The 57048-nt window shown below is 63.1% G+C and carries 49 protein-coding genes and 1 riboswitch (2 of these 50 running past the window's edge); of the genes, 25 read left to right on the top strand and 24 right to left on the bottom strand.

Annotated elements, in window-relative coordinates:
- The 3 genes from tkt to AAHM38_RS05185 all read left to right on the top strand — a co-directional run.
- On the top strand, positions 1 to 1024 hold the 3' portion of the coding sequence (tkt, locus tag AAHM38_RS05175; protein ID WP_012762894.1) for a transketolase. The gene continues 992 nt to the left of window position 1, outside the view; 1024 of the gene's 2016 nt are visible here — the last part of the coding sequence; its start codon lies off the left edge, out of view; the stop codon is at positions 1022 to 1024.
- Positions 1025 to 1110: 86 nt separating this feature from the next.
- Positions 1111 to 2109 carry a type I glyceraldehyde-3-phosphate dehydrogenase gene (gene gap, locus AAHM38_RS05180; protein ID WP_009241512.1) on the top strand — a complete coding sequence of 333 codons (999 nt, stop codon included), beginning with the start codon at positions 1111 to 1113 and terminating at the stop codon, positions 2107 to 2109.
- 317 nt (positions 2110 to 2426) lie between these two features.
- Complete coding sequence (locus AAHM38_RS05185) at positions 2427 to 3470, top strand: LysR family transcriptional regulator (protein WP_012762893.1); 1044 nt, start codon at positions 2427 to 2429, stop codon at positions 3468 to 3470.
- A 72-nt stretch (positions 3471 to 3542) separates the two neighbouring features.
- Here AAHM38_RS05185 and fur read toward each other — a convergent pair whose 3' ends face one another.
- Entirely contained in the window at positions 3543 to 3974 is a 432-nt protein-coding gene (fur, locus tag AAHM38_RS05190) for a ferric iron uptake transcriptional regulator (protein WP_004632868.1), read from the bottom strand.
- A gap of 152 nt (positions 3975 to 4126) precedes the next feature.
- Between fur and AAHM38_RS05195 the strand changes: the two genes are divergently transcribed.
- The 8 genes from AAHM38_RS05195 to AAHM38_RS05230 all read left to right on the top strand — a co-directional run bounded on the left by AAHM38_RS05195 (position 4127) and on the right by AAHM38_RS05230 (position 13442).
- A complete protein-coding gene (locus AAHM38_RS05195; RefSeq protein ID WP_012762892.1) occupies positions 4127 to 4783 on the top strand; it encodes an outer membrane protein assembly factor BamE in 657 nt (218 codons plus the stop codon).
- A 105-nt stretch (positions 4784 to 4888) separates the two neighbouring features.
- Positions 4889 to 5680, top strand: coding sequence for a 4-hydroxy-tetrahydrodipicolinate reductase (gene dapB, locus AAHM38_RS05200; protein ID WP_012762891.1), 792 nt, complete (start codon positions 4889 to 4891; stop codon positions 5678 to 5680).
- Positions 5681 to 5854: 174 nt separating this feature from the next.
- Positions 5855 to 8488, top strand: coding sequence for a leucine--tRNA ligase (gene leuS, locus AAHM38_RS05205; protein WP_012762890.1), 2634 nt, complete (start codon positions 5855 to 5857; stop codon positions 8486 to 8488).
- 30 nt (positions 8489 to 8518) lie between these two features.
- Positions 8519 to 9043 carry an LPS-assembly lipoprotein LptE gene (locus AAHM38_RS05210; RefSeq protein ID WP_012762889.1) on the top strand — a complete coding sequence of 175 codons (525 nt, stop codon included), beginning with the start codon at positions 8519 to 8521 and terminating at the stop codon, positions 9041 to 9043.
- 25 nt (positions 9044 to 9068) lie between these two features.
- Positions 9069 to 10145, top strand: coding sequence for a DNA polymerase III subunit delta (gene holA / locus AAHM38_RS05215; protein WP_012762888.1), 1077 nt, complete (start codon positions 9069 to 9071; stop codon positions 10143 to 10145).
- Between the two features lie 72 nt (positions 10146 to 10217).
- Entirely contained in the window at positions 10218 to 11498 is a 1281-nt protein-coding gene (locus AAHM38_RS05220; RefSeq protein WP_012762887.1) for a glutamate-5-semialdehyde dehydrogenase, read from the top strand.
- Between the two features lie 85 nt (positions 11499 to 11583).
- On the top strand, positions 11584 to 12006 hold the full coding sequence (locus AAHM38_RS05225) for a CopD family protein (protein WP_009277382.1): 423 nt from the start codon (positions 11584 to 11586) through the stop codon (positions 12004 to 12006).
- Positions 12007 to 12023: 17 nt separating this feature from the next.
- Positions 12024 to 13442, top strand: coding sequence for a THUMP domain-containing class I SAM-dependent RNA methyltransferase (locus tag AAHM38_RS05230; protein WP_012762886.1), 1419 nt, complete (start codon positions 12024 to 12026; stop codon positions 13440 to 13442).
- A 33-nt stretch (positions 13443 to 13475) separates the two neighbouring features.
- Here AAHM38_RS05230 and AAHM38_RS05235 read toward each other — a convergent pair whose 3' ends face one another.
- The 9 genes from AAHM38_RS05235 to AAHM38_RS05275 all read right to left on the bottom strand — a co-directional run bounded on the left by AAHM38_RS05235 (position 13476) and on the right by AAHM38_RS05275 (position 23747).
- Complete coding sequence (locus tag AAHM38_RS05235) at positions 13476 to 14495, bottom strand: response regulator (RefSeq protein WP_012762885.1); 1020 nt, start codon at positions 14493 to 14495, stop codon at positions 13476 to 13478.
- A gap of 82 nt (positions 14496 to 14577) precedes the next feature.
- Complete coding sequence (gene phcR, locus AAHM38_RS05240) at positions 14578 to 15684, bottom strand: two-component system hybrid sensor histidine kinase/response regulator PhcR (RefSeq protein ID WP_041668533.1); 1107 nt, start codon at positions 15682 to 15684, stop codon at positions 14578 to 14580.
- A gap of 7 nt (positions 15685 to 15691) precedes the next feature.
- On the bottom strand, positions 15692 to 17020 hold the full coding sequence (locus AAHM38_RS05245) for a sensor histidine kinase (RefSeq protein ID WP_012762883.1): 1329 nt from the start codon (positions 17018 to 17020) through the stop codon (positions 15692 to 15694).
- Positions 17021 to 17039: 19 nt separating this feature from the next.
- Entirely contained in the window at positions 17040 to 18452 is a 1413-nt protein-coding gene (gene phcB, locus AAHM38_RS05250) for a class I SAM-dependent methyltransferase PhcB (RefSeq protein WP_012762882.1), read from the bottom strand.
- 655 nt (positions 18453 to 19107) lie between these two features.
- Positions 19108 to 20145 carry a response regulator gene (locus AAHM38_RS05255; RefSeq protein ID WP_012762881.1) on the bottom strand — a complete coding sequence of 346 codons (1038 nt, stop codon included), beginning with the start codon at positions 20143 to 20145 and terminating at the stop codon, positions 19108 to 19110.
- A 162-nt stretch (positions 20146 to 20307) separates the two neighbouring features.
- The gene (locus AAHM38_RS05260) at positions 20308 to 21768 is read right to left on the bottom strand and encodes an NAD(P)(+) transhydrogenase (Re/Si-specific) subunit beta (protein ID WP_012762880.1); all 1461 of its coding nucleotides are present in this window, start codon (positions 21766 to 21768) and stop codon (positions 20308 to 20310) included.
- Positions 21765 to 22094 carry an NAD(P) transhydrogenase subunit alpha gene (locus AAHM38_RS05265; RefSeq protein WP_009241494.1) on the bottom strand — a complete coding sequence of 110 codons (330 nt, stop codon included), beginning with the start codon at positions 22092 to 22094 and terminating at the stop codon, positions 21765 to 21767. Before AAHM38_RS05265 ends, AAHM38_RS05260 begins: the two co-directional genes overlap by 4 nt.
- Before the next feature lie 68 nt (positions 22095 to 22162).
- Positions 22163 to 22525: an aspartate 1-decarboxylase gene (panD, locus tag AAHM38_RS05270; RefSeq protein ID WP_009241493.1), complete on the bottom strand. Its 363-nt coding sequence runs from the start codon at positions 22523 to 22525 to the stop codon at positions 22163 to 22165.
- Between the two features lie 82 nt (positions 22526 to 22607).
- Complete coding sequence (locus tag AAHM38_RS05275) at positions 22608 to 23747, bottom strand: Re/Si-specific NAD(P)(+) transhydrogenase subunit alpha (RefSeq protein WP_012762879.1); 1140 nt, start codon at positions 23745 to 23747, stop codon at positions 22608 to 22610.
- Positions 23748 to 24034: 287 nt separating this feature from the next.
- Here AAHM38_RS05275 and AAHM38_RS05280 point away from each other — a divergent pair, with 287 nt between their 5' ends.
- From AAHM38_RS05280 to AAHM38_RS05290, 3 genes are all read left to right on the top strand, one after another.
- Entirely contained in the window at positions 24035 to 24529 is a 495-nt protein-coding gene (locus AAHM38_RS05280) for an NUDIX hydrolase (protein ID WP_009241491.1), read from the top strand.
- The gene (mnmA, locus tag AAHM38_RS05285; RefSeq protein WP_012762878.1) at positions 24526 to 25638 is read left to right on the top strand and encodes a tRNA 2-thiouridine(34) synthase MnmA; all 1113 of its coding nucleotides are present in this window, start codon (positions 24526 to 24528) and stop codon (positions 25636 to 25638) included. The genes AAHM38_RS05280 and mnmA overlap by 4 nt, the downstream gene beginning before the upstream one ends.
- Before the next feature lie 89 nt (positions 25639 to 25727).
- Positions 25728 to 27326, top strand: a complete 1599-nt coding sequence (locus AAHM38_RS05290; protein ID WP_012762877.1) for an FMN-binding glutamate synthase family protein — start codon at positions 25728 to 25730, stop codon at positions 27324 to 27326.
- A gap of 20 nt (positions 27327 to 27346) precedes the next feature.
- Here AAHM38_RS05290 and AAHM38_RS05295 read toward each other — a convergent pair whose 3' ends face one another.
- Positions 27347 to 27955 carry a glutathione S-transferase gene (locus AAHM38_RS05295; protein ID WP_012762876.1) on the bottom strand — a complete coding sequence of 203 codons (609 nt, stop codon included), beginning with the start codon at positions 27953 to 27955 and terminating at the stop codon, positions 27347 to 27349.
- 239 nt (positions 27956 to 28194) lie between these two features.
- Between AAHM38_RS05295 and purB the strand changes: the two genes are divergently transcribed.
- From purB to AAHM38_RS05315, 4 genes are all read left to right on the top strand, one after another.
- Positions 28195 to 29568, top strand: a complete 1374-nt coding sequence (purB, locus tag AAHM38_RS05300) for an adenylosuccinate lyase (protein ID WP_009241487.1) — start codon at positions 28195 to 28197, stop codon at positions 29566 to 29568.
- Between the two features lie 263 nt (positions 29569 to 29831).
- Positions 29832 to 30413, top strand: a complete 582-nt coding sequence (locus AAHM38_RS05305) for a cytochrome b (protein WP_012762875.1) — start codon at positions 29832 to 29834, stop codon at positions 30411 to 30413.
- A 99-nt stretch (positions 30414 to 30512) separates the two neighbouring features.
- Positions 30513 to 31085 (top strand): YceI family protein, encoded by a 573-nt coding sequence (locus AAHM38_RS05310; protein WP_012762874.1) that lies wholly within the window; start codon positions 30513 to 30515, stop codon positions 31083 to 31085.
- 64 nt (positions 31086 to 31149) lie between these two features.
- Entirely contained in the window at positions 31150 to 31746 is a 597-nt protein-coding gene (locus tag AAHM38_RS05315) for a YceI family protein (RefSeq protein WP_012762873.1), read from the top strand.
- A gap of 95 nt (positions 31747 to 31841) precedes the next feature.
- Here the strand turns inward: AAHM38_RS05315 and secF are convergent, their stop codons facing one another.
- The 5 genes from secF to queA form a co-directional block, all read right to left on the bottom strand.
- Positions 31842 to 32813, bottom strand: a complete 972-nt coding sequence (gene secF / locus AAHM38_RS05320) for a protein translocase subunit SecF (protein ID WP_012762872.1) — start codon at positions 32811 to 32813, stop codon at positions 31842 to 31844.
- Between the two features lie 75 nt (positions 32814 to 32888).
- Complete coding sequence (gene secD, locus AAHM38_RS05325) at positions 32889 to 34778, bottom strand: protein translocase subunit SecD (protein ID WP_012762871.1); 1890 nt, start codon at positions 34776 to 34778, stop codon at positions 32889 to 32891.
- A 110-nt stretch (positions 34779 to 34888) separates the two neighbouring features.
- Positions 34889 to 35221, bottom strand: coding sequence for a preprotein translocase subunit YajC (gene yajC / locus AAHM38_RS05330; protein WP_004632835.1), 333 nt, complete (start codon positions 35219 to 35221; stop codon positions 34889 to 34891).
- Between the two features lie 105 nt (positions 35222 to 35326).
- Positions 35327 to 36478 (bottom strand): tRNA guanosine(34) transglycosylase Tgt, encoded by a 1152-nt coding sequence (tgt, locus tag AAHM38_RS05335; RefSeq protein WP_012762870.1) that lies wholly within the window; start codon positions 36476 to 36478, stop codon positions 35327 to 35329.
- Positions 36479 to 36480: 2 nt separating this feature from the next.
- A complete protein-coding gene (gene queA / locus AAHM38_RS05340; protein WP_012762869.1) occupies positions 36481 to 37551 on the bottom strand; it encodes a tRNA preQ1(34) S-adenosylmethionine ribosyltransferase-isomerase QueA in 1071 nt (356 codons plus the stop codon).
- Between the two features lie 131 nt (positions 37552 to 37682).
- Here queA and recG point away from each other — a divergent pair, with 131 nt between their 5' ends.
- Positions 37683 to 39830, top strand: coding sequence for an ATP-dependent DNA helicase RecG (gene recG, locus AAHM38_RS05345; protein WP_012762868.1), 2148 nt, complete (start codon positions 37683 to 37685; stop codon positions 39828 to 39830).
- A 17-nt stretch (positions 39831 to 39847) separates the two neighbouring features.
- Here recG and AAHM38_RS05350 read toward each other — a convergent pair whose 3' ends face one another.
- A complete protein-coding gene (locus tag AAHM38_RS05350) occupies positions 39848 to 40978 on the bottom strand; it encodes a sensor domain-containing diguanylate cyclase (protein ID WP_012762867.1) in 1131 nt (376 codons plus the stop codon).
- A 75-nt stretch (positions 40979 to 41053) separates the two neighbouring features.
- Positions 41054 to 42217, bottom strand: a complete 1164-nt coding sequence (locus AAHM38_RS05355) for a metallophosphoesterase (protein ID WP_012762866.1) — start codon at positions 42215 to 42217, stop codon at positions 41054 to 41056.
- Between the two features lie 151 nt (positions 42218 to 42368).
- Between AAHM38_RS05355 and AAHM38_RS05360 the strand changes: the two genes are divergently transcribed.
- A complete protein-coding gene (locus AAHM38_RS05360) occupies positions 42369 to 43316 on the top strand; it encodes a LysR substrate-binding domain-containing protein (RefSeq protein WP_012762865.1) in 948 nt (315 codons plus the stop codon).
- Positions 43317 to 43497: 181 nt separating this feature from the next.
- On the opposite strand, the gene AAHM38_RS05365 is transcribed toward AAHM38_RS05360, so the two are convergent.
- The 5 genes from AAHM38_RS05365 to AAHM38_RS05385 form a co-directional block, all read right to left on the bottom strand.
- Complete coding sequence (locus AAHM38_RS05365) at positions 43498 to 44508, bottom strand: sodium:calcium antiporter (protein ID WP_012762864.1); 1011 nt, start codon at positions 44506 to 44508, stop codon at positions 43498 to 43500.
- Positions 44503 to 44716, bottom strand: a riboswitch (yybP-ykoY riboswitch). (Overlaps the previous gene by 6 nt.)
- A 24-nt stretch (positions 44717 to 44740) precedes the next feature.
- Positions 44741 to 45694, bottom strand: a complete 954-nt coding sequence (locus AAHM38_RS05370) for a hypothetical protein (protein WP_012762863.1) — start codon at positions 45692 to 45694, stop codon at positions 44741 to 44743.
- 143 nt (positions 45695 to 45837) lie between these two features.
- Positions 45838 to 47142: a CDF family Co(II)/Ni(II) efflux transporter DmeF gene (gene dmeF, locus AAHM38_RS05375; protein ID WP_012762862.1), complete on the bottom strand. Its 1305-nt coding sequence runs from the start codon at positions 47140 to 47142 to the stop codon at positions 45838 to 45840.
- Between the two features lie 7 nt (positions 47143 to 47149).
- Positions 47150 to 47428 carry a metal/formaldehyde-sensitive transcriptional repressor gene (locus AAHM38_RS05380; RefSeq protein ID WP_012762861.1) on the bottom strand — a complete coding sequence of 93 codons (279 nt, stop codon included), beginning with the start codon at positions 47426 to 47428 and terminating at the stop codon, positions 47150 to 47152.
- A 288-nt stretch (positions 47429 to 47716) separates the two neighbouring features.
- Positions 47717 to 47962, bottom strand: a complete 246-nt coding sequence (locus AAHM38_RS05385) for a universal stress protein (RefSeq protein ID WP_249354802.1) — start codon at positions 47960 to 47962, stop codon at positions 47717 to 47719.
- Between the two features lie 947 nt (positions 47963 to 48909).
- Here AAHM38_RS05385 and AAHM38_RS05390 point away from each other — a divergent pair.
- The 4 genes from AAHM38_RS05390 to AAHM38_RS05405 all read left to right on the top strand — a co-directional run bounded on the left by AAHM38_RS05390 (position 48910) and on the right by AAHM38_RS05405 (position 54281).
- Positions 48910 to 50406 (top strand): carbohydrate porin, encoded by a 1497-nt coding sequence (locus AAHM38_RS05390; protein ID WP_012762860.1) that lies wholly within the window; start codon positions 48910 to 48912, stop codon positions 50404 to 50406.
- A 394-nt stretch (positions 50407 to 50800) separates the two neighbouring features.
- A complete protein-coding gene (locus AAHM38_RS05395; protein WP_012762859.1) occupies positions 50801 to 51004 on the top strand; it encodes a hypothetical protein in 204 nt (67 codons plus the stop codon).
- A 43-nt stretch (positions 51005 to 51047) separates the two neighbouring features.
- On the top strand, positions 51048 to 52691 hold the full coding sequence (locus AAHM38_RS05400) for an Nramp family divalent metal transporter (RefSeq protein ID WP_012762858.1): 1644 nt from the start codon (positions 51048 to 51050) through the stop codon (positions 52689 to 52691).
- An 801-nt stretch (positions 52692 to 53492) separates the two neighbouring features.
- Positions 53493 to 54281, top strand: a complete 789-nt coding sequence (locus AAHM38_RS05405) for a hypothetical protein (protein WP_012762856.1) — start codon at positions 53493 to 53495, stop codon at positions 54279 to 54281.
- A gap of 53 nt (positions 54282 to 54334) precedes the next feature.
- On the opposite strand, the gene AAHM38_RS05410 is transcribed toward AAHM38_RS05405, so the two are convergent.
- Positions 54335 to 55852 carry an efflux transporter outer membrane subunit gene (locus tag AAHM38_RS05410; protein WP_041668305.1) on the bottom strand — a complete coding sequence of 506 codons (1518 nt, stop codon included), beginning with the start codon at positions 55850 to 55852 and terminating at the stop codon, positions 54335 to 54337.
- Between the two features lie 136 nt (positions 55853 to 55988).
- Here AAHM38_RS05410 and AAHM38_RS05415 point away from each other — a divergent pair, with 136 nt between their 5' ends.
- Positions 55989 to 57048, top strand: the 5' portion of a protein-coding gene (locus AAHM38_RS05415; protein ID WP_041668303.1) for an efflux RND transporter periplasmic adaptor subunit. Its footprint extends 161 nt past the window's final position; the window shows 1060 of its 1221 coding nt (coding positions 1-1060); the start codon lies at positions 55989 to 55991; the stop codon falls past the right edge of the window.

The raw sequence follows: 57048 nt of genomic DNA on the forward strand, positions 1-57048 counted from the left end.
CGAACAATTCGAGCGCCGCATGCGCGGCGAACTGCCCGCCAGCTTCGAAAAGGCCGTCGACGAGTTCATCGAGAAGTGCGAACTCAAGGCCGAGACCATCGCCACCCGCAAGGCCAGCCAGAACACGCTTGAAGCCTACGCCCCGGTCCTGGGCGAGCTGCTGGGCGGCTCGGCCGACCTGACCGGTTCGAACCTGACCAACTGGAGCGGCAGCAAGGCCGTGCGCGTGGATGCCTGGGGCAACCACATCAACTACGGCGTACGCGAGTTCGGCATGAGCGCCATCATGAACGGCATCGCGCTGCACGGCGGCTACATTCCGTACGGCGGCACGTTCCTCACGTTCTCCGACTACAGCCGCAACGCGCTGCGCATGGCCGCGCTGATGAAGATCCGCTCGATCTTCGTCTTCACCCACGATTCCATCGGCCTGGGCGAAGACGGCCCGACGCACCAATCCATCGAGCACGTTGCCAGTCTGCGTCTGATCCCGAACATGGATGTCTGGCGCACCGCTGACACGACCGAAACCGCCGTCGCCTGGGCCGCTGCTATCGAGCGCCAGAACGGCCCGAGCTGCCTGATCTTCAGCCGCCAGAACCTGCCGTTCCAGGCGCGCAACCCGGCCACGCGCGAAGCCATCGCCCGCGGCGGCTACGTGCTGCGCGATGCCACCAACGGCAAGCCGGATGTGGTCATCATCGCCACCGGCTCGGAAGTCGGCCTGGCGGTTGGTGCAGCCGACCAGCTCGCCGCCGAGGGCATCCACGCGCGCGTGGTTTCCGTGCCCGCCACCACCGTGTTCGATAAGCAGGACGCGGCCTACAAGGCGAGCGTGCTGCCGGCCGGCGTGCCGCGCATTGCCGTGGAAGCAGGCGTGACCGATTTCTGGTGGAAGTACCAGGTGCAAGCCGTGGTCGGTATCGACACGTTCGGTGAATCCGCCCCGGCAGGCGTGCTGTTCAAGCACTTCGGCTTCACCGTCGAGAACGTGGTGAACACCGCCAAGAGCGTCATTGCTTAACTGAATTTGCGTACGCGGCACCCACGAGGTGCCGCGCTGGTTTTTATCGCATCGTCGATTTCTTTTCTGCTATCAGGAGACTGACCATGACCATCAAGATCGGCATCAACGGCTTCGGCCGCATCGGACGCATGGTGTTCCGCGCCGCCGCCGCCAACTTCAAGGACATCGAAGTTGTTGCCATCAACGACCTGCTCGAGCCCGACTACCTAGCGTACATGCTGAAGTACGACTCGGTGCACGGCCGCTTCGACGGTGAAGTGTCGGTCGACGGCAACACGCTCGTCGTCAACGGCAAGAAGATCCGCCTGACCGCCGTGAAGGACCCGTCCGAGCTGAAGTGGGGCGAAGTCGGCGCCGACGTGGTGATCGAATCGACCGGCATCTTCCTGACCAAGGAAGGCGCGCAGAAGCACATCGACGCGGGCGCCAAGAAGGTGATCATGTCGGCCCCGTCGAAGGACGACACCCCGATGTTCGTGTACGGCGTGAACCACGAAACGTACAAGGGCGAGGCGATCATCTCCAACGCTTCGTGCACGACCAACTGCCTGGCACCGGTTGCCAAGGTGCTGAACGACAAGTGGGGCATCAAGCGCGGCCTGATGACGACCGTGCACGCTGCCACTGCCACGCAGAAGACCGTTGACGGCCCGTCCAACAAGGACTGGCGCGGCGGCCGCGGCATCCTGGAAAACATCATCCCGTCGTCGACCGGCGCCGCCAAGGCCGTGGGCGTGGTGATTCCGCAGCTGAACAAGAAGCTGACCGGCATGTCGTTCCGCGTGCCGACCTCGGATGTGTCGGTCGTCGACCTGACGGTTGAACTGGAAAGCGCCGCCACGTACGCTGAAATCTGCGCCGAAATGAAGGCACAGAGCGAAGGCGCACTGAAGGGCGTGCTCGGCTACACCGAAGACAAGGTCGTCGCTACGGATTTCCGCGGCGATGCCCGCACCTCGATCTTCGACGCCGAAGCCGGCATCGCACTGGACGGCACCTTCATCAAGGTCGTGAGCTGGTACGACAACGAGTGGGGTTATTCGAACAAGTGCCTGGAAATGGCACGTGTGGTGGGCAAGTAATCCAACCCAGTACGCAGTCGAAAGAGAACGCGCCTTCGGGCGCGTTTTTTTATAGGCCTGCGGTCCGGGTGAGGTGTCTCCCCAAAGCGTTGTCGATTGGGTACAAATCGACGTTTGTTATGGACTGCAACGAAAACGTTTGCGAATTGGCAAATTTCGAATTCTGGTTAGAGGAATTCGCTTTGAAAATCGGGTTGCAGTCCGTACACTCAACAAATACTACATTGTGACGTGGCGGGCTTTTACGTCGCGTCCGGCCCGTTGCCTCGGCAATGGTTGCCTTTCCAGTCTCCAACGTGTTCGAGCCAAGGCGTCCCATGGTCAACGTCGATACCAAGCTGCTGGTGATTTTTGTTGAGCTGCTCAGTAAGCGCAACGCCACCTACGTGGCCGAGAAGATGCACATGACCGCACCGGCTGTCTCGCATTCGCTGGGCCGTCTGCGTGAGATCTTTGACGATCCCCTTTTCATTCGCGTGCCGCACGGTCTGACGCCCACGCCCAAGGCGCTTGAACTGGGCCCGAAGGTGCGCGAGATGCTCGACCTGTGGGCCGCCATCAATGAGGGCGATATCGCCGCGTTTGACCCCGCCGAGGCTACCGGTACGTTCAACGTCAGCTTTGCCGGCACGCTGGGCGATGCGCTGTTCGATCGTTTCCTGCTGCGCATTAAGCGACTGGCGCCGGCATTGCAGGTGCGTCTGACCGAGTCGTCTTCGTGGGAAGCCGATGTGGCCGCCATGCGCGCCAATGAGTTGGACCTGGCGTTCTCGCCATTCCCCACGCGCCACCCAGAGATCATGGAAGAGGTCGTGACCTCCTTCAACCTGTGGGTCTGCGCGCGCAAGGACCACCCGATCCTTGGTGACCGGTGCACACTCGAGCAATACCTCGAGTGCGAGCATATCTTCATCGCGCAGGGTAGCCCCGGCAGCCGTGTCGCGCCGTCGCTGATTCCGCTGGACTACGCCTTGCAGCAGCGCGGCCTCAAGCGCAGTTCGACCATGACGGTGCATAGCTGGCGCACCCAGGGTGAAGTGGCGGCCCAGACCGACATGATCTTCACGGTCAATTCGCTGATGAAGGATATGGTCTGCAAGATGTATGACCTCAATGCATTCCCCCTGCCGACGGAACTGGAAACCGTGCTGGGCCTGAACATGCTGTGGCACCGCAGCCGCAACACGCATCCAATGCTGGTGTGGGCGCGTCAGCTCTTCAAGCAGGTGGTGGCCGAATACACCGGGCAAGCGTCCGGCGCACTGGCTCATTCGCCTGTGCAGGCGAATGAGCATGGCAAGGCCGAAAAGGGCGGCCAGGGCGACGCAGAAAAGGAGGACGAGACGCGGCTGTCCGCCTGACATCTGCCCTCTCGCCGCTCCAATGAAAAACGGCCGCAGACGATGCGGCCGTTTCCTTTTGGTGACAACGCTTCAGCGCTTTGGCCGATGCGGGCAGGCTTCCTTCGTGCAGTTGCCATAGAGCGAGAGCGCGTGCTCCTGCAACGCAAAGCCGCGCGCACGTGCGATGCTCTGCTGGCGCTGCTCGATCTCGGCATCGAAGAATTCTTCCACGCGGCCGCAGTCGAGGCACACCAGGTGATCGTGGTGCTTGCCCTCGTTGAGTTCGTAGATCGCCTTGCCGGATTCGAAGTTGTTGCGTGACAGCAGCCCCGCTTGCTCGAACTGCGTCAGCACGCGATAGACGGTGGCCAGGCCAATGTCCATGTGCTCGGCGAGCAGGATGCGGTACACGTCTTCGGCGCTCATGTGGCGCTCTTCGCTGGTTTGAAAGATCTCGAGGATCTTCAACCGCGGCACCGTGGCTTTCAGACCGATGTTCTTGAGGTCTGCAGGACTCGGCATGCGCCAGGCTCCCTAGAGTACAATGTTCGGATATTCCAATCATAAGGGTTTTGGCGGCAAAAGTCCTATTGACCGGCCTGCACGATGTGTCTGGGTCGTCGCCGATTCCTCCCGTACCGGTTTGTCCGGAACCGTTTGAAGGCCGATCGCTCATGACCTTTTCTTTTGCGCGCAGTCCTGTCCGTTTTGCCCACTTTGCCCGCCGCGGCGGCTTGTTGGTGGGTGCGGTGCTCGCCGCGTCGGCGTTGCTGGCCGGATGCGGCACCTATGACAGCACCACGCGCAAGATCGCCAATGCCATCACGCCGTATCGCATCGATATCGTGCAAGGCAACTTCGTCTCGCGCGAACAGGCTGCACAACTCAAGGAAGGCATGACGCGTGACCAGGTCCGCTTCGTGCTCGGTACCCCGCTGCTGACGGACATGTTCCACGCCAACCGCTGGGATTACATCTTCTCTTTCAAGCGTGGCAATACGTCAGTTGTGCAGGAGCGCCGGCTGACGGTGTGGTTTGATGGCGACCGCCTCGCCAAGTGGGTGGGCGCCGATGAGCTGCCGTCTGAGTCGGAGCTGATTTCCGAGATCGACGGCATCAAGCGCCCGAAGAAGGATGCCGCGCAAGCCGCAGCTGCTGCGGGCGCCGCGCCGGCAGCGCGTGCACCGTCGATCCCGTCGGCTGAGGTGACTGACCGCGTGCAATCGACCGCCGGCTCCAAAAACAGTGTTGACGTGACGCTGCCGGAGCGCCGCACGGGCGGTGGCGGCACCGACACCAGCGTTCCGCCGCCGGCTACGACGTCGCCCTGAGCGCCCAGGCTTCGGCACACCATCTTCGAGCGAGCGGCGGACGGGTTCCGCCGCTTGTGCGTTTTACAGACCGTTTTTCTTTTGCAGCTTTTCGCTTCCACCGACATGAAAATCGCGATTGCAGGCGCCTCGGGCCGCATGGGCCAGATGCTGATCGACACCGTACTGCGCACGCCCGGCGTGACGCTGGGCGCCGCGCTGGACCGCCCGGGCAGCGACGCCGTGGGCCAGGATGCCGGCGTCAAGCTGGGCAAGACCACCGGCGTGATTGTGACTGACGACGTGCGCGCGGGTCTGTCGCAAGCCGACGTGCTCATCGACTTCACGCGTCCTGACGCAACGCTCAATCACTTGAACGTGGCCCGTGAGTTGGGCACTGCAGTGGTGATTGGCACGACCGGCTTCACGGCCGAGCAGAAGGCCAGCTTCAAGACCTACGGCGAATCGATCGGCGTGGTGTGGGCGCCCAACATGAGCGTGGGCGTCAACGCGACATTCAAGCTGATCGAAGTCGCCGCCAAGATCCTGGCGCAGGGCTACGACGTCGAAATCATCGAGGCGCATCACAAGCACAAGATCGACGCCCCGTCGGGCACCGCGCTCAAGATGGGCGAGATCGTGGCCGAAGCGCAGGGCACCAAGCTGGCCGATCGAGCGGTCTATGCGCGCGAAGGCGAGACCGGCCCGCGCCAGCTTGGCACCATCGGTTTTGCCACCGTGCGCGGTGGCGACATCGTGGGCGATCACACCGTGCTGTTTGCCGGCGACGGCGAGCGCATCGAAATCACGCATCGCTCCAATACGCGCCAGTCGTATGCAGAAGGTGCCGTGCGCGCTGCGGTCTACGTGGCCGGCAAGAAGGGCTTGTACGACATGAACGACGTGCTCGGCCTGTAATCAGGCTGGCGGCAGGAGGCGCTGGCAGGCCTGTCCGGCGCCTTTTTCACTGCTCGCGATCGCCCGGATGGGGCGGGTGGCGACGGTATAATCGGGCCTTTTCCGTTATCCAATCCGGCTGCGCGCGTTGGCGGCGCGGCTGCAATCGCCGGGGCATCCGGGCGACCCATCACCATGCAAGACAAATACTCCCCGTCCGACGTCGAACAGCAAGCGCAGCAACACTGGCAGGCCCTGGATGCCTACCGTGTGACCGAACACGCGCGCGCTGCTGACGGCTCGGACAAGCCCAAGTTCTACGCGTGCTCGATGCTGCCGTATCCGTCGGGCAAGCTGCACATGGGCCACGTGCGCAACTACACCATCAATGACGTGATGACGCGTCAGTTGCGCATGAAGGGATACAACGTGCTGATGCCGATGGGTTGGGACGCCTTCGGCATGCCGGCGGAAAACGCGGCGCTGAACAATGGCGTGGCGCCGGCTGCATGGACGTACGACAACATCGCTTACATGAAGAAGCAGATGCAGTCGATGGGCCTGGCGATCGACTGGTCGCGCGAAGTGGCGACCTGCAGCCCCGACTACTACCGCTGGAACCAGTGGCTGTTCCTGAAGATGCTCGAAAAGGGCGTCGCCTACCGCAAGACCGGCACCGTGAACTGGGACCCGGTCGACCAGACCGTGCTCGCCAACGAGCAGGTGATCGACGGGCGCGGCTGGCGTTCGGGTGCGGTGGTGGAAAAGCGCGAGATCCCGATGTACTACCTGGGCATCACGAAGTATGCGCAGGAACTGCTCTCCGACCTTGACGCTCTGGGCTGGCCCGAGCGCGTCAAGCTGATGCAGCAGAACTGGATCGGCAAGAGCGAGGGTGTGCGCTTTGCCTTCCCGCACAACATTTCCGGTGACGACGGCAAGCTGATCAACGACGGCAAGCTGTACGTCTTCACCACGCGCGCCGACACGATCATGGGCGTGACGTTCTGCGCCGTGGCCGCGGAGCATCCGATTGCTACGCACGCCGCGCTGACGAACCCGGCACTCGCCGCGTTCATCGACGAATGCAAGCACGGCAGCGTCATGGAAGCCGACATGGCGACCATGGAAAAGAAGGGCATGTCGACCGGCCTGAACGTCACGCACCCGCTTACAGGCGAATCCGTGCCGGTGTGGGTCGGCAACTACGTGCTGATGACCTACGGCGACGGCGCCGTGATGGGCGTGCCCGCGCACGACGAGCGCGACTTTGCCTTTGCCAACAAGTACCACCTGCCCATCAAGCAGGTGATCGACGTGAACGGCCAGCCGTACGACACGACCACCTGGGCCGACTGGTACGGCGATAAGGAACACGGCGTCCTGTTCCACAGCGGCAAGTACGATGGCCTGAACTATCAGCAGGCCGTCGACGCCGTGGCTGCCGATCTGGCCGCACAAGGCCTGGGCGAGAAGAAGACCACCTGGCGCCTGCGCGACTGGGGCATTTCGCGCCAGCGCTACTGGGGCACGCCGATCCCGCTGATCCATTGCGAGAGCTGCGGTGTCGTGCCGGTTCCCGAGCAGGACCTGCCGGTGCGCCTGCCCGAAGACCTCGTTCCGGATGGCACGGGCAACCCGCTCGCCAAGGACCCGCGCTTTCTGAATTGCACGTGCCCGTCGTGCGGCAAGCCCGCGCGCCGCGAGACCGACACGATGGATACGTTCATCGATTCGTGCTGGTACTACATGCGCTATACGTGCCCGGACGGCAAGACCATGGTCGATGCCCGCAACGATTACTGGATGCCGATGGACCAGTACATCGGCGGCATCGAGCACGCGATCCTGCACCTGCTGTACGCACGCTTCTGGACCAAGGTCATGCGTGACCTGGGCCTGGTCAAATTCGACGAGCCGTTCACCAACCTGCTCACGCAGGGCATGGTGCTCAACGAGACGTACTACCGCGAAGATGCCTCGGGCAAGAAGCAGTGGATCAACCCGGCCGACGTCGACGTGCAGACCGACGAACGCGGCCGCCCGGTGGGCGCCACGCTCAAGGCCGACGGCCAGCCGGTGGTGATCGGTGGCGTGGAAAAGATGTCGAAGTCGAAGAACAACGGCATCGACCCGCAAGCGTTGATCGACCAATACGGTGCCGATACGGCGCGCCTGTTCACGATGTTCGCCGCGCCCCCCGAGCAACAACTCGAGTGGAACGACGCCGGTGTGGAGGGCGCCTCGCGCTTCCTGCGCCGTCTGTGGAACTTTGGCGTGGCCCATGCTGACGCCATTCGCACCGGCCACGGCAATGGCTTCGTGGCGGGGGCCACGGACGCGGATCGCGCGCTGCGCCGCGAGCTGTACACCGTGCTCAAGCAAGCCAACTACGACTACGAGCGTCTGCAGTACAACACCGTTGTCTCGGCGACGATGAAGATGCTCAACGCGCTGGAAGGCGCCAAGGACGCCGGTGCCGACGCCCGTCGCGAAGGCTTGGGGTTGCTGCTGCGCGTGCTGTATCCGGTGGTGCCGCACATCACGCACGTGCTGTGGACGGAACTGGGCTACGCCGGCGTGTATGGCGACTTGCTCGACGCCCCGTGGCCGCAGGTCGACGAAGGCGCCCTGGTACAGAGCGAGATCGAACTTGTGCTGCAGGTCAACGGCAAGGTGCGCGGCAGCATCGTTGTGCCGGCCGATGCCGACCGCGCTGCCATCGAAGCGATTGCCGCCAAGGATGAAGCGGTTCAGAAATTTGCTGAAGGCAAGCCGCCCAAGAAGATCATCGTGGTGCCGGGCCGTCTGGTGAACGTGGTGGCCTGATCGGCCATCCCACTCAAGGAACGCATGGTTATGTCGTTGTCCCGAGGTTTGTCCCGCCGTCGCTTTGGCCGCTCTGTCCTCGCGCTTGCGCTTGCGCTGCCGGCGCTGTCCGCTTGCGGTTTCCACATGCGGGGCAATACCGACTTCGCGTTCAAGCGGCTGTACATCAACTTGCCGCAGAACTCGCAGATGCGCGCGCAGTTGCGTCGGTTGATCGACAACGGCTCCGACACCGTCATCGTGTCGGACAAGAAAGACGCTGATGCGCTGCTCGACGTGCTGGCTGAAGACCGCGTGAAGACCATCTCGTCGCTCACGCCGCAGGGCGTGGTGCGCGAGTACCGCATCACGTATCGCTTCCGCTTCCAGCTGCGCGATGCGCACGACAACCTGCTGATCCCGCCGTCGGAAATCACGCAGTTCCGCGATCTCTCTTACAACGAGACGCAGGTGCTCGCCAAGGACTACGAAGAAGCGGCGCTCTATCGGGACATGCAGGGCGATACGATCAACCAGCTCGTGCGGCGCCTGGGTGCCGTGAAGCTGCCGTCGTAAGCGGCGGATCAGGGCAAGGTTTGCCATGCAATTGCGGCTCGATGCGCTCGAAGGTCATCTGAAGCAGGCCACTGCCAAGGGGCTCGCGCCGCTGTACGTGGTGCATGGCGACGAGCACCTGCTGGCGCTGGAAGCCGTCGACGCACTGCGGCAGGCCGCGCGCGCGCAGGGTTTTACCGAGCGCGAGGTGATGAGCGTCGAGCGGGGTTTCTCGTGGTCGCGCGTGACCGAGGCGCAGCAGTCGATGTCGCTGTTCGGAGATCGCAAGATCGTCGAGCTGCGCATTCCGTCGGGCAAGCCCGGCAAGGATGGCGGCGAGGCACTGCGCGCATTGGCTGCGGGCACGCCGTCCGGGCCGGCCGCCGATACCGTCACGCTGATCACGCTGCCGCGTCTGGATTTTGCGACCGCCAAGTCGGCGTGGTTTGCGGCGCTGGAGGGCGCCGGCGTGTCGATCAAGGTCGATTCGGTGGATCGCACCAAGCTGCCTGGTTGGATCGGCGAGCGCCTGGCGCGCCAGCAGCAGCGTGTGGAGCCTGGTGAGCCCGGCCGGCGCGCCCTCCAGTTCATTGCCGACCGTGTGGAGGGCAATCTGCTGGCCGCGCATCAGGAAATCCAGAAGCTCGGTCTGCTGCATCCGCCCGGTGTGCTGACGTTCGACGATGTGCACGATGCCGTGCTCAATGTGGCCCGGTACGACGTGTTCAAGCTGTCCGAAGCCATGCTGGCGGGCGATGTGCCGCGTCTGGTGCGCATGCTCGAAGGCCTGCGCGGCGAGGGCGAGGCCACCGTCCTGGTGCTCTGGACGTTGACGGAAGAAATTCGCGTATTATCAAAAATCGCCTCGGGCGCGGCCCAGGGCAAGCCAGTGGCGTCCATGCTGCGGGAGCTTCGCGTCTGGGGCCCACGCGAGCGGCTGGTGCCGCAGGCTGCGCAGCGGTTGTCACAGCGCGAGCTGGAGGGAGCGCTCTCCATGGCTGCCAAGCTTGATCGGCAGGTCAAGGGATTGCGCGAACCATCGCTGCCCGCCGAGCCCTGGGATGGCCTGCTGCAACTGGCGATGCGCATCGCGCGGCCGGGCAGCCTTCCGGTGCCGGCTTGATCCGTCCCATCGGCGCAAGCCTTCGAATTGTCCTCACACTGAATTGCCGGCAGCTTGCCGGTCGCGATCATCATGAAGCAGCTCGACGTCAACGAATACATGGCCCTGGTCGGCCGTCAGGCGCGCACTGCCTCGCGCGGCATGGCACGCGCCGGCACTGCGCAAAAGAACCGCGCGCTGTTGCATATTGCGGCCGCTGTCCGTCGCGATGCCGCCAAGCTCAAAGAGATCAACGCCCGCGACGTCGAACGTGCCCGCGCCAACGGCCAGGATGCTGCCTTTATCGACCGCCTCACGCTGACCGACCGCGCCATCGATACCATGGCCGCGGGCCTGGAGCAGATCGCCGCGCTGCCCGACCCGATCGGCGAGATCAGCAACATGAAGTTCCGCCCCACCGGCATCCAGGTCGGCCAGATGCGCGTGCCGCTTGGCGTGATCGGCATCATCTATGAGTCGCGCCCGAACGTGACGGTGGATGCCGCGGCGCTGTGCATCAAGTCGGGCAACGCGACCATTCTGCGGGGCGGTTCCGAAGCGATCGAATCGAACGGCGCGCTGGCGGCGCTCATCGAGGAAGGCCTGGCCGAGGCTAGCCTCCCCGCCAACGCCGTGCAGGTTGTGGCCACTACGGACCGCGCGGCCGTCGGCAAGCTGATCACCATGACGGAATATGTCGACGTGATCGTGCCACGCGGCGGCAAGAGCTTGATCGCGCGCCTGATCGAAGAAGCGCGCGTGCCGATGATCAAGCACCTGGACGGCATCTGCCACGTCTATATCGACGCCGACGCGGACATCGAGAAGGCCGTGCGCGTGTGCGACAACGCCAAGACGCAGCGCTATGCGCCGTGCAACACGATGGAAACGCTGCTCGTGTCGCGCGATGTGGCCGCACGCGCGCTGCCGCCGCTGGCACGGATCTACCAGGACAAGGGCGTCGAACTCCGGGTGTGCCCGGCCACGCGCGCCACGCTGGAAGCGGCTGGTTTCGGCAATCTGAAGGATGCCGTTGAGGCCGATTGGCACACCGAATACCTCGCCCCGATCCTGTCGATACGCACCGTTGATGGCCTGGATGCCGCCATCGAGCACATCAATACCTACGGTTCCGCGCACACCGATTCGATCATCACTGAGAACTATTCGACCGGCATGCGCTTCCTGCGCGAGGTCGATTCGGCCAGCGTGATGATCAACGCGTCCACGCGATTTGCCGACGGCTTTGAGTACGGCCTGGGCGCCGAGATCGGGATCTCGAACGACAAGCTACACGCGCGCGGCCCGGTCGGCCTGGAGGGGCTGACCTCGCTGAAGTACGTCGTGTTCGGGCACGGCGAGATTCGCACCTGATATTGACTGCTGCACGTTAAGCGCCGCCATGAGCGGCGCGACGTTTTTACCGATTGCGGTTCACGCCTTTTACGGGACGCTTCGCATGCTCTGGGTCAAAGCCTTTCACATCGTCTTCATTGCGTCGTGGTTTGCCGGGCTGTTCTATCTGCCGCGCATCTTCGTCAACCTGGCAATGGAAACCGAGCGCGCGGCCATCACGCGCCTGCTGATCATGGCGCGCAAGCTGTTCCGCTTTACGACCATCCTGGCAATTGTCGCGATCCTGCTGGGGCTGTGGCTGTTCCTGGGTTATCGCATTGGACTGTATCCGCCCAACGGCTGGATGCACGCAAAGCTCGCGCTGGTGCTCGTGACGATCGGATACCACCATGGCTGCGGCGTGCTGCTGCGCAAGTTCGAGGCGGGCGCCAACAAGCGCTCCCACAAGTTCTACCGCTGGTTCAATGAACTGCCGGTGCTGTTGTTGCTGGCGATTACGATCCTGGTGGTCGTGAAGCCATTCTGATTTTTTCTGATTTTCCGATGGCAACTGCTTACTTCGCGCCATGCCCCCGTGGGCTGGAACAGGCGCTGGCCGATGAACTGGCCGAAATCGCCATCCGCCCCGAGGTCGATGAGCTGGCCGCGTTCGAGGTGGGCCGCACCGTACCGGGCGGCGTGCACTTCTTCGGCACGCAGGGCGCGGCATATGCTGTCAACCTGCACAGCCGCATTGCCAGCCGCGTGCTGATGCGCCTGGGGTCGCGCGGGTATCGCTCCGAGGACGATATCTACGCGCTGGCCGCAGCGCAGCGCTGGGAAGACTATTTCACGCCCGACGAGATGATCCGCGTGGATGTGACCGCGCACAAATCGCCGTTGCAGAGCCTGAAGTTTGTCGGCCTGCGCGTGAAGGACGGGGTGTGTGACCGCTTCCGCCAGCGCATGGGCGCGCGCCCCAGCGTGGATACCGTCTCGCCGGACGTGCGCATCTACGCATACCTGACCGAGACCGATTGCACGATCTATCTCGATACCACCGGCGAGCCGCTCTTCAAGCGCGGCTGGCGCCAGGAAAAGGGCGAGGCGCCGCTGAAGGAGAACCTCGCCGCCGGCATCCTGCGCCTGACGGGCTGGACGGGTGCCCACGGCATGCCGTTCTACGATCCGATGTGCGGCAGCGGCACGTTCCTCGTCGAAGCTGCACAACGTGCACTGGGCATTGCACCGGGCGGGCAACGCGCCTTCGCCTGCGAGTGGTTGCAGGACCACGATGCCAAATGCTTCAAGCGTCTGCGCGAAGCCGCTGCGGATGCGGCCGCCGCGTCCATGCGCCGTACGCCGCCATTGGTGGCCGGCGCGGACATTTCCACCGATATGCTGGCCTATGCCGCCGCGAATTGGCAGCGCGCCGGTCTGCCCGGCGAGCCGGTGCTCAAGCAGGTCGATGCACGCTTCGGCAAGCCGCCGTTTGAGGTGGCCGGCGTGTTGTTGATGAACCCGCCGTACGGTGAGCGTATCGCCGTGCGCGGTGCACACGGTTCACGCCGCCGCCGGTCGGAAGGCGAGGGCGAGGAGGATGGCACCGTGTTCGAGCGTGCCAGCCGCGCCATGGGTGCCCCGAGCGACGATGGCCGCCGTCCGGTGCGCGAACTGCGCCAGCCCGAGCCACCGCCCCCGGTCGACCCGGAGGAAGAGGCCGCCGCCAACGAATTTGCGCAGGCCTTTGCCGGCACGCTCAAGCGTGAATTCGCCGGCTGGAAGGCATTCGTCTTCACTGGCGATCTCTCGATGCCGCGTCGGATGCGGCTCAAGGAATCGCAGCGTACGCCGCTGTACAACGGCAACATCGAGTGCCGCCTGTTCCGCTTCGACATGGTGAAGGGCGGCATGCGAGATCGACCGGAGCGGCCCGAGCGGCCTGCAAATGGCGATGCCTCAAACGACAACGCCGACGCGTAAGCATCGGCGTTGCGTTCCATCAGCGGGCCCGGTTCAGGCGGCCTGCTGACCTTGGAAATGCTCCATCCACGCCGCGAGTTGATCCGGCGTGAGCTGCGTCTGGTTGTCGAGCAGGCCCAGCCTGACCGTCTCGCCGTTGCGCTCGGCGGTCAGTGACCAACCCTTGCCATCGAGCCACAGCAGGAACGCCAGCCACTTGGCATGCGCGTCCGACACCTTGTGCGTCGACGCGGCTTCCAGGAATTCCGTCAGGGTGGTGAGATCGACCACCGCCGCAGCATCGCTGCCGGAGGGTGTGACCTTGCCGTGCAGCACCTCGGCCAACACCTCCAACGCCTGGGCCGCCGGCTTGCTGTCAAAGCGCGACGACAGGTCGAGATAGGCCTGCCGCACCGCGTTGCTGAATTCCCCGGTGCGCAGGCTTTCTTCGCCGACCAGCTCGGTGTAGTCCTTCATCGCCCAGTCGGGCTGTGCCAACGATTGCAGACCCACGGCGGCGGCAGCACGCAGGTAATCGTTGACGGCGCTGAACGACGACAGCCCCGATACCGCCAGGTACAGCGTCTGCAGCGCCCCGATGCGATGCGTCAGCGTCTGGCTTTGGCGCACGGTCATCTTCTCGCGTAGCAGTGCGTCGCGCTCGCGGCGCAGATCGGAGAACTCCAATGCCTGCTTCAGCTCCACGCGCAGCGCGGTGATGTCCCACGGCTTCTTGATGTAGCGGTGAATCTGCCCCTGGTTGACAGCCTCCACCGTGTCTTCGATCTCGGAGTAAGCCGTCGTCAGAATGCGCACGAGGTGCGGATAGCGCTCGCGTGCATAGCGCAGCAGTTCGTTGCCGAGTTCACCGGGCATGCGCTGGTCCGACACGAGCACACCGAGTGTGGCGGCGTGCTGGTCGAGCATGCGCTTGCCTTCTTCGACCGAGGTGGCGGTGACGACCGGCGCCAGTGACCCGATGGCACGGCCGAAGTAAGTCAGCGCCAATGTCTCATCGTCCACGTACAGGATCTTGGGCGGGTTAGTGGGCATGTGGCCCCCGGGATTGGTCATCCGTCACTCCTCATAGCAAATGCAGCCGATACGGCAAACGCGCGGAACACGTGCGGCTTGGTTCGTAAGTCTTGTGGTTTTGTCATGGGAACGTCAGAGTCACGCGCGTGCCTGCGCTGGGTGCAGAGTCAATCGCAATCGCTCCCCCGAACGATTGCATGATCCGCGTACAAAAAATCATGCCCATGCCGCTGCCGCCTTCTTCGGCGCGCGTCGTCACGGGGTCGATGGTCAGCCGTGCGAGAACGTCCGGCGCGATGCCGGGGCCGTTGTCCTCAATGCGGATCATGTGCTGCGTGTTGCTGGGATCCGGCCCACGGCCGGCGACGATTTCAAGCTTCGGCGCATTTGTCTGCCGCAGCGCCTGCAGGGCATTGCTCGTGAGCGACGAGAGCACCAGCATCACGCAGTTCGGCAGCGTCTGGATCGGGAAGTCGTCTTCCACGCGGTACGACACCCATTCGCGTTGCGCATTCGTGAACGGGTACGTATCGAACAACGCGCGGATCAGCCCGCCCGCGCTGTTGGGTGTGACGGCTGTGCCGGGCTTGCCGTAAGTGTTGCGCACGGAGTTCAGGAACGTGGCGATCACCGAGAGGCAGTAGCGAGCGTTGTCCTGCACGCGGTCGGCAGCGCGGCCGATTTCGGGAAGCGCACCCGGCGTCGGCTCGGTCTGGTCCACGCGCATGCGGATGCCGCGCGCAAAGTTGGAGATGGCGGCCAGCGGCGTGTTCAGCTCGTGCGCGAGAAAGGCCAGCGTTTCGTCGATTGCCATGAGGCGCTGGGTACGCAAGAGGCAATCCTGGCGCAGGGCCAGCGCCTCCTGCAGCGAGCGCCGAACGTCTTCGGGCTGATAGGGCTTCTCGAGGATCTTGAACACGCGCCCGGTGTTGACGGCCTGGATCAGCAGGTCCTTGTCGGCATACGCGGTGACGAGGATGGTCGCAATGTCGCCGTATTCCGCATCGATGAAGCGCAGCAGTTCGGTGCCGTCGGCGCCGGGCATGCGGAAGTCCGTCAACACCACGCTGATGCGTTCGTGCGAATCGCGCAGCACTGTCTTGGCCTCTTCGACGCTGTTGGCCGTCAGCACCTCGTAACCGACGCCGATCGTGCGGGCAAACCATTTGCAGGCCTGCACTTCGTCGTCGACGTAGAGGATGGTGACCGTGTCCGGCGTGGTGTCCATCATGCATCTACTCCGAGCGCGGCAGATCGAATGTGAAGCGCGCCCATTCGCCTTCCTGGCTCGTCACCGCCAGGGTGCCCCCGTGGCGCTGGATCACGCTGTAGCTGATCGACAGGCCGAGGCCCAGCCCCTTGCCGACGTCGCGCGTGGTGAAGAACGGCTCGAACACGCGCGACAGGTTCTTCTCGGAGATGCCGGGGCCGTTGTCGGTTACCACGACGTGCAGGCGATCGTCGATCCACTCACCGGCAATTTCGATGCGTGGGTTCTCGCGCTGCACCTTTTGCAGCGCAAGCGCGGCGTTCGACAGCAGGTTGATCAGCACGCCGATGATGGCCGCCTCGTCGCCGCGCACGAGCGTGTCGGCCGGCAGCTTGCGTTCGAGCGCCACGCCGCGAAGTTCGTGGCTCGTCAGGCGGATGGCCGAGTCGATGGCCTTCTCGGCCAGGAACGGCGCATTGGCTTCGCCTTTCTCGGGACTGCGGTAGGCGAAAGTCTTCAGGTCCGACACGATGTGCTGAACACGCTGCATGCCTTCCTTGGCATCGGTCAGACATTCGAGCAGCATCGGGCTGCCCTTGGCGGTCGGGTCTTCCTGCGCCACGGCAATCGCCATCAGGCAGAAATTGACGGGGTTGTTGATCTCATGCAGCAGGCCAGCAGACAGCGTGCCGATGGCGGCCATCTTTTCCTGCTGCAGGAGCTGGCCCTTGATATCGGTGAGGTTCTGATTGGTCTGCGCCAGCTGCCCGTTCTTCTGCGCCACTTCTTCCTTGAGCCGGAAGAGCTGGAAGCGTCCGCGCTCATTGAAGTACGTATATAGCGTGCTCGTTGCGATCGAGAACAGGATGAACAGCGAATGCACGATGAAGATTTCGCGCGACTGGATGCCGCCGGGATGCAGCGTGCAGGCGATCACCCAGAAGATGTACGTGCAGGTGCCGAACAGCACGGCCTGCAGAAAGCCGATCGGCATGACCATGCCCACCGCGTAGATCGCCAGGTTCAGCCCCGAGTAATAAGGAGAACTGGCGCCCTCGGTGTCGTAGATCATCCAAGAGATCATGATCTGGGGGCAGATCAGCCAGAAGAACGTCAGGCTCTGCACATGCTCTTCGCCCCAGCGCGTGTAGAGCACAAGCAGCGCGGCGAACATGATGAGCGACGTGATGACCCGCAGCGAAGCGAACAGCCAGAGCTTGTCGACATACATGCCGTAGTCCAGCCCGACGCCTGCCAGCACCAGCACGATGCCCGTGACGGCGGCCATGCGGCTGAAGACGAGCCGGAACTGCTTGAGCTCGGCTTGGTATCCGCGATGTGTAATGGGCTCCATGGTGTTCCTGGGCGGCGGATTATGCGGCGGATTTGGCAAGCCCGGCCACGCTGGCCTGGGCGAATACGTTGACGCCGGTCACGTCGGTATAGACACGCGCGTCGTGCGAGCCTTCGGGCAGCAGCTCGGCCATCAGCGGTTCATCGCGATAGACGAGGTACCACTCCAGCACGTGCTCCATGACGAACCGCATCGGGTTGTTGCTGTGCACGTTCGTCGCAAGAATGGCGCCGCCCTGGCGGGTGCGCGAAGCAAAGTAGGCGAGCAGGCGCTGGCAGACCTTGTTCGACAGATAGTCGAACAGGCCGGCGCAATACACCGCATCGCAATCGCCGGCTTGCGGGCTGTCGGCCGTGATGCGCCGCTTAAGCAGCTGGTGCACCGATTCATGCACGAAATCGACGTTGACAGTCTTGCGCGCGCGGTCCATCGCGCGGCGCATCTGCTCGCGGGTGTAGTCGAGAGTCTCCTCGCTGAAGTCCACCAGCTCGAACGCCAGCAACGACGGCTCCGGATGCTGCTGAATGAAGCGCTGAATCTCCACCGCCGGCCCGCAGCCCACGTTCAGCACCTTGAACGTTCGGCCTGCCGCCTTGGCTTGCGCAGCGAGGTCGCTCAGATACTGCACAAGAATGTCGATGCGATTGCGGTGCGCCTCAGCCACGTCGGTGCGCAGAAAAGCGGCGTTGACGATCTGGAAGTAGGTGTTCGGACCTTCACGCGGGTCGGAGAGGATCTGGTTGACCATTTCATAATCGCCCGCATAACCAAGAGGCTTTGTGTACGTGCGATAGATGAACGGCGCGCGCAACAGCAGCGGATGCAGCGCCGCTTGCGCGAACGTGCGGTGCGCGGGCGCAAGCTCCGCCTCGACCTTGCCCGCTTCCGATTCCAGCCCGTCCATGTAGCCCTTGAGCTTGAGCATGATCGGCTCGGCCAGCTCCTGGAAGACATCCATGCGCAGCTTGTTGTCCTCGCGCGGCAATGTCTTCGACAGATCCACCTGTTCCACCCAGCGCGACACTTCGGCCAGGAACGCGCGCATCTCGTTGACGACGATCTGATAGTCGCGATGGATGCGGAAACGTTCCTGCCATTCCTGCACGAACGTTCGCGCTTCTTCGCCGACCGAGGCGGGCGTGTCGGCCACTTCCGAAAGCTCGCGCCATTCGTCGATCAGGGTGAGCGAGACGACGGCGGTCAGGCCCGTGTTCACCAGGCTGATCACCACCGCCTTGCCGAGATAGGCCTGCCGCGTCCCCATCTTGATCGCGAGTTCGGACAGCACCTCGCTCACCTGCACGATCGAGTAGGGGTTGTAGATCTCCATCACCAGGGCACGCCGCTGCAGCGTGATGATGGTGCCGCGGACCTGCTGACCCTGTGAGTTGCGGAAGCTGACCGCGGGATCGATTTGGTTGGGTGAGTACACGGTGCGAATTTGCCGGAGACTTCAGGGAAAACGTCTGCCAAGCGGGACGCTCACTCCAACAACCGCGCACCCGGGGTCGTAGCGCGATCCGGGCACCGCGAATACGGCGCGCCCCGCCGACACTGCCGGGCATGCCGCCGCATCAGTCGTGAAAGCGTGCTTGAAGCCGTCCGCTGGCTGTGCGCAATATGCGCCAGCCCGGGCGTCTCTCGCCCAAACCCGCTCCGAGAAGATCGGGGAAGACGATCGACTGCAGCCGGTGCCTTCAGTACTACGACGGCGGCACCTTTACTGCTCGTCGATCAACAGCGTGGCAATGGGAATCGTGCAACCGTGTACCGTGACCAGATCGGAACGATGCACTCCCCTGACATCCGCAACGCACGCTGCTTGAACGCGCGGCCCACTGCTGCATCCCAAATCGTCCCTCAAGGAGAATCCCGCACAGTAATGAACTCGGGGCGCCGTACCGCATGTTGCATGCCGGCACCCGTGTTCGCCATGATGCCGCAGCTATGCCGCGCATGCATCAGGGCGATTCAACCGGGCCATGCTCTGACGTCATGGCTGCCGAATGACCCAATCGATTGTACTTGCCCAATGTGACCCACACAATGCGGAAACCCGCAGTGCAGAGCAGAGCGGAAACACCACCTCAGCGTGCCTTGCGGCCGGTGAGCGCGTCCGGATCCTGTTTGTAGTTGGTGAGGAATTGGGTGTAGCTGTAGACCTGTGCCGGCAGCAGATGGCTGGGCATGTCGAACAGCGCGTAGTAATACGGCTCGCGCCCCTGGCATACCTCTGCGGGCAGGCAATATTGTTCCCACTCCACACAGGCAGGGGTGTACATCCCATCGCCGGGCCAGAAGAACGGGACAATCTGCTTGTCGTGTAGCCCCTTGAGCAGCGCGTCGGGCGCGTTGTAGGCCTCGGCGTTTTCCAGGTGCGTGAGCATGCTCGCGTTGGTCTCGATGACCATGAGCGTCGCCCGCCCGTCGGCCGTGAGCAGCAGCACGCCGGCGGGGTGCGGATACAGGTAGTACTCGATGAAGCGGTAGCGCGTAGACAAATCGCGCACGAGCCGTGTGATCGCCGGGTCTGAGAGGAAGCTGAACGAGTGGCGCGACAGCAGATCGCGCAGTGTGCTCGACAGGTTGCTGAAGTAGCGAACCTGCAATGCCTCGATTTCCGCGCTGAGCCGCTCGGCCATCGCCGGATTGTCTTTCTTGATGTAGCGGTCGATCAGGCCGTCGTTGAAACCCTGCACGGCGATGTTCTCGTCGGCCATGCCGGTGAGCAGGATCGTCATGCACGGCAAATCTTTGAGCTTGGCGCAAAACTCCAGCCCGTTCATGCGCGGCATGGAGTAATCCACGACGATGACGGAAGGCTGCAGGAAGCGGTTGACCTCGTGGATCTGGCGGTAGACGCGGTCGACGTCGAGCTGGATCGTGCGGCGCTCGGTCGAGAACGTCAGATCATCGTGGGTGACGCGTACCGGCAGAAAACCCGGCATGCGCAGCGAATGCCACTGGCGCAGCCACGCCAGCGCCTCTTCCGGGTCGTTGAAGGCCAGCAGCGCACGCGATGGGTCCATCTGGAACCCAAGGCTTTCCACGAACGATTGGCTGTCGTCGACCACCACCGTCAGGGTGGGGTGGAAATAGACCGGCAGGGCGCTGTCCTGTTGCATACGTCGGGAGAAGTCGGAAGAGGGCTGGGTGCAGCGCACGGTCGGTGTGGCCGGCGCTGCCCGTTTCCACTACGTTACTGTCTGCCGCCGCCGGGAGCAAGCGGAACCCACCTGACCTGACGGACCGTTGACGGCCGTCAGTGGGGCCGCCAGTGCGCCGCTTTACTCGACGGATTTCACCATGTCCTCAACGACTTTCTTGGCGTCGCCGAACACCATCATCGTCTTGTCCATGTAGAACAGCTCGTTGTCCAGCCCGGCGTAGCCGGCGTTCATCGAGCGCTTGTTCACGATGATGGTCTTCGCCTTGTAGGCTTCCAAAATTGGCATCCCGGCAATGGGCGACTTCGGATCGTTCTTGGCCGCCGGGTTGACCACGTCATTGGCGCCCAGCACCAGCACCACGTCGGCCTGACCGAACTCACCGTTGATATCTTCCATCTCGAAGACCTGGTCGTACGGCACTTCGGCTTCGGCCAGCAGCACGTTCATGTGGCCCGGCATGCGGCCTGCGACCGGGTGGATCGCGTATTTGACCGTCACGCCCTTGTCCGACAGCTTTTCGGTCAGCTCCTTCAGGGCGTGCTGCGCGCGCGCCACGGCCAGGCCGTAGCCGGGAACAATGATGACCGTCTCGGCGTTGCCCATGAGGAAGGCGGCGTCATCCGGCGAGCCCGATTTGACCGGGCGCTGCTGTCCGCTGCCACCTGCTGCGGCCCCGGCGGATGCTTCAGAACCGAAGCCGCCCAGGATCACGTTGAAGAACGACCGGTTCATCGCCTTGCACATGATGTAAGACAGAATTGCACCGGATGAACCGACCAGCGAGCCGGCAATGATCAGCATCGGATTGTTGAGCGAGAAGCCGATGCCTGCCGCTGCCCAGCCCGAATACGAGTTCAGCATCGACACCACGACCGGCATATCGGCGCCGCCGATCGGGATGATGATCAACACGCCCAGCACAAAGGCGATGGCCGTCATGATGATGAACGGCAGCCAGCTCTGGCTCAGGAAGAACAGGATGCCGAACCCGAGCATGGCCACCGCCAGCAGCAGGTTCAGCATGTGCTGGCCCGCAAACTGCACCGGCGCGCCCTGGAACAGGCGGAACTTGTATTTGCCCGACAGCTTGCCGAAGGCGATCACCGAGCCCGAGAACGTGATGGCGCCGACGAAGGTGCCGATGAACAACTCCACGCGGTTGCCCAGCGGCAGCACGTTGTCGCCCGCCACGGTGATGCCGAAGGCCGACGGCTCGGCCACGGCCGCCGTGGCGATGCACACCGCCGCCAAGCCGATCAGCGAGTGCATGGCGGCCACCAGCTCGGGCATCTTGGTCATCTCGACCGTGCGTGCCACGTAGGCGCCAATGCCGCCGCCCACCACCAGGCCCGCGAAGATCAGGATGAAACCCGTGGAGGCGCCGCTCTCGGTGCCCGCAAACATCTCGGCCTTGAGCTTGTAGATGAGCGCAATGGTCGTGACGGCGGCGATCGCCATACCCGTCATGCCGAACGCGTTGCCGCGCCGCGCCGTGGTCGGGTGAGAAAGCCCCTTGAGTGCCTGGATGAAGCAGACCGACGCCAGCAGATACAGCAGGGTGACGAGGTTCATGCTCATTGCTTGGCTCCCTCGTTGTGACCGCCCTTGGCCTTCGGCTCTTTCTTCTTGAACATCTCCAGCATGCGCTGGGTGACCAGGAAGCCGCCAAACACGTTCACTGCCGCCAACGCCACCGCCACCACGCCCATCGTGCGGCCCAGGCCCGTTTGCGTGAGGCCCGCCGCCAGCATGGCGCCGACGATGATGATGGCCGAGATGGCATTCGTCACGGCCATCAGCGGCGTATGCAGCGCCGGCGTGACCGTCCAGACCACGTGGTAGCCGACGTAGATCGCCAGCACGAAGATGATCAGATTGATCACCGTGTGATTGACCAGCTCCATTTGCTCCTCCTCGCTTCTTGGTCGATGTGCAAAGCGGCCAGGTCGCGCAGACCCGGCCGCCCGGCGCGTCAGGTTTCCTTGATGGCCTTGATCTTGTTGCCCTCGCCCAGCAGCACGACCTTGGGCTTGTAGCTGGCGACTTCTTCTTCGTTCATCGGCGCGTAAGTGCAGATGATCAGCAGATCACCCACGTGCGCGCGGCGCGCTGCGGCACCGTTGAGCGAGATTTCGCCCGAGCCGCGCTTGCCCTTGATGATGTAGGTGGAGAAACGCTCGCCATTGTTGACGTTGTACAGCTCGATCTTTTCGTATTCGCGCATGTCGGCGGCGTCGAGGAGGTCCTCGTCAATACCGCATGAACCTTCGTAGTCCAGATCAGCCTGTGTGACCGTCGCGCGGTGCAGCTTGGCGCGAAGCATGTTGCGTTGCATGAAGCTTTCCTTGAAACAGAAATGAAATCGCCACTGGCGGCCACGCCGGGTTGTGACGCCCGGCAGGCCGCCGTCTCCGTTCTTATTTGGCGGCGCTCGTGGCTGCGGGAGCGCGCACCACCTGGCCGGCCTGGCTGAGCAGGCAGGCGGCCACGATGTCGTCTTCGCGGTTGATGTTCAGGCCGCCATCCTTGTCGATGATCAGCTTGAGGAAATCGAGCACGTTGCGGGCGTAGAGGGCAGAGGCGTCGGCTGCCACCATCGACGCGAGGTTGGTGTAACCCACCAGCGTGACGCCGTGCTTGACGACCACGCGGTCGGCTTCGGTCAGCGGGCAGTTGCCGCCTTGCGCAGCCGCCAGATCGACGACGACGGAGCCTGGCTTCATCGCCTGCACGGTCGCTTCCGATAGCAGCGTCGGCGCGCGACGGCCCGGGATCAGCGCCGTCGTGATGACGATGTCGGCCTGACTTGCGCGGGTGTGCACGAGTTCAGCCTGTCGGCGCATCCAGTCGGGCGGCATCGGCCGCGCGTAGCCGCCCACGCCCTGGGCAATCTCGCGCTCTTCGTCGGTCAGGAACGGTACGTCGAGGAATTTGGCGCCCAGCGATTCGATCTGCTCTTTCACGGCCGGGCGCACGTCGGATGCCTCAATGACGGCACCGAGGCGCTTGGCCGTGGCGATGGCCTGCAGCCCGGCCACACCCGCGCCCAGGATCAGCACGCGCGCGGCCTTTACGGTGCCGGCGGCCGTCATCAGCATCGGCATGAAGCGCTGGTAATGGTTGGCCGCCACCATCACGGCTTTGTAGCCTGCGATGTTGGCCTGGGAAGAGAGCACATCCATGCTTTGCGCACGCGTCGTGCGCGGCGCGGCCTCAAGCGCGAACGCGGTGACGTTGGCGGCGGCGAGGCGCGCCGTGTTTTCGTCATCGAACGGGTTGAGCATGCCGACCAGCACCGCGCCCGGCTGCATCTGCGCCAGTTCGGCCGCTTCCGGTGAGCGGACCTTGAGCACGATCTGCGCGCCAAGCGCTTCGGCGGCGGTGCCGATCCTGGCACCAGCGGCCACATAGGCTTCGTCAGGTTGGGCGGCAGCGACGCCAGCACCCGATTGCACCGTCACCTGATGGCCAAGCGCCACGTACTTTTTCACCGTTTCCGGGGTCGCGGCAACGCGCGTCTCGTCCGCCCGCGTCTCCTGCGGGATGCCGATGTGCATCGTGTTCTCTCCTCGCTGATTATGTTTAGGATGCGCGCGAAGTGAACGAAGGCGCGCTGGATCAGGATCGACGTGCAGCTTACCCGAACTTTTTGGCGCACGGACGCTCGTCGAATGCCATGTCGAATATCTACACCGACATGGAATGCGGACCGATCCTGCGCAAACGTGTGCTCAATTGCTCACAAATACGGATGGACGCGCCATGCCCGTTTTCAACGCCCCGGGGCAAGCGGGGAGGGCGGCCTGCCGCTACAATAACGCCTTGTTTTTGTTGCCTTTTTGCCATGAACCAAGCTGTCCGCTGGAAACCCAGCGTAACTGTTGCCGCCGTCATTGAACAAGATGGGCGCTTTCTGCTGGTTGAGGAGCACACCGACGTCGGCTTGCGCCTGAACCAGCCTGCCGGCCATCTCGACCCGGACGAAAGCCTGGTCGATGCCGTCGCACGCGAGGCGCTGGAAGAAACCGCGTACAGCTTTGTGCCGACCGCCTTCCTGGGCTGCTACATGGCGCAGTTCCAACCGCCGCAAGGGGATCCGGTCACCTACGTCCGGATGGCATTTACGGGCGAGCTTGGCCCCCAAGATCCGCGCCGCACGCTGGACGACGGCATCGTTCGCACTGTCTGGATGACGCCGGATGAAATTCGCGCCAGCCGCGAGCGCCATCGCAGCCCGTTGTTGCTCGCGTGCGTTGAAGACTACCTGGCCGGCAAGCGCTACCCGCTCGACGTCCTCCATACGCACGCCAGCGTGTACGGGCTGGGAGCGCAGCTATGAGCAAGAAGCGCATCGTCGTTGGGATGTCCGGCGGGGTGGATTCGTCTGTCACGGCGTGGCTACTCAAGCAGCAGGGCTATGACGTCGTCGGCTTGTTCATGAAGAACTGGGAAGACGATGACGACAGCGAATACTGCTCGACCCGGCAGGACTGGATCGACGTGGTGTCGGTGGCCGACCTGATCGGCGTCGACGTCGAAGCCGTCAACTTTGCCGCCGAGTACAAAGACCGCGTGTTTGCGGACTTCCTGCGCGAATACTCCGCCGGCCGCACGCCCAATCCCGACGTGCTCTGCAACGCCGAGATCAAGTTCAAGGCCTTCCTCGACCACGCGATGGCGCTTGGCGCCGACACGATTGCGACCGGGCATTACGCTCGCGTGCGCGAGGTCGACGGCCGTTTCGAGCTGCTGAAGGCGTTCGATCACACGAAAGACCAAAGCTACTTCCTGCACCGCCTGAACCAGGCGCAGCTCTCGCGCACGCTCTTCCCGCTGGGCGAGATGCCGAAGACGAAGGTGCGGGAAATCGCCGCCGAGATCGGTCTGCCCAACGCCAAGAAGAAGGATTCCACGGGGATCTGTTTTATCGGCGAGCGGCCGTTCCGCGATTTCCTGAATCGCTACCTGCCGACCAAGCCCGGCCCGATCAAGACGCCCGACGGCAAGACCATCGGCGAACACATCGGCCTGGCGTTCTACACGCTGGGACAGCGCAAGGGCATCGGCATCGGCGGCAGTCGCGACGGTAACGGCGACGCCTGGTACGTGGCGCGCAAGGACATGGCGGCCAATACGTTGTACGTCGTGCAGGGGCACGACCACCCGTGGCTGCTGGCGCATACGGTACACGCCGATGATTTGAGTTGGGTGGCTGGCCAAGCTCCGGTCGAGGGCACCGACCTTGGGGCCAAGACGCGTTATCGCCAGGCGGATGCGCCTTGCACGGTCGCACGCGCGGGCGATGGCGCGCTCACGCTGGCCTTCCCTGAGGCGCAGTGGGCTGTCACGCCAGGCCAGTCCGCCGTGCTGTACGACGGCGAGGTCTGCCTGGGCGGCGGCATTATTTCGGCAGCTGAGCCGGCTGTCGTCGAAAAGGCGATCGCCTAAGCGGTTTTCGCAACACTGCGTTGTGGTGGCTGCGGCTGTTGCGGCACTCGTTTAAGCTTGCGCCCTGATTCGTCTCCACAGGGTTGGTCATGCTGCCACGTCGTTACTGGGCCTTTGCGGGCGTTGTGCTGTTGTTTGCCGTCACCGCCGGGTTTGCGGTAGCGGGGCGCCTGCATTGGGTGTGCGCGGTCGTTCCGGGCATGTTCGTCATCCTGGGCGTGCACGACGTCACGCAGACGCGTCACTCGGTGTTGCGCAACTACCCGCTCTGGGGCCATTTCCGCTTCCTGTTCGAGTTTATTCGTCCGGAAATCCGCCAGTATTTCGTTGAAGACGACACCGACGAAAAGCCGTTCTCGCGCGCCCAGCGCAGCATCGTTTATCAGCGCGCCAAAGGTGAGGTCGATAGCCGTCCGTTCGGCACGGAAGTCGACGTAAAGGTGGCCGGTCACGAATGGATCGGCCATTCGCTGGCGCCAACGCGCATTGCCTCGTCGGATTTCCGCGTGATGGTCGGCGAGGGCCGCGCCAAGCCGTATTCGATGTCGGTGTTCAACATCTCGGCGATGAGCTTCGGGGCGCTGTCGGGCAATGCCATTCGCGCGCTCAACCGCGGTGCCAAACTCGGCAACTTCATCCACGACACGGGCGAGGGTTCGATCTCGCCGTACCACCGCGAAGAAGGCGGCGACCTGATCTGGGAAGTCGCCTCCGGCTACTTCGGCTGCCGTGACGCCAATGGCCGCTTTGATCCGGACCTCTTTGCCGAACAGGCGCGCCGCCCCCAGGTGAAGATGATCGAGGTAAAGCTGTCTCAGGGCGCCAAGCCGGGGCACGGTGGCGTCCTGCCTGCCGCCAAGGTGACGCCCGAAATTGCCGCCACGCGCGGCATCCAGATCGGCAAGGACTGCATCTCGCCGGCCGCGCATTCGGAGTTCAACTCGCCGCTGGGTTTGCTGCAGTTTGTGGATCGCCTGCGTACGCTGTCGGGCGGCAAGCCGACCGGCTTCAAGCTGTGCATCGGCCATCCGTGGGAGTTCTTCGGCATCGTCAAGGCAATGCTGGACTCGGGCATCCTGCCGGATTTCATCGTTGTCGACGGCGCGGAGGGCGGTACGGGCGCGGCTCCGCTGGAATTTACCGACCACGTCGGCACGCCGCTGCAGGAAGGGCTGCTGCTGGTGCACAACACGCTGGTGGGTACCAATCTGCGCGACAAGATCAAGATTGGTGCGTCGGGCAAGATCGTCACGGCGTTCGATGTGGCTCGCACGCTGGCAATGGGTGCCGACTGGTGCAACGCTGCGCGTGGCTTCATGTTCGCGCTGGGCTGCATCCAGGCGCAGAAGTGCCACACCGACCGTTGCCCGACCGGCGTGGCGACACAGGACCCGTCTCGCCAGAAAGCGCTGGTTGTGCCCGACAAAGCGGAACGCGTGCATCAATATCACACGCACACGCTGCATGCGCTGCTGGAACTGACGCAGGCGGCGGGCTTGCAGCATCCTGCGGATTTCCGCGCGCACCATATCGTGCGGCGCGTGTCTGGCAACGAGGTGCAGTTGCTGTCCACGCTGCTCAAGTATCTGGAACCCGGCGATCTGCTGGCCGGGCGGTACCGCTATCAACTCTATGAACGCTACTGGCCGATGGCCCGGGCCGAAAGGTTTGATCCCGTGGCCGTGTAACGCTGGACAATTGCCTTGGATTATTGCGGCTGGGTTTCCATGAAACTCGGCCGCTTTTCAATGCGCGCGTAGAACGTGGCGAGGTTCGCGTGACGCTCGCGCCAGTCGATCTGCGGCTGGCGGAAATCCAGGTAGGCAAGCGCGCAGCCGACCGCGATGTCGGCCAGCGTCAGATGGTTTCCGTTGCACCAGGTCTTGTCGGCCAGGCCTTGTGACATGGCCTGCAGGGCCTGATCGATCTTGTGGCTCTGGCGCGCGAGCCACGTTTCACTGCGTTGTTCCGGCGTACGCTGCGTGTGTTCGATGCGCAGCATGAGCGCAGCGTCGAGCAGGCCGTCGGCCAGCGCCTCCCAGCAGCGCACCTCCACGCGTTCACGGCTCGATGGCGGAATGAGGCGCGCCACCGGCGATAGCGTATCCGCGTATTCGGCAATCACGCGCGAGTCGAACAGGGCGCCGCCGTCGTCCATCACCAGGCAGGGGACCTTGCCGAGCGGGTTGAACTGGTGGATCTGCGTAGCTGCGCTCCACACGTCTTCCAGCACGAACTGGTAGTCGATTTTCTTTTCAGCCAGGACCACGCGCACCTTGCGGGTGTACGGGCTGGCGTGCGATCCGATCAGTTTCATAGGCTTGTCATGTTGGAGGCGGAAGTATAGCCGCGCACTTCCCCGAGTGCGTTGGGCGGCGCCTGAGCCCAACTCAACCAAACGGAGGCTTGCTTTAGGCCGGATTGGCCGTGAAAGGCAGGTGCCGGGTGGTAAAATCGCGGGCTCGCTTGGGTGCGCGTATGCACCTTGGTTCAACGCGCAATGCCGCGTCCGGGTTGTCCGGATTGAGATTCCCTTCACATTTTTTCCCGCCTGCCATGTCGTCGCTTTCCGCCCTGACCGCTCTGTCTCCCATCGATGGCCGCTACGCTGCCAAGGCCGATCCGCTGCGCGAGTGGCTGTCGGAAGCCGCTTTCATGCGCAACCGCGTGAAGGTGGAGGTGCACTGGCTGATCGCCTTGTCGCAGGCCGGGCTGGCCGAGGTCCCGCGTTTCTCGGCTGCTGCCGAGGGCGCACTGCTGGCGCTGGTCGAGAACTTTGCCGAGGCAGACGCCGCCCGTATCAAAGAAATCGAAGCCGTCACCAACCACGACGTGAAGGCCGTTGAGTACTGGATGAAGGAGCGCGTGCGCGGCAACGCCGAGCTGGAAGCCGCCAGCGAATTCATCCACTTCGCCTGCACGTCGGAAGACATCAACAACACGTCGCACGGCATGATGCTCAAGGGCGCCCGCGACACGGTGATCGTGCCGACGCTGCGCCGCGTTCAGGCTCGCCTGGTGGAGCTGGCGCATGCCAACGCCGACGTGCCGATGCTGTCCCGCACGCACGGCCAGCCGGCCAGCCCGACCACGCTGGGCAAGGAAATGGCCAACGTGGCCGCCCGCCTGGACCGTGCCATCCGCCGCATCGAAGCCGTTGAACTGCTGGGCAAGATGAACGGCGCCGTGGGCAACTACAACGCGCACCTGTCCGCGTATCCGTCGCTGGACTGGGAAGCCTTCTCGAAGAACGTGATCGAGACGCGCCTGGGCCTGACGTTCAACCCGTACACCATCCAGATCGAACCGCACGACTACATGGCCGAGCTATTTGATGCCGTGGCGCGCGCCAACACGATCATCCTGGATCTGGACCGCGACGTCTGGGGCTACATCTCGCAGGGCTACTTCAAGCAGAAGACCAAGGCAGGCGAGATTGGCTCGTCCACCATGCCGCACAAGGTCAACCCGATCGACTTTGAAAATTCCGAAGGCAACGTTGGTCTGGCCAACGCGGTGCTGCGCCACCTGTCGGAAAAGCTGCCCGTGTCGCGCTGGCAGCGCGACCTGACGGACTCGACCGTGCTGCGCAATATCGGCGTGGCGTTCGGCTATAGCCTGCTCGCCTACGACGCCTGCCTGCGCGGCCTCGGCAAGCTGGAAACGAACCCCGCACGCCTCGCGGAAGACCTGGATGCCTGCTGGGAAGTGCTGGCCGAGCCGGTGCAGACCGTGATGCGTCGCTACGGCATCGCCAACCCGTACGAGCAGCTCAAGGAACTGACGCGCGGCAAGGGCATTTCGCGCGAAGCGCTGCGTGAGTTCATTGGCACGCTGGCGATTCCCGAAGACGCCCGCAAGCTGCTGTTGGACATGACGCCGGCCAGCTACATCGGCAAGGCTGAGGAGCTGGCCCGCCGTATCGCCTGATTGTTGCAAAAATTTGGTGGTGCCTTCTGAGGAACGGCCCACTCTCGAATCCGAGGGTGGGCCGTTTTGTTTGGTGCGCTCCGTAGAACGCTCTGCCGCGCCATCCTGTGAAGGCTGCCTGATCAATCAAAAAATTTGAATCGCTTGGTGAACTTCGCGCTGACTTGACCAGTCGGATCGCGCAAATAATGCACAATCGTTTGGCGCCGTGGTCTTACCCGCAGGCGCCGCCAACTGAGCGCTCCAAAATACCGAGGGAACCGATGTCACAAGCCGCCCACTCGAATCCCGCCATGCGCGGCGCCCCTGACCACGGCGCCTATACCAAGCCGGCGATTGCGATGCACTGGATCATCGCGCTGCTGATCTTCGCGGCCTTCGGGCTCGGTCTGTACATGACCGATATCCCGGGCTTTACGCCCACCAAACTGAAACTGTTCTCGTATCACAAATGGATCGGCATCACGGTGCTGATCTTTGCGGTGCTGCGCGTGCTGTGGCGCTTGACCCATCCCGCGCCGGCCCCCGTGCAAGGTATGCCGAAGTGGCAGCACGCCGCCGCGGAAGCCGCGCACATCGGGTTGTATCTGTTGATTCTCGCGGTGCCGCTGACCGGCTATCTGCTCAGCGTCGCGGCCGGCGTCAAGGTTGTCTATCTTGGCCTGTGGGAGCTGCCGATGCCATTCGACAAGAGCGACGCGCTGAAAGACATCTTCGGCATCGCGCACGAATGGCTGAACTGGACCATGGCGGCCATCGTCGTGGTGCACATCCTGGCTGCGCTCAAGCATCACGTCGTCGATCGTGATGGCACGCTGCGTCGCATGGTGCCTTTCCTCCGCTGATTTCCAAATGCGTGGGTGCACGGTGCGTGCCGGTGCGCCCGCCTGTCCGTCCCGACCAAGACTGCCGGCATGACCCGGCCTGACTGAAGGAGTCTGATGATGAAACGTGTTGTGCGCCCCCGCGCCATCGCCCTGGTTGCAGCCGGCGCGCTGTCGATCGCTGCCGTATCGGTATCGGCCATTGCCCAGGTGGATGCTGCCAAGAGCAGCGTCACCGCCACCGGCAAGCAACTCGGTGTACCGATGGATATCAAGTTCGGCAAGTTCGATGCTGCCGTCAATTACAACCCGGCCAACGTGGCGGCCTCGACGGCGAAGGTCGATATCGATGTCACCAGCGTCGACGTGGGCAGCAAGGAATACAACGACGAACTGAAGAAGAAGGACTGGTTCGACACCGCCAAGTACCCGAAGGCCACGTTCGTGTCGTCGACGTTCGAGCCCGGTGCGGGCGGCAAGGTGGACGTGGTCGGTAAGCTGACCATCAAGGGCATCACGCAGGATGTCACCGCACCCGTCACGTTCAAGCAAGAAGGCGCCAATCAGGTCTTTGAAGGCGCATTCCCGGTCAAGCGCAATGCATTCAAGGTAGGTGACGGTGAATGGAAAGACACGTCGGTCGTCTCCGACGACGTGACGATCAAGTTCCGCGTCGTCATCGCCAAGAAGTAATCGGTAGTCTCATCCCAACGTTTTCCCGGCCCTCGTTTGCCGCCTTTATTTCGCAGGAGTTTTCATGAAATTGCGTACCCTCGTTGCCGCATTGTCGGCCGTTGCTGCCACCGCCGCATTTGCTGCCCCCGCTACGTACCAGCTCGACCCGAGCCATACGTACCCGAGCTTTGAAGCCGACCACATGGGCGGTCTGTCGAAGTGGCGCGGCAAGTTCGAAAAGTCCAGCGGCACTGTGACGCTGGATCGCGCCGCCAAGACCGGCAGCATCGACGTGACCGTGCAGACCGACAGCATTGACTTCGGTCTTGCCAAGATGAACGAGCACGCCAAGAGCGCCGAGATCTTCGACGTGACCAAGTACCCGACCGCCACGTTCAAGGGCAACTTCACGAAGTTCAAGGGCGACGTGCCGACCGAAGCCGAAGGCCAACTGACGCTGCACGGCGTGACCAAGCCCGCCAAGCTGCAAATCGACGCGTTCAAGTGCATTCAGCATCCGATGCTCAAGCGTGAAGTCTGCGGCGCCGATGCCGAGATGACCTTCAAGCGCGATGACTTCGGCGTCGATTACGGCAAGGCCTACGGTTTCAACATGGAAACCAAGCTGAAGATCCAGGTGGAAGGCGTCAAGCAAGACGCCAGCGTCGCGCAGCAATAAGCCACGCAGCCGCTACAACCAAAGAAAGAGCCCCGCAACCGCGGGGCTTTTTGTTGCCCGAGAATGCGCTCTCAGGGCGATGCGAAGCAAGGTCTTCAGACCTGCGCGCCGAAGTTCGGATCGTCTTCCTTCGGGCCACCAACCTTCTTCTCGGCCTTGACCAGGTCTTCACGCTTGACGCCGAGCCACATGCACAGCGCAGCGGCCACGAACACCGACGAGTAGATGCCGAACAGAATACCGATCGTCAGGGCCACGGCAAAGTAGTGCAGCGTCGGGCCGCCGAACACCAGCATCGACACCACCATCATTTCGGTCGAGCCGTGTGTGATGATCGTGCGCGAGATGGTGCTGGTAATCGCGTGATCGATCACCTCGTGCGTGTTCATCTTGCGGTACTTGCGGAACGCTTCGCGGATCCGGTCGAAAATCACCACGGATTCGTTGACCGAATAGCCCAGCACGGCCAGCACCCCCGCCAGCACCGACAGCGAAAACTCCCACTGGAAGAAGGCGAAGAAGCCCAGGATGATCACGACGTCGTGCAGGTTGGCGATCACGCCCGCAACGGCAAACTTCCATTCGAAGCGGATCGACAGGTAGATCACGATGCCGACCACCACGAACAGCAGCGCCAGCAGGCCGTCGGTGGCGAGCTCCTTGCCCACTTGCGGGCCGACGAACTCAACGCGCTGCAGCTTGGCGTCGGGGTTCACTGCGTTCAGGGCTGTCATCACCTGCTGGCTTTGCACGGCCGAGGCGATGGGCTTGCCGTCCGGGCCGGTCTTGAGCGGCAGACGGATCATCACGTCGCGCGAGGTGCCGAAGTTCTGCACCTGCGCATCGGCATAGCCGAGCTTCTCAACGTCGCCGCGGATCTTCGGCAGATCGGCGGCCTGGGTGTAAGCGACTTCCATCACCGTACCGCCGGTGAACTCCACCGACAGGTGCAGCCCCTTGTGGAACAGGAAGAAGACAGCGGCGATAAACGTCAGGAACGACAGCGCGTTAAGAATCAACGCGTGCTTCATGAACGGAATGTCGCGGCGGATGCGGAAAAACTCCATGGTCTGCCCTTTGTGGCGACCGCCCCTTCGTGTGGGGCGGTGCCGGTTATGCGAGATTCGTGGTGGGTGGCGTGATTACTTGGCGGGCGATTCCGTGTTCGTATTGCCCGGCTTCCACACCTGCCCGATGGCGACGCTCTGCAGCTTCTTCTTGCGGCCGTACCAGAGGTTCACGAGGCCGCGGTTGAAGAACACCGCCGAGAACATGGACGTGCCGATCCCCAGGCAGTGCACGATCGCGAAGCCACGTACCGGGCCCGAACCGAAGGCGATCAGCGCCAGGCCGGCAATGAGCGTCGTCACGTTCGAATCGAGGATGGTCGCCCAGGCGCGGTCGAAACCGGCGGCGATGGCCATCTGCGCGGATGCGCCGCCGCGCAGCTCTTCACGCACGCGCTCGTTGATCAGCACGTTGGCGTCAATGGCCATACCCAGCGCCAGCGCGATGGCCGCGATACCCGGCAGCGTGAGCGTGGCCTGCAGCATGGAGAGCAGTGCGATCAGCAGGAACACGTTGACGCCCAGGGCCGCCACCGAGAACGCGCCGAACAGCATGTAGTACAGCACCATGAACACCGAGATGGCGAGGAAGCCGTACAGCGCCGAATCGAAGCCTTTCTTGATGTTATCGGCACCCAGCGATGGGCCGATGGTGCGTTCTTCGATGATTTCCATTGGCGCGGCCAGCGAGCCTGCGCGCAGCAGCAGCGCCAGGTCGGAAGCCGCCTCCGTCGAGCCCATGCCGGTGATCTGGAAGCGCGAACCCAGTTCGGACTGGATGGTTGCCACCGTCAGCACCTCGCCCTTGCCCTTTTCAAAGAGCACGATGCCCATGCGCTTGCCGATGTTGTCACGCGAGACATCGCGCAGCATGCGGCCGCCCTGGCCATCGAGCGTAATGTCGACCGACGAATTGTGGTTTTGGTCGAAGCCCGCCGAGGCGCTGGTGATGCGATCGCCTGTGAAGATCACCTGCTTCTGCAGCAGGACGGGAGCGCTGCGCCCTTGCGTGAACAGCTCGTCGCCCAGCGGTACCGGATCGCCGGCACGCGGCACGAGCGGCGCGTTCGGATCGGCCAGGCGCGCTTCCAGCGTTGCCGTGCGGCCGATGATGTCCTTGGCCTTGGCGGTGTCCTGCACGCCGGGCAGCTGCACGACGATGCGGTCCGGGCCCTGTTGCTGGATCACCGGTTCAGCCACGCCGAGTTCGTTGACCCGGTTGTGCAGCGTGACGATGTTCTGCTTCACCGCGTTGTCCTGCACTTCCTTCATCGCAGCCGCGGTGAAGGTGCCGGTGAGGGTGGCGCTGTCGGCGCTCTTGTCCACGGTGTAGGCCAGTTCGCGGGTCGAGTCGGCCAGCAGCGTGCGGGCGCGGTCGGCGTCGTCCGGGGTGCTGAACTTGATCGTGATGGTGTTGCCGTTGCGATCGATGCCGCTGTGTCGAATGCCCTTGTCACGCAGTTGCGTGCGGATGTCGCCGGCAAGCGAGTCGAGCTTCTTCGTCACGGCGCCGTTCATGTCGACCTGCAGCAGGAAGTGCACGCCACCGCGCAAATCGAGACCCAGGAACATGGGCTTGGCAAAGAACGGCGCGCCGCTCAACCAGCGCGGCGAACCGGGCAGCAGGTTCAGCGCCACGATGTAGGTCGGATCGGCTTGATCGGTGTTCAGGCCGCGGGCCAGGATGTCCTTGGCCTTGAGCTGCGTGTCGGTGTCGGCAAAACGCACGCGCACGCTGGCGGAGGTGCCGTTGTTGTCGAAGAACACGCCGTCGGGTCGAATGCTGGCCGCAGCCAGCAGGCTCTCGACCTGCTTTTGCACGTTCAGGTCGACTTTGACGGTGGCTTTGCCAGAAGACACCTGCACGGCAGGCGCCTCACCGAAGAAGTTCGGCAGCGTATAGAGGAACCCAATGGCAAGCGCCACCAGGATCACAATGTATTTCCAGAGCGGATAGCGATTCATCTTGGAATGCAGAGAGGCGACGCCGAGGGGCGCGGGCGCGGATTCTTAGAATAGGCGCTGCCTGGGGTTCCGGCGCCGGCGCAATCGTGCGCGGCGCCTGGATGGGGCGATTACAGCGCCTTGAGCGTGCCCTTGGGCAGCACGGTCGTCACGGCGCTCTTCTGCACAGTGATTTCGGTGTTGGCAGCGATTTCCACGGTGACGTACTGCTCGGCCACCTTGCTCACCTTGCCGAGAATGCCGCCGGCGGTGACCACTTCGTCGCCCTTGGCCAGGGCTTCGAGCATCGCCTTGGTTTCTTTCTGGCGCTTCATTTGCGGGCGGATCATGATGAACCACAGCACCACGAACATCAGGATGATGGGCAGGAAGCTCATCAGGCCACCCGCGGCACCACCAGCTGCCGGTGCAGTTTGCGCGTAAGCGTCGGAAATCAGGAACACGTCAGAACTCCGTAATGGTTCGTCAATCGGTCAAAAATCGGACCCGACATTCTACCATTGCGATGCTGCGGCAAATGGGCGCGCCCGGCGCCCTGCGAAGGCGGCTTACAGGGCCCCGCGCGCGCGGTCTGCGGCAAAGCGCGCCTGGAATGCGGCAAAGCCGTGCGACTCAATGGCGGCGCGCATTTCGGCCATCAGTTCCAGGTAGTAATAGAGGTTGTGGATCGTGTTCAGCCGGGCGCCCAGGATCTCGCCCACGCGCTGCAGGTGGTGCAGGTAGGCGCGCGAGAAATTGCTGCAGGTGTAGCAGCCGCAGGTCTCGTCCAGCGGGCGCGGATCGTTGCGGTGTACCGCGTTCTTGATCTTGATGTCGCCAAAGCGAGTGAAGAGCCAGCCGTTGCGCGCGTTGCGGGTCGGCATTACGCAGTCGAACATGTCGACGCCGCTGGCGACGCCCGCCACCAGGTCTTCTGGCGTACCGACGCCCATCAGGTAATGCGGCTTGTTGGCCGGCAGACGCGGCGCCACGTGCTGCAGCACGCGCATCATGTCTTCCTTGGGCTCGCCGACCGACAGGCCGCCGATGGCATAGCCGCCGAAACCTTCGCCGCCCGCATCGGCGTCAATCGCTTGCAAGCCGGCCAGCGATTCATCGCGCAGGTGCTCGAACATGCCTCCCTGCACGATGCCGAACAGCGCATTCGGATTGTGTTCGCGCTCGAATTCGTTACGCGAGCGCTGTGCCCAGCGCAGGCTCATGCGCATGGAAGCGGCAGCTTCAGCTTCCGTTGCCGGGCGGTCGCCGATCTTGTAAGGCGTGCATTCATCGAACTGCATGACGATGTCCGAGTTCAGCCGGCGCTGGATCTGCATCGAGATCTCGGGCGACAGGAACAGCTTGTCGCCATTGATGGGCGACGCGAACGTCACGCCTTCTTCGGTGATCTTGCGCAGATCGCCCAGTGAAAACACCTGAAAACCACCGGAATCCGTCAGGACAGGCTTGTCCCAGCCGTTGAAGCCGTGCAGGCCTTTGTGCGCGTCCATCACTTCCAGGCCCGGGCGCAGCCACAGGTGGAACGTGTTGCCCAGAATGATCTGCGCGCCAATGTCCTTCAGCTCCGCCGGGGACATCGCCTTGACCGCGCCATAGGTGCCCACCGGCATGAAGATGGGCGTTTCGACCACGCCGTGGTTCAGGGTCATGCGGCCGCGTCGGGCGAGGCCATCGGTGGTGAGCAGTTCGTACTTGAGCATGGTCAGAGCGATTGGGTTTCGCCGGGGTCGCCGGGTTCGGTTGGGGCGCGCGTCAGCAGCATGGCGTCGCCGTAACTGAAGAAGCGATAGCGCTGGGCGATGGCGTGCTGATACGCCTCCCGGATGGCGCTCATGCCGGCAAACGCTGATACCAGCATCAGCAAGGTCGACTTGGGCAGGTGGAAGTTCGTCACCAGCAGGTCGACGGCGCGGAAGCGGTAGCCGGGGGTGATGAAGATGTCGGTCTCGCCGCTGCAGGCATTGAGCGTGCCATCCGGCTGCGCGGCCGATTCAAGCGCCCGCATCGACGTGGTGCCGACCGCGATGATGCGACCGCCGGCAGCTCGCGTGGCCCGAATGGCTTCGGCCAGTTCAGCCGTAATTTCGTACCACTCGCTGTGCATGCGGTGCTCGGCGATGTTTTCCACGCGCACCGGCTGGAACGTGCCCGCACCGACGTGCAACGTGAGAAAGCCGCGCTGGATGCCCATGGCGTCCAGCTTGGCGAACAGCGCATCGTCGAAATGCAGCCCTGCCGTGGGTGCCGCCACGGCGCCCGGGTTGCGCGCATACACGGTCTGGTAGCGCGTCTCGTCGAAGCTGTCCGGGTCATGCTCGATGTAGGGCGGCAGCGGCAGGCGGCCGTATTGCTCGATCAGATCCAGCGCCGGCTGCGGAAAGCGCAACGTGAAGAACGGCTCGGCGCGCGGGCCCACCGTCACGTCAAAGGCGTCGGCCAGGCGCAGTGTGGTGCCCTCGACCGGCGACTTGCTGGAGCGGATCTGCGCCAGCACGGTGTGCTCGTCCAGCAGGCGCTCGACAAGCACCTCGACCTTGCCGCCGCTGGCCTTCTGGCCGAAAAAGCGGGCCTTGATGACACGGGTGTCGTTGAAAACCAGCAGGTCGCCGGGGCGCAGGTAGTCGACCAGGTCGGCAAACTGGCGGTCTTCAAAATGCACGGCATCCCCCGCGCGGCGGACGGCCAGCAGGCGGCTCGCGGTGCGGTCGGGCAGGGCGGTTTGTGCGATCAGCTCAGGCGGCAGATCGAAATCGAAATCGGACAGCGTCAGCATGAAAAGTGGCGCAGACGTGGATTGCGCCAAGTGATGGTGGCGTGCGCCGGTACAATCGGGCGACTCGCAAAGTTCGCCATTGTAAACGTCCTGTGCCGTCTCGCGCCCGTTCCGCCACTGATGCTGCTCCTATGCCCGACGCTGATACTGCGGCGGCGCCCAAGCCAAAGCGCGCGGCCACGGCAGATAAAGCGGCCAAGGCCACGGCAAAATCGGCCCGCCCGGCCGACAAACTCGCCAAGCTGGGCCTGCATCGCGATGTCGATCTCGTCTTGCATCTGCCGATGCGCTATGAGGACGAGACCACGCTCCTGACCATTGCCGAAGCTACGGCGCGGGCCAATACCGGCTGGGCCGCGCAGGTGGAAGGCACGGTCACGCGCAATGAAGTGGCGTTCCGGCCGCGCCGGCAACTCGTCGTGCATATCGCCGATGACTCGGGCGAGCTGGTTCTACGCTTTCTCAACTTTTACGGCAGCCAAGTCAAGCAGATGGCCGAGGGCGTGCGCCTGCGTGTGCGCGGCGAAGTGCGCGGTGGTTTCTTCGGCGCCGAGATGGTGCACCCGACCGTGCGCGCGGTGGCAGAGGATGAACCGCTGCCCGACCGTCTGACACCGGTGTATCCGAGCACCGCTGGCGTGGCGCAGGCCTATTTGCGCAAGGCGATCCTGAACGCACTTGCGCGTACGCCGCTGCCGGAAACGCTGCCGAACAGCCTCATCACCGGTCCGCTCGCCCCGCTCAAGTTGATGACGCCCGCCGACGCCGTGCGCCTGCTGCATCAGCCGAGTCCCGATGTCGACGAGCACAGCCTCGTCGAGCGCACGCACCCGGCGTGGCTGCGCATCAAGTTCGATGAACTGCTGTCGCAGCAGCTGTCGCTCAAGCGGGCGCAGGCCGCGCGCCGCATGCGCAACGCGCCCATCCTGCGCGACAGCGGCAAGGATGGGCTGCTCGCGCGGTTCATGAATGCGCTGCCGTTCAAGCTGACCGGCGCGCAGGCCCGCGTGTGGGATGAGATCCGCGCCGACCTCGCACACCCGTACCCGATGCAGCGGTTGCTCCAGGGCGACGTGGGCAGCGGCAAGACCGTCATTGCGGCGCTGGCGGCCTGCCAGGCCATCGATGCCGGCTGGCAGGCTGCGCTGATGGCGCCGACCGAACTCCTGGCCGAGCAGCACTACCGCAAGCTTTCCGCATGGCTGGAACCGCTGGGTGTGGACATCGTCTGGCTGGCTGGCAGCCTCAAGCGCAAGCAGAAGGACGAAGCGGCTGCGCGTGTGGCCGCCGGCACCGCGCAACTCGTGATTGGCACCCACGCGCTGATCCAGGATGCGGTTACGTTCGCGCGCCTCGGCCTGGCGGTGGTGGATGAGCAGCATCGATTTGGCGTGGCACAGCGGCTTGCCCTGCGCGGCAAGGCAAGCAACGGCGATGCACCTGCCGCCAACGCCCAGGTGCCGCACCAGCTGATGATGTCCGCCACGCCGATCCCGCGCACGCTCGCGATGACGTACTACGCCGACCTCGACGTCTCCGCCATCGACGAGTTGCCGCCCGGGCGCACGCCCATCGTCACGCGCCTGGTGAACGATGCGCGGCGCGACGAAGTGATCGAACGCATCTACGCCGCGGCACGCGAGGGGCGACAGGTCTACTGGGTTTGCCCGCTGATCGAGGAAAGCGAAGCGCTGCAATTGCAGACCGCCGTTGAAACCTTCGAGACGCTGTCGCAAAGTCTGCTAGGACTGAAGGTCGGTCTTGTGCACGGACGCCTGCCATCCGCCGAGAAGGCCGCCGTGATGAGCGCCTTCGCCGGCGGCGGCCTGCACGTGCTGGTCGCCACGACCGTTATCGAGGTGGGTGTGGACGTGCCCAATGCCTCGTTGATGGTGATCGAGCACGCCGAGCGCTTTGGTCTTGCGCAGCTGCACCAGCTACGCGGGCGGGTGGGGCGCGGCACAGCGGAATCCGTGTGCGTGCTGCTGTACCAGGCGCCGCTGTCGCCGACGGCCAAGCAGCGCCTGCAGACCATGCGCGAGACCACCGATGGTTTCGAGATCGCCCGACGCGATCTGGAGATCCGCGGGCCCGGTGAATTCCTCGGCGCGCGGCAATCAGGCGAAGCGATGCTGCGTTTTGCCGATCTGAACCACGATGCGTGGCTCGTTGAGTTCGCGCAGGGTGCGGCGGACGCGATGCTCGCGCGCTTTCCTGAAGCGGTGGACACCCACCTCAAGCGCTGGCTGGGCGAGCGCGAGCACTACCTGCGCGTTTAAAAGCTGCGGCGCAAGCTTCAATGCGCGGGCTGTACCTGCTTGCGCAAGCGCTTGACGGTGTACATCTCGCGATCGGCCTGATCGAGCAGGGTGGTGATCTCCGTGCCGTCTTCGGGCATGACCGCGATGCCGACGCTCACGCGAAGGTCCAGCGGCTGGCCCTCGAACACGTACGGCTGCTGCACCTCTTCAATGATCCGCTCGCTTTGCGCCTGTGCATCGGCCCGCGCGCCAATGCCAGGCAGGAGCACGGCAAACTCGTCGCCGCCCACGCGCGCCACCGTGTCGGAGCGTCGTGCCGTGCGGCCCATGCGCTGTGCGGTCTCGCGGATCGCCGCATCGCCCGCGCGATGCCCATGCCGATCGTTGATGAGCTTGAGGTTGTCCATGTCGATGTTGAGCACGCCCAAGCCACCGTGCGCGCGTTGCGCCAGATGGATCGACTGCCGCAGGCGGTCATAGAACAGCGCGCGGTTGGGCAGGTCCGTCAGCGCATCGTGCGTGGCGCGCAGGTACAGCTGATCGCGCTCGGCGTTGGCGGCGTGGAACATGGCCGAGGCAATCAGCTCGGACATCAACTCCAGCACGCCGATGTCGCTGGCGCTGAAGGCGTCGACCTCCGGCGCTACCAGCTTGAGCACGCCGACCGTGGTGTCGAGGTGGCGCAGTGGTGTGACCACCATCGAGCGCAGACCTACGCGGCGGCAGGCCTCACGGTCGACGCGCGGGTCGGTTTCGGAATCGGTGCAGTGCAGGATTTCGCCGGTCTGTACGCACAGGCCCGACAGGCTGCCCTGGCGCGCAAGTCGCAGGCCCAGCAGCGTTTCGGTCAGGCCCGACGTGGCGCGATAGACCATCTCATCGCCTTCCGCCATTTCGACCACCGCGCCCGTCGCGCACGTCAGATGCTGTGCCCGCTCGGCGACCAACGCCATGATGGCGCCCAGATCGGTGCCGAGCTTGGCGATCTGGGACTGTGCTCGCACGATTTCGAGCAGCGTGGCTGGGTTTTGCAAAGGCGGGTGATCGATCGACATGGGAGGGTACAGCTGTGCCAGCGGGTCGAGCGATTCTAGCCCGGTCAACCGAACGACATAGACCGAAATGTCGCCGGTGTGAGGCGCCGTTACAACTTTCGGATGCACCATGAAGGTGCGGGCCGATTCGGCAGGCGGCAAGACATTGATGTCATAGGGTGCTTGTTGGATGCCGGCGCCTGCGGCTTAGCCAACGGTTGGCTCCAGCCGTATCAGCGTGATTTCCGACGGCGCGCCGAACCGCTTGGGCGGGCCCCAATATCCGGTGCCACGGCTGGTGTAGATCCACAGACGCCCCAGCTTGTGCAACCCGGCCGTAAATGGCTGCTGCAGCGGAACGAACAGGCTCCACGGCCAGAACTGGCCGCCATGCGTGTGTCCTGACAGTTGCAGGTCGAAGCCGGCCTCTGCCGCGGCCGGGGCGCTACGCGGTTGATGCGCGAGCAGGATCGTGGGCGTCACGCCGGACGGCGATCCCGCCAGCGCTCGCGTCGGATCGCTCGTGTGCGCAGTGTCGAACTTACCCGCACTGAAATCGGTCACGCCTGCGATCACCAGTGGCGCGCCGTCGTGTTCCAGCACTGCATGCTCGTTCATCAGGACCCGCATGCCCAGCCGTTCGAACTCCGACACCCAGGGACCGACGCCCGAGTAGTACTCGTGATTGCCCGTCACCGCAAAAACGCCGTGCCTTGCCGACATGCCTGCGAGCGGCGCGATATGCGGACGCAACACGTCCACCTCGCCGTCCACCAGATCACCTGTCACGGCGATGACATCCGGTTGCAGCGCATTGAGCCGGTCCACCACGCCCGCGACATACGCACGCTTGATGGTGGGGCCGACATGCAGATCGGTGATTTGCGCGATGGTGAAGCCGTGCAGCGGCGCCGGTAGGCCCGCAATGGGCACCGTCACCCGCGCGACGCGGGGGATGCGACGCGCGTTGACATAGCCGATCAACGTCACCAGCAAGGTGAGCGCGACGACGAGCAGGGCCGAGTCATGCCGATAAGCCTGTGGCAGCACGATCAGCGCGATGTCGCGCAGCAGCGTCAGCACGAACAGCGAAGAGAGCAGGCCCATCAGCAACGCACCGAACCAAGACACGCGATCCGCCAGCGAGATGGGGCGGATCACAAAGCGCGCGGCCATCCCGGTGGGGATCATGACCGTCGAAACGAGCAGGAAAAGGATGCCGGCAGCCCAACCCGCCCCGTTCCAGCCCAGATCCGGTAGCAGCCGGCACCCGATGTAGAGATGCAGCACAGCCATGAGCGCCACGGCCGTCGTCAGGAAGCGGCGCCTGCCGCGGGGCAGGGATCGGCTGCCGGTAGGTTCGTCACGCATGGTGGAGCGGCTCCTTTTTGTTTCGGTGGGGCGAATCCACGGAAGATGGGGCGACCGGCAGCGTTGTCAATGCCGGCCAACCGTTCGACCGCAAGCAATATTGCACGTCCCTTGGTAAAATCTATCGATATCCTCAAGCCGATTGATCGTCATGACGCTCACCGAACTCAAATACATCGTCGCCGTCGCGCGGGAACGCCACTTTGGGCGTGCCGCCGAGGCCTGCTTCGTCTCGCAACCGACATTGTCGGTCGCCATCAAGAAGCTGGAAGACGAACTGGCCGTGCAGATCTTCGAGCGCGGCGCGTCGGAAGTGAGCGTCACGCCCGTCGGCGAGCAGATCGTCACGCAGGCGCAACGTGTGCTCGAACAGACGATGGCGATCCGCGAGATCGCCAAGCAGGGGATGGACCCGCTGGCCGGGCCGCTGCGGCTTGGGGTGATTTATACGATCGGCCCTTACCTGCTGCCCGCGCTGGTCAAGCAGATGATCAACACCGTCCCGCAGATGCCGCTGATGCTGCAGGAGAATTTCACTGTGCGGCTGGTGGAGCTGCTCAAGCAGGGCGAGATCGACTGCGCCATCATGGCCGAGCCGTTTCCCGAGGCGGGCCTGATGACGGTGCCGCTGTACGACGAGCCTTTTGTCGTGGCGGTGCCGCGCGGTCATGAACTGGCCAAGGCGTCGTCGGTGGACCCGGAGGCGCTCAAGCAGCAAACCATGCTATTGCTCGGCAACGGCCATTGCTTCCGCGATCACGTGCTGGGCGTGTGTCCCGAGCTGTCGCGCTTCTCGCAGAACGCCGACGGTATCCAGAAGACGTTCGAAGGCTCGTCGCTCGAAACGATCCGGCATATGGTTGCCAGCGGTGTCGGCATTACAGTGCTGCCGCGTACATCGGTGCCGAACATGCAGCCCGCCGCCACCGATCTCCTGACCTACGTACCGTTCCAGGAGCCGGTGCCCGACCGCCGTGTGGTTCTGGCCTGGCGCAAGAGCTTTACCCGCATTGCCGCCATCGAGGCGGTGGCCAAGGCGGTCGCGCAATGCGAACTGCCCGGTGTCAAGCTGTTGCCGCCCACGCCGCTGATCCACTGATCCACCGACGTATCTGCTGGTCGTGTCGGCTTGGCGAAGGACATTGGAACAAGCGCCGAGCTGACTGGCGAGGAGAGCGCGGAGCCGGAGTCGACGTTGTCACCTTGCCGTTCGGAAGTCCATCGCTGGCGCCCGGGGGCCCGGTGTGTGTCGACAGCATGAAACGATGCAAGGCGTCCCGCTAGCGGGTGACCGGAAATCCGATCGCAAGAACAAGCGCAAAGAGCGCGTACAAGGAGCTGACTGCTATCAAGGTTCGCCCATGCATGACGCCGCGCCGGAACATCATCCACAAGAACAGGATGGCGACCGCGGTAATGATGCCGGACGCAAGCAGCGGCCCATCAAATCGCCACGGCGTGAAGAAGATCCCCAGTGCGCTCGGGATGGTGGCCTGAATCATCATGGCTCCCGAGATGTTGGCCAAGGCGAGGCGTTCCTTGCCCTGGCGGACCCAAATCAGCGCGTTCATCGTCTCGGGCAACTCGGTCGCAACGGGGCTAAGCAGCAGCGCGACAAGGTGTGCTGGCCAGTGCAGCGCTGTGCCAATCGCTTCGAGCTGTGCCACGAAGACGTGCGAAGCCCCGCCGATGACGACCAGCGCGAGCAGCGCTTGCAGCACAGCCCACCCCAGTGGAGGTTCCGCCAACTTCGGGCGAATTGAGAGGGGCTCCAGCGCCTCTTCCTCCGGTGCCGTGTCACTGTCCTTGATCTCGCGCCAGACGTAGATCGCATACGCCACGAGGAAAAGGATGCCGAGCCAAGGCTTATATGCAAAGGCAACAAGCCCCAGGGCAACCTTGACAACAAAGACGCCAAGGAAGCCCGCTTGGTCGCGGCTCATGCGGGCATGGTCGACCTTGACTTCCGCGGTAGCGCGGCCAAGCCGTCGTCGATTCATCATCAACGCCAAACCAACAACCGCATACGCGAGTGTGGCCAGGACAAGCGGGCCGCCCATCGCAGCGCCGACACCGAGGTCCTTCTGCTCGGCCGTCGAACCGAAGACCACAGCCACGAACGTGACGGCACTTTCAGGCAGTGCGGTCCCAAAAGCGGCCAATACTGAGCCGACGGCTGTGGCGCCAAGATTCAGTCGCTTGCCGCACCATTCGATGCCGTTGACGAAGTATTCGCAGGCCAAATAAATGGTGCCTGCCGACATCAGGAAAAGACCGATCGTGAGGAGCATGGAATAAGGTGGCCAGGCAACGCGATAAACCCATGGCACGACGACGCGCGTCGCCCGGCCGGGGTGCGCACGTCGCGGCCAAAGGTCTCGCCTGGCGGCTCTGCTTACAGCAGAGGCTGTCCACACCATGAGACAGCACGGTCTCAAGTTTGTTGATGTGGACTTCCGAGCATTGCGCCCGGAATGGCTACTCCCCAATGACAACGGGCCGCAGTTTAGCAGAGCACCCCTGCTAGCGGGTCAGGATCGGCTTTCCGAACAGCGCCGGCAGGAAATCGTCCAGGAAGAACAACACCTGCAAATTGGCGCCCACGCCCCGTGTCGATCCGTGGGTCAACGGCAGGACCAGCTCGGCTGCCACCTGCCATGTATCTTTGATGTAGGCGACGCCGGGGTTGACGGTGCCGCGCGTGCGCTGACCGCGTGGTGAGTCGAATGCGAACTCAACCAAGGGGATCCATTGGTGGAGGGGTTCCTCTTTGGGGAGCACGCCGGGTACAAACCGATCCGTCAAATAGAGCGTGCTGTACTCCAATGCGAACCCCCAATGCACGGTGGTGACGTTGGCTGTCCTTACAGGGTTGAACTGTCGCGTCATCGGGTCATAGCTCAGGTTGTCCGATGCTTTGCTGGTCGGTACGGCCACGCTGACGCCCGCCGTGATGCCGAACGGCCGCAACCAGGACCAGGCGTCAGGCAGCGATCCGAACCCCTGGCCAACGTACAGGCTGGGCGCGATGGTCGCTGCCGTGCTGGCGCCGAGGCGTTTAGCGCCGGTCTGGGGCAGCCCATAGATCAGCGAGGCGGCCACAAGCGTCTCGTTCAGATCGTCTTCGTAGAGCCGGGATTTGAGAATCAGGTCGGAACCGGTCGCGCCGGGCTGGCGTGCACCTTCCCAGTCGCGCCGGATGAAGCCAGTGTCAAAGCCGATCGAGACCTCAGGTGTCAGCAGCCGCGCAAACGAGACAGTCGTGGCGTGATCCGTGACGTTGCCGCCGTCGCCTGGGTGTTGCACGGTGCCAGCGGTGATCGAGAATTCGTCAGCAACAGCGGGGTCGTCGAAATTCAGTGTTCCCGGAAAGAAGCGGTTGCCAGCAATGCCGTGCGCGTGTGATGGGCTGCAAGCGAGCGCAGCAAGAGCAAGCGCTGCCGCGCAAATGCGGGCAAATCTAGATGGGCGGTACATGGTCGGGAGAGGAGCGTCCGCAGATAGGCCGCGGCAATGTCTTGTTGTTTTGGTCGGGGAAAGGCGGTGGAGCGGCCCCCACATGACGGGGTACCGCCTCCCTTGCTAGTGGTCCGGGGGATATGTTCGGGTCGGACGTCAGGTCATTCGGTCGGTAACGAATGAACCTCGACCGTAACGTGTGACAGGGCTTGGAATCGCCGCAGCCGTTCGTGATAAAACTGCGGTCCGCGATGCGCTTGGCGTGTGCCCACCGAGAGCACCACGCCCAAGTGCCCAGGGCCGATGCGCCAGACGTGCAGATCGAGCAGCGTGTCGCCATCGGTCTCCAGTGCAGTCTTGATGCGGCTGCCGATGTGCTTGTCGGGGGTCATGTCGACCAGGATGCCACCCGTGTCGCGCATCAGTCCGTAGGCCCAGTTAGCAATGACCAGCGCACCGACGACGCCTGCAAGCGGGTCCATCCAGAGCCAGCCGAAGGTTTTTGCCAGCAACAGCCCGATGATGGCCAGAACCGAGACGGCGGCATCGGCCACAACGTGCACATAGGCCGCGCGCATGTTGTGGTCGCGATGGTGCGCCCCGTGTCCATCGGCGTGTTCGTGGTCATGCTCTTCAAAGGCCATGCTGTATTCCTGACCGCCAATGCCGAGTACGGCAGTAAAGGCGTGCGGCTCCGGAATTTCTGTTGTGGATTCCAGGTAGTTCGCCTTGCGGACCATCAGGAATTCCTGCCGGCTGCCGTCGGGTCGGATGGTGGTGACCGTCGCCACGTCGCTGGGTAGCGGGGCGGTCTCTCCAGCCAGGCGGAACACTGGCGGTAGGCCATCTTCGAAGATCGAAAGTGCAAACACACCCGCTGGCGCGTCGATGTGTTGCACTTCCTTGCCATGCGGATGCGTGTCGCCAAGTCCGGCTGCGCCGTGATCGTGTCCGTGGGCGTGACCATGGTGATGATGGTGACCATGGCTGTGACCACCGTGGTCGCCACCGCTCAGCAGCCAGGCGCTTGCGATATTCACCAGCAAACCGACGACCGCAATCGGGATCGCCTCACCAAAGTGGATCGGCACCGGCGAGAGGAATCGAACCACCGCTTCGTAGCCAATCAGCAGCGCGATCATCGCCAGGATGATGGCGCTGGTGAAGCCGGCCAGGTCACCGAGCTTGCCCGTACCGAACACAAAGCGCGGGTCGTTCGCGTGGCGCCGCGCATAGGTGTAGGCCAGCGCCGCGATCAGCATGGCGCCGGCGTGCGTCGACATGTGCAGCCCATCAGCCACCAGGGCCAGCGAGCCGAACATGCTGCCGCCGATGATCTCGGCGGCCATCATGAGGGTGCAGAGCACGATCACCCCCCATGTCTTGCGCTCGTTTTTCTCGTGCCCCGCCCCCAGGAACACGTGGTCATGGCCGATACCGAACGGCGTGTCGTAGAAGTTACTCATGGCTGGCTCATTTGAAATAGCTGTGCACGACCTCGATCAGCTGCTCCTTGGCGCTGCCCTCGGCGTGTTCATGTTCGTCATCCACCTCGGTCAGGTGGGTGCGGATGTGGTCTTCCAGCACGATGGCCAGCAAGCCGTTCATGGCGCCGCGGCAACTCGTGATCTGCTGCAGGACCGGCGCGCACCCCTGTTCCTCCTCCAGCGCACGCTCAATCGCATCGAGTTGGCCGCGGATGCGCCGAACGCGGTTGAGCAGCTTTTGCTTCTCGCGGATGGTATGGCTCATCCATGACCTCGATAAATATACTATGGGGGGGTATACTACATTGAGTTCCGCTGCAGAGGGTGCAACATTTGCATCGAACCAAACGGCGTAGCCCTCTGCATATACGAGGGCGAAAACGTCCGACTGCGCCACGCGGGATTTCCTGCCGCCGGCCCGCAACGCCATCGCTCACCCTTTTGCTTTACTCCCCGATTGGACACATGTCGATGTAGCGAAGGAAACTGCAAAAAACCCCGCCGTTTGCCCAGGAAATAGCGAACTATGCTGCAAAAAATAGCGAAGATGATTTCAACCAAATTTGGCTGAACGAACTGCTCTGATTCCAGCGCAAGCCACTGCGCTAGGCCGGCCGACTCGGCGTATCAGCGTTACCGGAGTGCGCGACAGGCGCATCAGCTGATTCGAGAGCCTAGCTGCCATTAATGAGCCCAGCGGCGTGCGAGCTGCCGAGCCCATCACGATCATGTCGCATTGGTTGGCAGCAGCAGTTTGCACGATGGTTTCGGCCTCGCGGCCGACGCTGATCTGTGCCACGTAGTGGGAGCCAGCGTCGTCCAAGATGGCGCGCGCTTGACGCAGTGCCTCTTCGCCGCCCTTTTCTTCAAGCTAGCGTAGCACCTCAAGGGAGTAGTAGGCGCTGGCGCGGCCCCTTTCGAGCGGCGTCTGCACATTCAGCAGCACGATATGCGACGCACAACGGTCCTGGCAGCGGAAGGCCGCATGGCGCACCGCATCCAGTGCGTGGCGGGGCGGGAGCCGTTGACGGGCATAAGAAGTTTAAGCATTGCAAGGTCTAATCACGTTGATCGGCCGGTGGCAGGGTGAGTCGGGTAATTGCCTGCAAGTGCCTGGATAGGTCGGGCGCCACGCGCGCTTAAGAGGGGTCCGCAGTGCTCAAATCCGAGACCTCACGCTGCTCAATTGCTCGCCCATAACGTTGCTCCGCGCGCCTGTCAGTAATGTAGACAGCGACGAACAAGGCGATGATGGTGACCATGGCACCTACACTGAGCAGCCATCGAGCTAGCAGTTCCATTTCAGTTGGTGCGTATTGCGCCCGCGCTGGCCATCCTATCCCTGTGGGCGCTTTTCCGGCGTGGCGTTGTGAATGGGCGGACACTGTTGGCCATGAGTTCTCTATATGCGCTGTTCGCACTGATTGTTATCTTTGGATTCTCTAGTGCGCGCTATTGACCCGCCGACCCTCAGGACTGCCTAATTGTTGTACATGGCATACGCGAAGAAATGCCTTGCTGGCTTGCGTGAGACTTGCTAATCTGCGCGCCGTCACAACTACGGAAAAATTTCCATGGACAGTTGTTCTAGTCGATCTTGGGTCGCACTCTGAACGGCTAAGTTGCACGGCAGGTGGTGGTTCTTGCGTAGGTTCTCTGCGCGAGCCTCTTCCTGAATTCGATTGTTGTTCTCCGGTACGGCCATGTGGCCGCACGTTTTCGTGCGCGTCGCTATTGGGAGGCCCCATGCTGTTTTTTCCCCTTATTCAACACATTTGGGTGGCAGTGCGTTCGCTTTCTGTAGTGCGAGCCACAGTCCTTAGCCAGGTCGCCCGTCGCCGTTCAGCTCAGCTGTCCATGGCAGTGCTGATGTCTGCCTTGGCTTGCGTTGCCCACGCAGAAAATACCGTCCTAGCCGAAACCCCGCCTACTTCTTCGGCGGAGGATCAGAATGCCGTGGGTTCTAAATCGCCTGCTTCTGCCGAGCAAGCGCCGGCAATGCCGGAGGCACAGTGGTGGAATTTCCACGCGCAGGCCACTCATATCACCCAGTGGCACTCCAAGTTCCGAGCCCCCTACGCTGGCGCGAACTCTTTGGCCTCCGACGGCGAGAGCAGTGAAACCACCGACATGACGCTCTTCGTTGGGCTGCGTCTTTGGCATGGAGCCGAGTTGTATGCGAACGCCGAAATTGATCAGGGCTTTGGCTTGAGCAACACGCTCGGTGTGGCCGGCTTTCCTAGCGGAGGTGCATACAAAGTCGGCAACAACACGCCTTACCATAAGCTGCCGCGGCTTTTCCTGCGACAGACCATCAACCTGGGGGGGGAGTCTGAACCGTTGGAGTCAGCGGCAAATCAACTCGCTGGGTCGAGATCCGCTGACAACATCACCGTCACCGTCGGCAAATTTGCCGTAGTGGACGTCTTTGACACCAACAGCTACGCGCATGATCCCCGTGCAGACTTCTTGAACTGGTCTGTTATCGAAGCCGGTGCTTTCGATTATGCGGCGGACGCGTGGGGGTACACGCGCGGTGCTGCGGTGGAGTGGACACAATCTTGGTGGACCGTGCGCGGGGGCTTCTTTGCCCTGTCAACGACACCGAATAGCGAGTCCATCGATGTAGGCTTCAAGCAGCATGAATGGGTCGGCGAAATCGAAGCGCGCCATCAGTTGTTGGGCCGTCCGGGCAAGTTGAAATTCCTGGCCTTCGTGAACCGCGGCTATATGGGCCGCTATGACGATGCGGTGAGTCTGGCGCAGCAGACAGGATCGACGCCAGATACATCCTTGGTCAGGCAGTTCGCCTCCCGACGTGGCGTCGCGCTCAATGTTGAGCAAGAACTGGCAAATGATTTGGGTTTCTTTGCTCGGGCCAGCATGAATGACGGCAACAAAGAGACCTTTGACTTCACCGATATCAATCAGTCAGTTTCTGCGGGCCTTTCCATGTCCGGTAGCCGCTGGGCGCGTTCCAAAGACAGGCTTGGCGCTGCTTTTGCAGTGAACGGTTTATCCAAGGCGGCGAGGCAGTATTTTGCGGCCGGCGGGTTGGGCGTCCTGATCGGGGACGGCGCACTGAACTACGGTACTGAGCGGATCGCTGAAATTTACTACACTTGGGCAGCCATGCCTCATGTCACTGCTGGGCTCGACTACCAGTACATTGTCCACCCCGCCTATAACCGGGACCGGGGACCTGTTTCGGTCGTAGCCGCACGCCTTCATCTGGATTTTTGATGCAGAATTTCTGTCCAACTAGCGTTTTGAGTAACGGGCACGCGAAGCAGGCGGCATTGCATCCCTGAAGCGTGCTTATTTGCATCGGACCGGCGCGGCAATTGCGCGAGAGCGTCCGTGCTGCGCTCCTGCTGATGCGCATTGATTACTAAGCGGCACTTTTGCAATCGGAGGACCCATATGGACAGTCCGAGTCGACCTTACCCGACATTTTCATCCCACTAGGCGAGTCCGCCGCACGGTTGTTCCCTGCTGCTGACTTGCCGTCCAGGCAAGGCAGCGGTGTCTCTCGTCGCTCCTTGATCGTTTGAATCCGCCGCTCGGGGTCCACGCCCTTGCGCGGCGATTGCCGCATGCCGTGCACCGATGGTGCCCATGCGGCCAGGAGTGACCCATGCGCAAATTCAACATCCCCGCCCGTCGTTTCTCGGCGATTGCACTGCCGTTCAGCTCGCCGTTCGTGCAAGCACGGGCCGGTGCGCCTGAACGCGCCAACGACGTGGCCGCCACGCCCAATCGGCGCGCTGGCGACGGCCAATCGCTCTCCAACCACGGTTACGCCGCAGCGGCCATCCGGCTGTCGCGCACCTACTGGTAGGCCCACGCGCGGTATCCAACAACACCAACAAACGGAGGTCGATATGACCCATTTCGCTTCGGGCATCGACGCACCACCGCGTCACGCCGCGCTCGACGACGCCCATGTGGGCGACATCCGTGGTGCACTCGGCACCATCGCCCACCATGACACCGGCGCACGGGATAGCTGGCGTGCGCGTTTGCGGACGCTGCTCGCCATCCTCGGCCCCGGCCTGATCGTCATGGTCGGCGACAACGATGCCGGTGCCTTCGGCACCTACACGCAGGCCGGGCAGAACTACGGCACCACGCTGCTCTGGACGTTGCTGTTGCTCATCCCTGTGCTTTACGTGAACCAGGAGATGGTGCTGCGCCTGGGCGCCGTCACCCGTGTGGGCCATGCGCGGCTCATCTTTGCGCGCTTCGGCAAGTTCTGGGGCAGCTTCTCCGTCATCGATCTGTTTCTCGTGAATGCGCTGACGCTGGTGACGGAGTTCATCGGCATCAGCCTCGCGCTGGAGTACCTCGGCATCCCGCGCCATTGGGGCGTGTGTGCGGCGGCCGCGCTGGTGATGCTGGCCGCGTCCACCGGAGACTTCCGCCGCTTCGAGCGCTTTGCGCTGGCGCTGGTGGCCGGCAGCCTCACGCTCATTCCCGTGTTCGTGATGGTGCATCCGCCGATGGGGCAGGTGGCGCGCGACTTTTTCGTGCCTGCGCTGCCGACCGGCGCACCGCTGGCGGAGGTGATGCTGCTGATCATCGCCATCGTTGGGACGACGGTGGCGCCGTGGCAGTTGTTCTTCCAGCAGAGCTACGTGATCGACAAGCGCATCACCGCGCGCTTCATCCGCTATGAGCGTGCGGACCTGTGGCTGGGCATCGTGCTGGTGATTGCCGGAGCGGTGGCGATGATCGCGTTCAGCGCGCAGGCCTTCCACGGCACGCCCGCGTTCGGCAACTACACCGATGCGCTGGGTACGGCGAAAGGGTTGGAAGCCCATTCGGGCCGCTGGGCCGGGGTGCTGTTTGCGATTGCGCTGCTGGATGCCAGCATCATCGGCGCGTGCGCGGTGTCGTTGTCCACGGCGTATGCGATTGGTGATGTGTTTGCCGTGCGGCACTCGCTGCATCGCAAGCCGACGGAGGCCAAGGGCTTCTACGCGATCTACTTCGGGCTGACCTTGCTGGCTGCCGGCTTGGTGGTGACGCCTGGTGTACCGCTGGGGTTGCTGACCAACGCGGTGCAGTCGCTGGCCGGTGTGCTGCTGCCAAGCGCGACGGTGTTTCTGCTGCTGTTGTGTAACGACAAGGCCGTGCTCGGCCCATGGACGAACGGCCGCGCCATGAACATCTTCACGGGCGGCGTGGTGGCGGTGCTGGTGATGCTGTCCGTCATCCTCACTGCGGCGGTGCTGTTTCCCGGCATTGGCGAGTTCGAGATCGGCGCGATCCTGGTGGGCGGTTCGCTCATCGCCATCGTCATGTCACTGGTGCTGTGGCGCATCGAGCGACGCACGTATCGGCCGCATCATCCGCAACGTGTGAGCGTGCTTAATCGTGACCACTGGACGATGCCGCCGCTGGAGCAGCTCACACCGGCGCGGTGGACGCCGCTCAAACGCACGTGGATGTTCGTGCTGCGCGGCTACCTTGTGGTGGCGGCGGGGCTGGTGCTGGTGCGGATCGCCGGACTGCTGACAGGGTAAGGCCAGGCCAACTGCTATTTACTTGCATTTGCTCAGCTTCGGCGCGTGCCGGCGAGAGCTTCGGCGTACTTCCAGCTTCACGCGCGGGGTAACTGAAGCGGTTGTGAGTCCAGTTGGGCAACGGGGACCAGAGGTTGCTCGCAATCGTGAATGTTCACGTATACGGGAGTGTCCTTCCTCAACGTACTACCCGCGGGTAGCGGTACCACCACGTGGCGCAATTTCCGCCCGCTATGCATGTATTTGTCGGCCATGGTTCCGAAGTCAAACCTCACGACAGCAAACAGTTGCGGCGCGCTGGATTGGCCTACCCCTTGCTGACACAGCGCCACGAACCTCCCCAGATCGGCAGGCGCTCCAACCTTTTCGATTTCTCCGACTCTCCATCCCTCGTCGTACGCATATTTGCCTTCATAGATGGTCGTGCAACCGGCGAGGGTCATGATCAATAGGGTGCTGAGTGCTGCCACGCGCAGTGTCGAATGAAGAGCAAGCTTCCTCGGAGTTCCTATCATCATCCGCCCCTTGTTCCTCGATATTGGACCCGCGGCCACGGACCTGTTCGATAGTCGTTGCGCATATGCTGAAAGTCCAAGCCCTATATTCAGTTTAGGGCAGGTCCTTCACACAGTGATACCGTACAAATCACAGTGCCATACGTGTCGGATACCGTACGGAGGTGAACCGGAGTAGTGCAAACGAAAACGCATCTCATGCCGGTTTTTGTTTGCGGCACCGGGTTATTCCGCAAAAGAACTTGCGTCGCGTCTATGCTTGCGCGGCTAGAAATCGGAGCCATCCATGCTGCATGCACGCCTCTCCAGCCTTGTCGGGCTCATCGTTACGTTACTGGGTCTATCGGCGCTTCCGGCGCATGCCGTCCTTCCAGATGAGATTCAGGTCTACACCGGTGACATCAACGCACCTGGCGAGTTTGGTCTTGAGCTGCACCTCAACACAACGCCAAGCGGCATTTCGGAACCGTCCTATCCGCGCGAAGTCACAACGCCGCATGGTTGGCGGGCTACGGCCGAGTTTTCTTACGGCCTGACGTCGTCGGTAGAGCTTGGCCTGTACGTCCCGACCGCGCTCACACGCGAGAACACCTACTACGTCACGGGGCCAAAAGTGCGCGTGAAGTGGATGCCCGTTCGACCGGAAGAAGGCGTCGGTTACTTCGCTGGTGTCAACGTCGAGCTCGCTCACGTTGCAAATCGGTTTGATCAATCGCAGCAAGCGGCCGAGTTGCGACCAATCTACGGTTATCAGAATGAAGAGTGGCTATGGGCGTTCAACCCAGTGCTCGACTGGAACCTCTCTGGCCCTGACCGCAGCGGGGTGCCCGAAGTCGCACCTGCCTTCAAGGTCGCGCGGACATTGGCAACAGGTGTTCGCGCTGGATTGGAGTACTACGCTGGGCTGGGGCGCGTCGACCATGTTTTGCCATTGCAAGAACAGCAGCACACCGCCTTTCTTGCGTTTGACGTGGATCGCAAGCCGTTCGTTTTCAACTTTGGCGTGGGCCGAGGTTTGACGCGCGCTACCGACCGATGGACGTTTAAGTGGATTTTCGAAATCCCCTTGAGCTGATCATCAGTTGGTGGGCTTCAATTCTCAATTGGAAGGCCCACGCCTCGTCAGCATCAGCGCTGTGCGATGTCACCTCCGCCCCGGTTCCACCACCCGCCCCCTAGCGCTTGAAATAGCGCAGCCGTGTCCGAGAGTCGGTTTGCGCGCGCCTCGATAGTGGCCTGCGCTGCTGTCTGATAGGCCTGCTCGGCGTTCAGCACGGCGAGGAGGTTGACTTGGCCGATTGCCCGCTGCTTGTCTGTGATGTTCAACGTCTTGCGTGCGGCCTGCTCGGATTTGAGCGAGGCTTTCAGCACGTCGGCGTCGGCATCCAGCGCGTGTAGGGTGTCGGCGACGTTCTGGAAAGCGGTGACCACGGTGCCACGGTACTGCGCCTCCGCTTGATCGACGCCCGCAACCGCCGCCCGCTTTTTCGCCAGCAGCGCCCCGCCGTCAAAGAACGTCTGTGCCACGTTGCCGACCAGGCTCCAAAAGACGTTCCCGTCACGGAACATCTGGCTGAAGATTTCGGCGGTGCCGCCTTTGGTCCCGGTAATCGTCAACTGCGGCAGCATATTGGCGATGGCCACACCTACCTGTGCAGTCGCGGCGTGCAGTTGTTCTTCGGCGGCACGCACGTCAGGGCGTTGTCGCACGAGATCCGACGGCAGCGACACCGGCAACTCCTTCGGCAGCGTGAAGTCCGCAAACGTGAAGGTCTCGGGGATGCCTTCGCTGGGTAGTTTGCCGGCCAGAGCGGCCAACAGATCGCGCTGCACCGCCAGTTGCTTTTGCAGATTGGGCAGCGCCTGCTCCGCTTGCGCCAGCGCCGTCTCGGCGGCCGCTACCTCCAGCCCCGTCACAGCGCCAAGTTGGAACTGCTTGTGCAGGTTGTCGAGCAACTGCGTATTGATATCGACAATGCGTTGCTGCGCCGCGATCTGTGCGCGCAGCGAGGCTTCCTGCACGGCAGCCACCACGATGTTGGACGCCAGTGTGAGATAAGCCGCCTCCATCTGGAAATACTGCGCATCTTCGGTTGCCTTGAGCGATTCCACCTGGCGGCGATTCAGCCCGAAGACATCCGGTGCATAGCTCACCGTGAGCTGCGCGGTGTGCAGGGTGTAGATCGGCGCACCGGAGGTGAGCGTGGGCGAAATCGTGCCCACGGCATTCTGTTGGCGGCTGGGCTGATAAGAGCCCTGCAGCATCGGGAAGAACGCTCCCTGTTGTGCCCGCGTCTGCTGCTGCGCCACGCGCAGGGCAGCCTGGGCGGCGGCAAGAGTCGGGCTGGCGGCAATTGCATTGGCGATTGTCTTGTTCAGCTTTTCCGACTGAAACGTCTTCCACCATTGGTCGGACACCGGCATCCCCGACACGAAGCGCTGCGCCTCTCCACCCTGCGTGGCGGCGGTCGACGTCTGTTGCGGCAGTGGCTGCGGCGTATAGCCGCTTACCTTAGGGGCTTCGGGTGTTTTGAAATCCGGTCCGACCGCGCAGGCGGTGGTCAATAGGCATGCCGCCGCCATGGCAGTCAGGCGTAGAAGAACGGAGGCGGAAGATGGCGTGCCAAGGGCAGTGTTGGCGGGCATGGAGGCACCCAGTCTGATCGAATGGCGGCGATTCTATGAGAGCGGCGAATCATTGCGAACTGTGATTCATCACAGTAGACCGATCTGTGGGTGAGCAGCATCATGCGGGCAAATTTCTATCGTCTGGGGTATTGCTGTGCAGGTCGATTACAAGTCCGCTGCCATTGGGGGCGCCGTTGCTGCGTTGGTCGTTGGTGGCCTGATGTGGGGAATCGGGAGCCAGAATCGCTCGGAAGCCGCGCTCGCTCCGTCGTACACAGGCGCGCCCGTCGCTGTGCCTGCGTCGCCGTCGCGTGATGGCCAAGCCGTCACTTTGAGCCAGGGCCAATTGCAGTACATCAAGGTCGCACCTGTGGAGCTGCGTGCATTCGCCAGCCGGCGTGAAGCCGTGGGCAATGTCGATTTTAACGAGGACCACGCGGTGCAGGTCTTCACGTCATACCAGGGCAAGATCCGCAACACGTATGCCAAGGTGGGCGACACCGTTGCCAAGGGCAAGCCGCTGTTTGATATCGAGAGCCCCGATCTGGTGCAAGCAGAATCCACGCTGATCTCCACTGCTGGCACGCGCAAGCTGACGACCGATGCGCTGGCCCGTGCGCGCCAGTTGTATGAGATTCAGGGCTTGGCACAGAAGGATCTGGACCAGGCTATCTCTGACCAGCAAGCTGCTGAGGCTGCCTACAAGGCCGCGCGTGAAGCCCTGGCGGTATTTGGCAAGACACCCGCGCAGATGGACCAGATCGTCCAGACGCGCAAGACCGATTCGCTGCTGACAGTGGTCAGTCCGATCTCGGGTCAGGTGACTGCGCGCAGCGCCCAGCCGGGCTTGCTCTTGCAACCGGGCAACGGCACGGCGCCATTTACGGTGGCTGACGTGTCAACCATGTGGATGCAGGCCTTTGTGCCGGAAGCCGACGTGCCGCTTCTGCATGTTGGACAGCCGGTCAAGATTCACGTCATGGCATTCCCCGGCCGGGTCTTCAACGGCAAGATCACCACCGTGGGCGCGTCGGTCGACGCCAATACGCACCGTATCCTGGTGCGCTCGGAAATCGACGACCCTAAGCACGAATTGCGCCCCGGCATGTTCACCTCGTTCGACATCACCACCGGCGCGCCCATCCAATCTCCAGCATTGGCGATGGACGGCGTAGTGCGCGAGGGTGACGGCACCATGACCGCCTGGGTCACCA

It is taken from the genome of Ralstonia sp. OTU4908 (genome assembly GCF_038440115.1).
In the GTDB taxonomy this organism is placed as follows: domain Bacteria; phylum Pseudomonadota; class Gammaproteobacteria; order Burkholderiales; family Burkholderiaceae; genus Ralstonia; species Ralstonia pickettii.

Excerpts from the sequence above, each read along its gene's own strand:
- gap (WP_009241512.1), top strand. The coding sequence starts at position 1,111 with ATGACCATCAAGATCGGCATCAACGGCTTCGGCCGCATCGGACGCATG.
- AAHM38_RS05185 (WP_012762893.1), top strand. The coding sequence starts at position 2,427 with ATGGTCAACGTCGATACCAAGCTGCTGGTGATTTTTGTTGAGCTGCTC.
- fur (WP_004632868.1), bottom strand. The coding sequence starts at position 3,974 with ATGCCGAGTCCTGCAGACCTCAAGAACATCGGTCTGAAAGCCACGGTG.
- AAHM38_RS05195 (WP_012762892.1), top strand. The coding sequence starts at position 4,127 with ATGACCTTTTCTTTTGCGCGCAGTCCTGTCCGTTTTGCCCACTTTGCC.
- dapB (WP_012762891.1), top strand. The coding sequence starts at position 4,889 with ATGAAAATCGCGATTGCAGGCGCCTCGGGCCGCATGGGCCAGATGCTG.
- leuS (WP_012762890.1), top strand. The coding sequence starts at position 5,855 with ATGCAAGACAAATACTCCCCGTCCGACGTCGAACAGCAAGCGCAGCAA.
- AAHM38_RS05210 (WP_012762889.1), top strand. The coding sequence starts at position 8,519 with ATGTCGTTGTCCCGAGGTTTGTCCCGCCGTCGCTTTGGCCGCTCTGTC.
- holA (WP_012762888.1), top strand. The coding sequence starts at position 9,069 with ATGCAATTGCGGCTCGATGCGCTCGAAGGTCATCTGAAGCAGGCCACT.
- AAHM38_RS05220 (WP_012762887.1), top strand. The coding sequence starts at position 10,218 with ATGAAGCAGCTCGACGTCAACGAATACATGGCCCTGGTCGGCCGTCAG.
- AAHM38_RS05225 (WP_009277382.1), top strand. The coding sequence starts at position 11,584 with ATGCTCTGGGTCAAAGCCTTTCACATCGTCTTCATTGCGTCGTGGTTT.
- AAHM38_RS05230 (WP_012762886.1), top strand. The coding sequence starts at position 12,024 with ATGGCAACTGCTTACTTCGCGCCATGCCCCCGTGGGCTGGAACAGGCG.
- AAHM38_RS05235 (WP_012762885.1), bottom strand. The coding sequence starts at position 14,495 with ATGACCAATCCCGGGGGCCACATGCCCACTAACCCGCCCAAGATCCTG.
- phcR (WP_041668533.1), bottom strand. The coding sequence starts at position 15,684 with ATGGACACCACGCCGGACACGGTCACCATCCTCTACGTCGACGACGAA.
- AAHM38_RS05245 (WP_012762883.1), bottom strand. The coding sequence starts at position 17,020 with ATGGAGCCCATTACACATCGCGGATACCAAGCCGAGCTCAAGCAGTTC.
- AAHM38_RS05255 (WP_012762881.1), bottom strand. The coding sequence starts at position 20,145 with ATGCAACAGGACAGCGCCCTGCCGGTCTATTTCCACCCCACCCTGACG.
- AAHM38_RS05260 (WP_012762880.1), bottom strand. The coding sequence starts at position 21,768 with ATGAGCATGAACCTCGTCACCCTGCTGTATCTGCTGGCGTCGGTCTGC.
- AAHM38_RS05265 (WP_009241494.1), bottom strand. The coding sequence starts at position 22,094 with ATGGAGCTGGTCAATCACACGGTGATCAATCTGATCATCTTCGTGCTG.
- panD (WP_009241493.1), bottom strand. The coding sequence starts at position 22,525 with ATGCAACGCAACATGCTTCGCGCCAAGCTGCACCGCGCGACGGTCACA.
- AAHM38_RS05275 (WP_012762879.1), bottom strand. The coding sequence starts at position 23,747 with ATGCACATCGGCATCCCGCAGGAGACGCGGGCGGACGAGACGCGCGTT.
- AAHM38_RS05280 (WP_009241491.1), top strand. The coding sequence starts at position 24,035 with ATGAACCAAGCTGTCCGCTGGAAACCCAGCGTAACTGTTGCCGCCGTC.
- mnmA (WP_012762878.1), top strand. The coding sequence starts at position 24,526 with ATGAGCAAGAAGCGCATCGTCGTTGGGATGTCCGGCGGGGTGGATTCG.
- AAHM38_RS05290 (WP_012762877.1), top strand. The coding sequence starts at position 25,728 with ATGCTGCCACGTCGTTACTGGGCCTTTGCGGGCGTTGTGCTGTTGTTT.
- AAHM38_RS05295 (WP_012762876.1), bottom strand. The coding sequence starts at position 27,955 with ATGAAACTGATCGGATCGCACGCCAGCCCGTACACCCGCAAGGTGCGC.
- purB (WP_009241487.1), top strand. The coding sequence starts at position 28,195 with ATGTCGTCGCTTTCCGCCCTGACCGCTCTGTCTCCCATCGATGGCCGC.
- AAHM38_RS05305 (WP_012762875.1), top strand. The coding sequence starts at position 29,832 with ATGTCACAAGCCGCCCACTCGAATCCCGCCATGCGCGGCGCCCCTGAC.
- AAHM38_RS05310 (WP_012762874.1), top strand. The coding sequence starts at position 30,513 with ATGAAACGTGTTGTGCGCCCCCGCGCCATCGCCCTGGTTGCAGCCGGC.
- AAHM38_RS05315 (WP_012762873.1), top strand. The coding sequence starts at position 31,150 with ATGAAATTGCGTACCCTCGTTGCCGCATTGTCGGCCGTTGCTGCCACC.
- secF (WP_012762872.1), bottom strand. The coding sequence starts at position 32,813 with ATGGAGTTTTTCCGCATCCGCCGCGACATTCCGTTCATGAAGCACGCG.
- secD (WP_012762871.1), bottom strand. The coding sequence starts at position 34,778 with ATGAATCGCTATCCGCTCTGGAAATACATTGTGATCCTGGTGGCGCTT.
- tgt (WP_012762870.1), bottom strand. The coding sequence starts at position 36,478 with ATGCTCAAGTACGAACTGCTCACCACCGATGGCCTCGCCCGACGCGGC.
- queA (WP_012762869.1), bottom strand. The coding sequence starts at position 37,551 with ATGCTGACGCTGTCCGATTTCGATTTCGATCTGCCGCCTGAGCTGATC.
- recG (WP_012762868.1), top strand. The coding sequence starts at position 37,683 with ATGCCCGACGCTGATACTGCGGCGGCGCCCAAGCCAAAGCGCGCGGCC.
- AAHM38_RS05350 (WP_012762867.1), bottom strand. The coding sequence starts at position 40,978 with ATGGTGCATCCGAAAGTTGTAACGGCGCCTCACACCGGCGACATTTCG.
- AAHM38_RS05355 (WP_012762866.1), bottom strand. The coding sequence starts at position 42,217 with ATGCGTGACGAACCTACCGGCAGCCGATCCCTGCCCCGCGGCAGGCGC.
- AAHM38_RS05360 (WP_012762865.1), top strand. The coding sequence starts at position 42,369 with ATGACGCTCACCGAACTCAAATACATCGTCGCCGTCGCGCGGGAACGC.
- AAHM38_RS05365 (WP_012762864.1), bottom strand. The coding sequence starts at position 44,508 with ATGCTCCTCACGATCGGTCTTTTCCTGATGTCGGCAGGCACCATTTAT.
- AAHM38_RS05370 (WP_012762863.1), bottom strand. The coding sequence starts at position 45,694 with ATGTACCGCCCATCTAGATTTGCCCGCATTTGCGCGGCAGCGCTTGCT.
- dmeF (WP_012762862.1), bottom strand. The coding sequence starts at position 47,142 with ATGAGTAACTTCTACGACACGCCGTTCGGTATCGGCCATGACCACGTG.
- AAHM38_RS05380 (WP_012762861.1), bottom strand. The coding sequence starts at position 47,428 with ATGAGCCATACCATCCGCGAGAAGCAAAAGCTGCTCAACCGCGTTCGG.
- AAHM38_RS05390 (WP_012762860.1), top strand. The coding sequence starts at position 48,910 with ATGCTGTTTTTTCCCCTTATTCAACACATTTGGGTGGCAGTGCGTTCG.
- AAHM38_RS05395 (WP_012762859.1), top strand. The coding sequence starts at position 50,801 with ATGCGCAAATTCAACATCCCCGCCCGTCGTTTCTCGGCGATTGCACTG.
- AAHM38_RS05400 (WP_012762858.1), top strand. The coding sequence starts at position 51,048 with ATGACCCATTTCGCTTCGGGCATCGACGCACCACCGCGTCACGCCGCG.
- AAHM38_RS05405 (WP_012762856.1), top strand. The coding sequence starts at position 53,493 with ATGCTGCATGCACGCCTCTCCAGCCTTGTCGGGCTCATCGTTACGTTA.
- AAHM38_RS05410 (WP_041668305.1), bottom strand. The coding sequence starts at position 55,852 with ATGCCCGCCAACACTGCCCTTGGCACGCCATCTTCCGCCTCCGTTCTT.